The sequence below is a fragment of the Frondihabitans sp. 4ASC-45 genome (genome assembly GCF_049472575.1).
GTDB lineage: Bacteria > Actinomycetota > Actinomycetes > Actinomycetales > Microbacteriaceae > Frondihabitans.
Map to the genome: position 1 here is coordinate 57,672 of NZ_JBCEBN010000006.1, position 55,720 is coordinate 113,391.

At 68.6% G+C, this 55,720-nt stretch carries 56 protein-coding genes and 1 tRNA gene (2 of these 57 only partly in view); 41 read left to right on the plus strand and 16 right to left on the minus strand.

The annotated features are described in order from the left end of the window. Positions 1-480: the 3' portion of a SatD family protein gene (locus tag VH571_RS10650; RefSeq protein WP_423264540.1), read on the plus strand. It extends 165 nt beyond the left edge of the window; only the last 480 of its 645 coding nucleotides appear in the window; the start codon falls outside the window, past its left edge; the stop codon is at positions 478-480. Here VH571_RS10650 and VH571_RS10655 read toward each other — a convergent pair. Next, complete coding sequence (locus VH571_RS10655; RefSeq protein WP_423264541.1) at positions 461-763, minus strand: hypothetical protein; 303 nt, start codon at positions 761-763, stop codon at positions 461-463. The two genes, VH571_RS10650 and VH571_RS10655, sit on opposite strands and share 20 nt — an antisense overlap. Before the next feature lie 67 nt (positions 764-830). Between VH571_RS10655 and VH571_RS10660 the strand changes: the two genes are divergently transcribed. The 4 genes from VH571_RS10660 to VH571_RS10675 all read left to right on the plus strand — a co-directional run bounded on the left by VH571_RS10660 (position 831) and on the right by VH571_RS10675 (position 8,053). Beyond that, complete coding sequence (locus VH571_RS10660; protein WP_423264542.1) at positions 831-1,496, plus strand: hypothetical protein; 666 nt, start codon at positions 831-833, stop codon at positions 1,494-1,496. A 281-nt stretch (positions 1,497-1,777) separates the two neighbouring features. Then, positions 1,778-4,318: a glutamate--cysteine ligase gene (locus tag VH571_RS10665; protein WP_423264543.1), complete on the plus strand. Its 2,541-nt coding sequence runs from the start codon at positions 1,778-1,780 to the stop codon at positions 4,316-4,318. 1 nt (position 4,319) lies between these two features. Continuing rightward, complete coding sequence (locus VH571_RS10670; RefSeq protein ID WP_423264544.1) at positions 4,320-6,107, plus strand: N-acetylglutaminylglutamine amidotransferase; 1,788 nt, start codon at positions 4,320-4,322, stop codon at positions 6,105-6,107. After that, complete coding sequence (locus VH571_RS10675; protein ID WP_423264546.1) at positions 6,077-8,053, plus strand: S9 family peptidase; 1,977 nt, start codon at positions 6,077-6,079, stop codon at positions 8,051-8,053. Before VH571_RS10670 ends, VH571_RS10675 begins: the two co-directional genes overlap by 31 nt. Before the next feature lie 104 nt (positions 8,054-8,157). Here the strand turns inward: VH571_RS10675 and VH571_RS10680 are convergent, their stop codons facing one another. Then, positions 8,158-9,150, minus strand: a complete 993-nt coding sequence (locus VH571_RS10680) for an EamA family transporter (protein WP_423264548.1) — start codon at positions 9,148-9,150, stop codon at positions 8,158-8,160. A 71-nt stretch (positions 9,151-9,221) separates the two neighbouring features. Here VH571_RS10680 and VH571_RS10685 point away from each other — a divergent pair, with 71 nt between their 5' ends. The 3 genes from VH571_RS10685 to VH571_RS10695 all read left to right on the plus strand — a co-directional run bounded on the left by VH571_RS10685 (position 9,222) and on the right by VH571_RS10695 (position 10,722). Next, a complete protein-coding gene (locus VH571_RS10685) occupies positions 9,222-9,770 on the plus strand; it encodes a CGNR zinc finger domain-containing protein (protein WP_423264549.1) in 549 nt (182 codons plus the stop codon). A 63-nt stretch (positions 9,771-9,833) separates the two neighbouring features. After that, positions 9,834-10,229 carry a hypothetical protein gene (locus VH571_RS10690; RefSeq protein ID WP_194606641.1) on the plus strand — a complete coding sequence of 132 codons (396 nt, stop codon included), beginning with the start codon at positions 9,834-9,836 and terminating at the stop codon, positions 10,227-10,229. A 160-nt stretch (positions 10,230-10,389) separates the two neighbouring features. Then, positions 10,390-10,722 carry a DUF1294 domain-containing protein gene (locus VH571_RS10695; RefSeq protein ID WP_423264550.1) on the plus strand — a complete coding sequence of 111 codons (333 nt, stop codon included), beginning with the start codon at positions 10,390-10,392 and terminating at the stop codon, positions 10,720-10,722. Positions 10,723-10,747: 25 nt separating this feature from the next. Here VH571_RS10695 and VH571_RS10700 read toward each other — a convergent pair whose 3' ends face one another. After that, positions 10,748-11,449: a hypothetical protein gene (locus VH571_RS10700; RefSeq protein WP_423264551.1), complete on the minus strand. Its 702-nt coding sequence runs from the start codon at positions 11,447-11,449 to the stop codon at positions 10,748-10,750. An 89-nt stretch (positions 11,450-11,538) separates the two neighbouring features. Here VH571_RS10700 and VH571_RS10705 point away from each other — a divergent pair, with 89 nt between their 5' ends. Continuing rightward, entirely contained in the window at positions 11,539-12,051 is a 513-nt protein-coding gene (locus tag VH571_RS10705) for a DUF427 domain-containing protein (protein WP_423264552.1), read from the plus strand. 107 nt (positions 12,052-12,158) lie between these two features. Here VH571_RS10705 and VH571_RS10710 read toward each other — a convergent pair whose 3' ends face one another. Both VH571_RS10710 and VH571_RS10715 read right to left on the minus strand, forming a co-directional pair. Further along, complete coding sequence (locus VH571_RS10710) at positions 12,159-12,683, minus strand: DoxX family protein (RefSeq protein ID WP_423264553.1); 525 nt, start codon at positions 12,681-12,683, stop codon at positions 12,159-12,161. 51 nt (positions 12,684-12,734) lie between these two features. Further along, on the minus strand, positions 12,735-13,802 hold the full coding sequence (locus VH571_RS10715; protein WP_423264555.1) for an ATP-dependent DNA ligase: 1,068 nt from the start codon (positions 13,800-13,802) through the stop codon (positions 12,735-12,737). Positions 13,803-13,972: 170 nt separating this feature from the next. Between VH571_RS10715 and ligD the strand changes: the two genes are divergently transcribed. Next, positions 13,973-14,995, plus strand: coding sequence for a non-homologous end-joining DNA ligase (ligD, locus tag VH571_RS10720; RefSeq protein WP_423264556.1), 1,023 nt, complete (start codon positions 13,973-13,975; stop codon positions 14,993-14,995). 8 nt (positions 14,996-15,003) lie between these two features. Here the strand turns inward: ligD and VH571_RS10725 are convergent, their stop codons facing one another. Continuing rightward, positions 15,004-15,552 (minus strand): hypothetical protein, encoded by a 549-nt coding sequence (locus VH571_RS10725; protein WP_423264557.1) that lies wholly within the window; start codon positions 15,550-15,552, stop codon positions 15,004-15,006. Between the two features lie 111 nt (positions 15,553-15,663). Further along, entirely contained in the window at positions 15,664-16,614 is a 951-nt protein-coding gene (locus tag VH571_RS10730; protein ID WP_423264558.1) for a patatin-like phospholipase family protein, read from the minus strand. 97 nt (positions 16,615-16,711) lie between these two features. Between VH571_RS10730 and VH571_RS10735 the strand changes: the two genes are divergently transcribed. The 3 genes from VH571_RS10735 to VH571_RS10745 all read left to right on the plus strand — a co-directional run bounded on the left by VH571_RS10735 (position 16,712) and on the right by VH571_RS10745 (position 18,790). Then, a complete protein-coding gene (locus tag VH571_RS10735) occupies positions 16,712-17,212 on the plus strand; it encodes a hypothetical protein (protein WP_423264560.1) in 501 nt (166 codons plus the stop codon). 50 nt (positions 17,213-17,262) lie between these two features. Beyond that, positions 17,263-17,775: a hypothetical protein gene (locus tag VH571_RS10740; RefSeq protein WP_423264561.1), complete on the plus strand. Its 513-nt coding sequence runs from the start codon at positions 17,263-17,265 to the stop codon at positions 17,773-17,775. A gap of 91 nt (positions 17,776-17,866) precedes the next feature. Further along, on the plus strand, positions 17,867-18,790 hold the full coding sequence (locus tag VH571_RS10745) for a type IV toxin-antitoxin system AbiEi family antitoxin domain-containing protein (RefSeq protein WP_423264562.1): 924 nt from the start codon (positions 17,867-17,869) through the stop codon (positions 18,788-18,790). A 159-nt stretch (positions 18,791-18,949) separates the two neighbouring features. On the opposite strand, the gene VH571_RS10750 is transcribed toward VH571_RS10745, so the two are convergent. Genes VH571_RS10750 through VH571_RS10760 form a run of 3 tightly spaced genes read right to left on the minus strand, consistent with a single transcriptional unit; the run spans position 18,950 to position 21,699 of the window. Continuing rightward, positions 18,950-20,563 carry a long-chain-fatty-acid--CoA ligase gene (locus VH571_RS10750; RefSeq protein WP_423264563.1) on the minus strand — a complete coding sequence of 538 codons (1,614 nt, stop codon included), beginning with the start codon at positions 20,561-20,563 and terminating at the stop codon, positions 18,950-18,952. 31 nt (positions 20,564-20,594) lie between these two features. Further along, positions 20,595-21,053, minus strand: coding sequence for an acyl-CoA thioesterase (locus tag VH571_RS10755; RefSeq protein WP_423264564.1), 459 nt, complete (start codon positions 21,051-21,053; stop codon positions 20,595-20,597). A 4-nt stretch (positions 21,054-21,057) separates the two neighbouring features. Continuing rightward, positions 21,058-21,699, minus strand: coding sequence for a QsdR family transcriptional regulator (locus tag VH571_RS10760; RefSeq protein WP_423264565.1), 642 nt, complete (start codon positions 21,697-21,699; stop codon positions 21,058-21,060). A 106-nt stretch (positions 21,700-21,805) separates the two neighbouring features. On the opposite strand from VH571_RS10760, the gene VH571_RS10765 reads away from it, so the two are divergent. From VH571_RS10765 to VH571_RS10780, 4 genes are read left to right on the plus strand one after another with little or no spacing between them, the layout of a single operon-like run. Further along, entirely contained in the window at positions 21,806-22,996 is a 1,191-nt protein-coding gene (locus VH571_RS10765; protein ID WP_423264672.1) for an acyl-CoA dehydrogenase family protein, read from the plus strand. Positions 22,997-23,006: 10 nt separating this feature from the next. Next, positions 23,007-24,209, plus strand: coding sequence for an acetyl-CoA C-acetyltransferase (locus VH571_RS10770; RefSeq protein ID WP_423264567.1), 1,203 nt, complete (start codon positions 23,007-23,009; stop codon positions 24,207-24,209). 47 nt (positions 24,210-24,256) lie between these two features. Beyond that, positions 24,257-25,066, plus strand: coding sequence for a 3-oxoacyl-ACP reductase FabG (gene fabG, locus VH571_RS10775; protein WP_423264568.1), 810 nt, complete (start codon positions 24,257-24,259; stop codon positions 25,064-25,066). A gap of 20 nt (positions 25,067-25,086) precedes the next feature. Then, positions 25,087-25,551, plus strand: coding sequence for a MaoC family dehydratase (locus VH571_RS10780; protein ID WP_423264570.1), 465 nt, complete (start codon positions 25,087-25,089; stop codon positions 25,549-25,551). Between the two features lie 376 nt (positions 25,552-25,927). Here the strand turns inward: VH571_RS10780 and VH571_RS10785 are convergent, their stop codons facing one another. Continuing rightward, complete coding sequence (locus tag VH571_RS10785) at positions 25,928-26,428, minus strand: heme-binding protein (RefSeq protein ID WP_423264571.1); 501 nt, start codon at positions 26,426-26,428, stop codon at positions 25,928-25,930. A 58-nt stretch (positions 26,429-26,486) separates the two neighbouring features. Here VH571_RS10785 and VH571_RS10790 point away from each other — a divergent pair, with 58 nt between their 5' ends. Beyond that, entirely contained in the window at positions 26,487-27,878 is a 1,392-nt protein-coding gene (locus VH571_RS10790; protein WP_423264572.1) for a sensor histidine kinase, read from the plus strand. Between the two features lie 713 nt (positions 27,879-28,591). After that, positions 28,592-28,888: a hypothetical protein gene (locus tag VH571_RS10795; RefSeq protein ID WP_423264573.1), complete on the plus strand. Its 297-nt coding sequence runs from the start codon at positions 28,592-28,594 to the stop codon at positions 28,886-28,888. Between the two features lie 161 nt (positions 28,889-29,049). Here VH571_RS10795 and VH571_RS10800 read toward each other — a convergent pair whose 3' ends face one another. After that, positions 29,050-30,063 carry an NADPH:quinone reductase gene (locus VH571_RS10800; RefSeq protein ID WP_423264574.1) on the minus strand — a complete coding sequence of 338 codons (1,014 nt, stop codon included), beginning with the start codon at positions 30,061-30,063 and terminating at the stop codon, positions 29,050-29,052. Between the two features lie 8 nt (positions 30,064-30,071). Next, entirely contained in the window at positions 30,072-30,563 is a 492-nt protein-coding gene (locus VH571_RS10805; RefSeq protein WP_423264575.1) for a MarR family winged helix-turn-helix transcriptional regulator, read from the minus strand. Between the two features lie 61 nt (positions 30,564-30,624). Here VH571_RS10805 and VH571_RS10810 point away from each other — a divergent pair, with 61 nt between their 5' ends. Next, a complete protein-coding gene (locus VH571_RS10810) occupies positions 30,625-31,047 on the plus strand; it encodes a hypothetical protein (protein ID WP_423264576.1) in 423 nt (140 codons plus the stop codon). Positions 31,048-31,056: 9 nt separating this feature from the next. Here VH571_RS10810 and VH571_RS10815 read toward each other — a convergent pair whose 3' ends face one another. Together VH571_RS10815 and VH571_RS10820 are read right to left on the minus strand one after the other, a co-directional pair. Continuing rightward, complete coding sequence (locus VH571_RS10815; protein WP_423264577.1) at positions 31,057-31,821, minus strand: HNH endonuclease family protein; 765 nt, start codon at positions 31,819-31,821, stop codon at positions 31,057-31,059. Between the two features lie 150 nt (positions 31,822-31,971). Further along, positions 31,972-33,318 (minus strand): MFS transporter, encoded by a 1,347-nt coding sequence (locus VH571_RS10820; protein ID WP_055957415.1) that lies wholly within the window; start codon positions 33,316-33,318, stop codon positions 31,972-31,974. Positions 33,319-33,396: 78 nt separating this feature from the next. On the opposite strand from VH571_RS10820, the gene VH571_RS10825 reads away from it, so the two are divergent. The 10 genes from VH571_RS10825 to VH571_RS10870 all read left to right on the plus strand — a co-directional run bounded on the left by VH571_RS10825 (position 33,397) and on the right by VH571_RS10870 (position 46,651). Continuing rightward, a complete protein-coding gene (locus VH571_RS10825; RefSeq protein ID WP_055957417.1) occupies positions 33,397-34,254 on the plus strand; it encodes a LysR substrate-binding domain-containing protein in 858 nt (285 codons plus the stop codon). 357 nt (positions 34,255-34,611) lie between these two features. Beyond that, positions 34,612-37,080 (plus strand): hypothetical protein, encoded by a 2,469-nt coding sequence (locus VH571_RS10830; protein ID WP_423264578.1) that lies wholly within the window; start codon positions 34,612-34,614, stop codon positions 37,078-37,080. A gap of 138 nt (positions 37,081-37,218) precedes the next feature. Continuing rightward, positions 37,219-37,599, plus strand: a complete 381-nt coding sequence (locus tag VH571_RS10835) for a DoxX family protein (RefSeq protein ID WP_055957423.1) — start codon at positions 37,219-37,221, stop codon at positions 37,597-37,599. Positions 37,600-37,762: 163 nt separating this feature from the next. Beyond that, on the plus strand, positions 37,763-39,919 hold the full coding sequence (locus VH571_RS10840) for an alpha-galactosidase (RefSeq protein WP_423264579.1): 2,157 nt from the start codon (positions 37,763-37,765) through the stop codon (positions 39,917-39,919). A 75-nt stretch (positions 39,920-39,994) separates the two neighbouring features. Next, a complete protein-coding gene (locus VH571_RS10845; RefSeq protein WP_423264581.1) occupies positions 39,995-41,455 on the plus strand; it encodes an NCS2 family permease in 1,461 nt (486 codons plus the stop codon). Positions 41,456-41,641: 186 nt separating this feature from the next. Next, entirely contained in the window at positions 41,642-42,688 is a 1,047-nt protein-coding gene (locus VH571_RS10850) for a glutathione S-transferase family protein (RefSeq protein WP_423264582.1), read from the plus strand. A gap of 9 nt (positions 42,689-42,697) precedes the next feature. Next, positions 42,698-43,060 carry a TraR/DksA C4-type zinc finger protein gene (locus tag VH571_RS10855; RefSeq protein ID WP_423264583.1) on the plus strand — a complete coding sequence of 121 codons (363 nt, stop codon included), beginning with the start codon at positions 42,698-42,700 and terminating at the stop codon, positions 43,058-43,060. 173 nt (positions 43,061-43,233) lie between these two features. Then, positions 43,234-44,547, plus strand: coding sequence for a GAF domain-containing protein (locus VH571_RS10860; RefSeq protein WP_423264584.1), 1,314 nt, complete (start codon positions 43,234-43,236; stop codon positions 44,545-44,547). A gap of 137 nt (positions 44,548-44,684) precedes the next feature. Further along, positions 44,685-46,226 (plus strand): aldehyde dehydrogenase family protein, encoded by a 1,542-nt coding sequence (locus VH571_RS10865; RefSeq protein ID WP_423264585.1) that lies wholly within the window; start codon positions 44,685-44,687, stop codon positions 46,224-46,226. Continuing rightward, on the plus strand, positions 46,226-46,651 hold the full coding sequence (locus tag VH571_RS10870; RefSeq protein ID WP_423264673.1) for a DUF779 domain-containing protein: 426 nt from the start codon (positions 46,226-46,228) through the stop codon (positions 46,649-46,651). The genes VH571_RS10865 and VH571_RS10870 overlap by 1 nt, the downstream gene beginning before the upstream one ends. Here the strand turns inward: VH571_RS10870 and VH571_RS10875 are convergent. Continuing rightward, positions 46,648-47,292: a hypothetical protein gene (locus tag VH571_RS10875; RefSeq protein WP_423264586.1), complete on the minus strand. Its 645-nt coding sequence runs from the start codon at positions 47,290-47,292 to the stop codon at positions 46,648-46,650. The genes VH571_RS10870 and VH571_RS10875 overlap by 4 nt on opposite strands. A gap of 82 nt (positions 47,293-47,374) precedes the next feature. Here VH571_RS10875 and rplU point away from each other — a divergent pair, with 82 nt between their 5' ends. The 11 genes from rplU to VH571_RS10930 all read left to right on the plus strand — a co-directional run. Then, positions 47,375-47,686 carry a 50S ribosomal protein L21 gene (gene rplU, locus VH571_RS10880; RefSeq protein WP_423264587.1) on the plus strand — a complete coding sequence of 104 codons (312 nt, stop codon included), beginning with the start codon at positions 47,375-47,377 and terminating at the stop codon, positions 47,684-47,686. A gap of 19 nt (positions 47,687-47,705) precedes the next feature. Then, the gene (rpmA, locus tag VH571_RS10885) at positions 47,706-47,963 is read left to right on the plus strand and encodes a 50S ribosomal protein L27 (RefSeq protein ID WP_123942584.1); all 258 of its coding nucleotides are present in this window, start codon (positions 47,706-47,708) and stop codon (positions 47,961-47,963) included. A gap of 118 nt (positions 47,964-48,081) precedes the next feature. After that, complete coding sequence (gene obgE, locus VH571_RS10890) at positions 48,082-49,776, plus strand: GTPase ObgE (RefSeq protein ID WP_423264588.1); 1,695 nt, start codon at positions 48,082-48,084, stop codon at positions 49,774-49,776. Between the two features lie 68 nt (positions 49,777-49,844). After that, positions 49,845-50,660: a glutamate 5-kinase gene (proB, locus tag VH571_RS10895; protein WP_423264674.1), complete on the plus strand. Its 816-nt coding sequence runs from the start codon at positions 49,845-49,847 to the stop codon at positions 50,658-50,660. Positions 50,661-50,750: 90 nt separating this feature from the next. Then, the gene (locus tag VH571_RS10900; protein WP_423264590.1) at positions 50,751-52,055 is read left to right on the plus strand and encodes a glutamate-5-semialdehyde dehydrogenase; all 1,305 of its coding nucleotides are present in this window, start codon (positions 50,751-50,753) and stop codon (positions 52,053-52,055) included. A gap of 56 nt (positions 52,056-52,111) precedes the next feature. Further along, positions 52,112-52,351: a hypothetical protein gene (locus VH571_RS10905; protein ID WP_055962724.1), complete on the plus strand. Its 240-nt coding sequence runs from the start codon at positions 52,112-52,114 to the stop codon at positions 52,349-52,351. 131 nt (positions 52,352-52,482) lie between these two features. Then, complete coding sequence (nadD, locus tag VH571_RS10910) at positions 52,483-53,133, plus strand: nicotinate-nucleotide adenylyltransferase (RefSeq protein WP_084816279.1); 651 nt, start codon at positions 52,483-52,485, stop codon at positions 53,131-53,133. After that, the gene (locus VH571_RS10915; RefSeq protein WP_423264592.1) at positions 53,130-54,605 is read left to right on the plus strand and encodes a hypothetical protein; all 1,476 of its coding nucleotides are present in this window, start codon (positions 53,130-53,132) and stop codon (positions 54,603-54,605) included. The genes nadD and VH571_RS10915 overlap by 4 nt, the downstream gene beginning before the upstream one ends. Positions 54,606-54,684: 79 nt before the next feature. Then, positions 54,685-55,062, plus strand: a complete 378-nt coding sequence (gene rsfS, locus VH571_RS10920) for a ribosome silencing factor (protein WP_055962720.1) — start codon at positions 54,685-54,687, stop codon at positions 55,060-55,062. 209 nt (positions 55,063-55,271) lie between these two features. After that, positions 55,272-55,347, plus strand: a tRNA-Ala gene (locus VH571_RS10925). 103 nt (positions 55,348-55,450) lie between these two features. Continuing rightward, positions 55,451-55,720, plus strand: the 5' portion of a protein-coding gene (locus tag VH571_RS10930; RefSeq protein WP_423264594.1) for a VanZ family protein. Its footprint extends 186 nt past the window's final position; only the first 270 of its 456 coding nucleotides appear in the window; it begins with the start codon at positions 55,451-55,453; the stop codon falls past the right edge of the window.

A 55,720-nucleotide genomic window follows, 5' to 3' on the forward strand; every position in this document is an offset into this window, starting at 1 on the left:
ATCTACGCCACCCTCTCCGATGCCCTGGTTGCGACCACCAGCGCCATCCTCGCCCTGCCCTCCGGTGTCGAGCTGCGATTCGGGTTCGGTTTCGGGGAGGTCCGCTCCGTAGGATCCCGCACGGCCGGCCCCGTCCAAGACGGTCCTGGCTGGTGGTCCGCCCGAGAAGCCATCGAAGAAGCACACCGCCGCGAAGACGGCAGAAGTCCGTTCCTTCGCTCCTGGTATGTCTCTGCCGACGATCGAGGCGGCATCGAGGAGCGCGTCGTCAATGCCTACTTCTTGAGTCGCGACCACATCGTCGCCCGAATGACCGCCCGTGCGCGTCGCGTGACACTGGGGCTCCTGCGTGGTGACACACAGACGCAGATCGCTGAAGCGGAGGGGGTCACTCCGTCGGCCATCTCGCAGTCGGTGCAGAAATCCGGTGCGATCGCGGTCGTCGAGGGCCTTCGGGCGCTCAGCCCGGGAGGTCGCTGATGCTCGCCGGGCTCCTGCTCGCGCTCATCGGAGTGGCCGACATCGTGAGGGCGAGGGCGGGCGCGACCACGAGAGGCGGGGCGACGTCGAGGGCGAGGGCCAGACCCGGGAGGGCAGGGCGCTCCGGGAACGCCGAGCGCGTCGGAAAAAACAGGGGGAGCGCGATCGCCACCGCCGTGGTGTGGATCGGGTTGGGAGCAGTTGCGTGGTTCGGCCTCGGCATCGAGCCGTGGATCGTGCTCGTCGTCGCGGCGGCAGCCGGCCTGTGGGTGGCATCGACCACGGCGGTTGGATCGGGGGTAGTGGCATCGACGGCGGGGCGGCCTGCAGCGGGAGAGGCTTCGGGGTCAGTGAGTCGCCGCGACCCCGCTCGGTGGTCGCTTCGTCGATCGGGGTCGTGGCCGTCGATACTTCTCGCGGTCGTGGTGGTCGTGCTGTTCGTGGCCGGGCCTGGCAGTGCCGCTTCGGCAACCGGGTTCGTCTTCGACTGGCACCGCGACTCCGGGCTCAGCTTCATCGACGCCCTGCCACTCGCCGCCCTCGTGGGTGGTGTCGGCTCAGCGCTGTTCCTGATTGATTCGGCCAACATCGTCGTGACATCGGCGCTCCCGAGCGGCGTCGCCGTCGACGCCGTCGATGACGTCGTCGACCACGTCGTCGACGACCAGACCGATTGGGCGCCTGGTGCACCTGGGGAGGTCGAGCAGCGAGAGGCGGCGGGCGAGCCCGCTCCCGGCGACGAGGAGGCCGCCGAAGTCCCCGAATCACAGACGCGGGAGCTCAAAGGCGGACGCCTCATCGGCCCGATCGAACGGTTGCTTCTCGCCGGATTCGCACTCACCGGCGCCTTTCCCGTCGTGGCGGCGCTCATCGCAGCCAAGGGCATCGTCCGGTTTCCCGAGATCAACCGGGCGACCACGGGCAATCCCGCCGAGTACTTCCTCATCGGCAGTCTCGTGAGCTGGGCCACAGCCTTCTCGCTTGCGGGTCTGTGCTGGTTGTTAGCGCTGGCCTAATTTTCGGGCGATGTTAGGTGTGGGCTTAACTGGAGGGGATGCAGGCTGGAAGTCGAGCGGCCTTGGGCCGGATCCTTGCTGTCCGATAGCGACATGGCCGTATCTGCAGTCTGGGCGCGGTCGAACGGGATATTGCGCCATCTCGCATCGCCGGCAGGCGCCGACAGGTGCCAACAGGAGCGACGAAGGTAGAGCAGCGCCGACAGCCCCCCGCATGTGCAAACACTAAGCGTCACGTAACCGGACTCCCGCGCGAGCCCCCGACCGACTACGGTCAAGAAATGAGCGCGGAGCTGACCCTCGGGGCGGAAGAAGAGCTGCACCTGATCGACCTGCAAACGAAGCGGCTGTCGGCCCGAGCGCCCCAGCTGCTCTCGAAGTTGCCGCCCGAGAAGTTCGGCGCTGAGCTCCAGCGCACCACGGTCGAGACGAACGTGCCGGTGGTCACGAACCTCACCGATCTGCGCACCGAGATCCTCGCTCTGCGCAAAGAGCTGGTCGATGTCGCCACCGACGCCGAGCTGGCCATCGCGGCGGCCGGCACCGCCCCGCGGAGCGAGTTCGCCGACTTCGAACTGACGACGACCGGCCGCTACGGCCGGATGCAGGAGCAGTACCGCATGCTCGTCGACGAGCAGCTGATCTGTGGCCTTCAGGTGCACGTGGGGGTGGCCGATCGCGACATGGCCGTGCAGATCATGGGTCGCGTGGCGCCCGTCTTGCCGGCGCTTCTCGCCCTGAGCGCGAGTTCGCCGTTCTGGAACGGCCAAGACACGGGTTACGCGAGCATCCGTTCGATCATCTGGCAGCGCTGGCCGAGTGCCGGCGCGACGGGGCCGATGGCGAACGCGGGGGAGTACGACCGTTTGGTGCAAGACCTGATCGGCTCCGGAGTGATCGCCGACGCGAAGATGGCCTACTTCGACGTGCGTCCGTCGTCTCACGCGCCGACGCTCGAGCTCCGCACCTGTGATGCCTGCCCGCTGGTCGACGATGCCGTGCTGATCGCCGGGCTGTTCCGCGCCGCGGTGCGGAAGGCGGAGGTCGACATCCTCGACGGCAAGCCCGAGAAGCTCCGCGCGCAGCCGCTGCACCGGGCCGCGATGTGGCAGGCCGCCCGAGCAGGGCTCACGGGCGAGCTGCTCGATCTCGGGGTTCACCCCGAGCGTCTTCCGGCCGCCCAGGCGGTCCGGCAGCTGTCGGCGTCGCTCCGCCCGCAGCTTGAAGAGCTCGGCGACTGGGCCGATGTCGAGGGGCTGATCGAACAGACGCTCGCGCGTGGCAATTCGGCGGATCGACAGCGAGCCGCATATGCCGAGAACGGCCGCCTCGACGATGTGGTCGACCTGGTCGTCAAAGAGACGCACGGCTCTGCGGGCGGCGATGCCGCAAGCCTGCCGAGCATCACGGGCTACCGTTTTCGCGCAGGCGACGAGGCGATCGGGCCGGGCCTCCGCGCTCGACCCGCGTACGCCGACATCGCCGACTATTTCCGCAAGCTCGACTCGGCGACGATCCAGCAGCACGCTGAGGCGCGCGACGACTGGACGAAGAACCAGGGTCTGAGCTTCACCGTCGGCGGCGAGCTCCGCGGCTTCAGCGTCGACCTGGTGCCGCGAATCGTGACGAACCACGAGTGGAGCCAGCTCGCCAAGGGCCTGACGCAGCGGGCACGGGCGATCGAGTCGTTTCTCCAGGACGCCTACGGCGCGAGACGAATCGTCGCCGACGGCGTGCTGGCCGAGGCCGATGTCGTCGACGCGATGGGCTGGCGCATCGAGGCGGCGCTTCTGCCGACCGGCACGGTCCGCGCGCCGATCCAGGGCTTCGACCTGATCCGCAACGAGTTCGGCGGCTGGCGGGTGCTCGAAGACAACGTCCGGAGCCCGAGCGGTGCGGCCTACGCGGTAGCCGTCCGCCACCTTCTCGACGAGATCGTGCCGGAGGCTCCGCGACCAGCCGGGCTGCTGGATCCTGAGACCGTCTTCGGTCTGCTCCGCGAGACCCTCCTGGCCCACGCGAAGAGCGACGATCCCACGGGCGCCGTTCTGAGCGCAGGATCCGACAGCTCGGCCTGGTACGAGCACAAAGCGCTTGCCGAGGGCGCCGGGTTTATGCTGGTGACCGCCGACGATCTCGCGGTGCGCGATCACCGGGTGGTCGAGCGGGCCACCGGCCGCGTCATCGACACGCTGTACCTGCGCCTCGACATCGAGCTGATCGAGGTGGCGAGTGCGGCAGACCCCGATCTCGGCGTGAAGATCATGGACGTCGCAGCGACCGGCGACGTGTTTCTCGCCAACGCCCCGGGCAACGGTCTCGCCGACGACAAGGCGATGTACGTCGCGGTGCCCGATCTGATCGAGTACTACCTCGACGAGAAGCCGCTGCTCGAGTCGGTGCCGACCTATCGCCTGAGCGACGAGGCGGAGAAGCTGAGTGTGCTCGATCGGGTCGGCGAGCTTGTGACGAAGCCGGTCGACGGCGAGGGCGGGCACGGCGTGCTGATCGGGCCGAGCGCCAACGCGGCGGCCGTTGCGGAGCGTCGCGCCGAGATCGCCGAGGATCCGGCTCGCTGGGTCGCCCAGGAGGTCGTGACCCTGTCGTCGCATCCGACGTTGACCGCGCGCGGCCTCGAGCCGCGCCACGTCGACCTCCGGGCGTTCGTCTACCTGACGGGTGTGGGGCCGACGCAGAGCCGGCTCGCCGACTTCGGGCTGACGAGGGTCGCCCCGGAGGGGAGCATGGTCGTCAATTCGTCGCGAGGCGGCGGGGCGAAAGACACTTGGATCATCGGCCCCGAGCCCTCGGAGGAGAACTGACATGTGCGGACTCGCCGGTGAGCTTCGATTCGATGGTGAGCGGGCGGATGTCGCCGCGCTCGCCCGCATGGCCGGGTGCCAGGTGCATCGGGGCCCGGACGGCGACGGCCTCTGGTCGCGCGGGCCTGCGGGTCTGGCGCACCGGCGCCTGTCGATCGTCGATCTGTCGCCCGGCGGCGCCCAGCCGATGGTCGATGCCGAACTCGGCCTGACGATCGCCTACAACGGCATGGTCTACAACTACGTCGAGCTCCGCGACGAGTTGAGGGCGAAGGGCCACCATTTCTTCTCCACCTCCGACACCGAGGTGATCCTCAAGGCCTATGCCGAGTGGGGTACGCGCTTCGTCGACCACCTCATCGGCATGTTTGCCATCGCCATCTGGGAGCACCGCAGCGGTCGGCTGATCCTCGCCCGCGACCGCCTCGGCATCAAGCCGCTCTACTACGAGCAGACCGCTTCGCGCCTGCGGTTCGCGTCGACGCTGCCCGCCCTGCTCGCTGGTGGCGGCGTCGACACGTCGATCGACTCGGAGGCGCTGGCGAGCTACATGACCTTCCACTCGGTCGTGCCGGCACCGCGTACGATCCTCGCCGGGGTGAAGAAGCTGCCGCCCGCGACCGTGCGGGTGGTCTCCCCGACCGGCGAGGCGGACGACACCACCTATTGGGAGCCCTCGTTCACCCGGGATCCCGTGCGGAGCGGATGGAGCGAGACGGAGTGGCAGGACGCGGTCATCGATTCGCTGCGTACCGCTGTGAAGCGGCGCATGGTCGCCGACGTACCCGTCGGGGTGCTGCTCTCGGGCGGCATCGACTCGAGCCTCGTCGTGGCGCTGCTCGCCGAGGCGGGCCAGACCGATCTCGAGACCTTCAGCATCGGCTTCGACTCGGCCGGCGGAGAGTCGGGCGACGAGTTCGAGTACTCCTCGATCGTCGCGAAGGAATTCGGCACGAAGCACCACCGGATCCCCATCGCCTCCGACAAGCTGCTGCCGGGCATCGACGGAGCCATCGCCGCGATGAGCGAGCCGATGGTCAGCCACGACTGCGTCGCCTTCTATCTGCTCAGTCAGGAGGTGTCGCAGTCGGTCAAGGTCGTCCAATCGGGCCAGGGTGCCGACGAGGTGCTGGGCGGTTACGACTGGTATCCGCCACTCGCCGGTGTGCCGCGCGACGGGGCTGCCGAGGCCTACGCGTCGGTGTTCTTCGACCGTCGCTGGAACGACATGAAACGCTGGCTGCGGCCCGAATGGCTGGAGGAGAACGACTCGCCGTCGGCCTTCGTTCGAGCTCACTTCGCTCGCCCCGGCGCCGACACGTCTGTCGACGCGGCCCTTCGTCTCGACACGACGATCATGCTCACCGACGATCCGGTCAAACGCGTCGACAACATGACTATGGCCTGGGGGCTCGAAGCGCGCGTCCCCTTTCTCGACCACGAATTCGTCGAACTCGCGGGGGCGATTCCACCCGATCTGAAACTTTCCGACGGGGGCAAGGGAGTGCTGAAGCGCGCCTCCCGAGGCATCGTGCCCGACGCGGTCATCGACCGGACCAAGGGCTACTTTCCGGTGCCGGCCATCCGCCAGCTCGAAGGCCCCTACCTCGAGAAGGTCCGCGAAGCTCTGCTCGACCCCGCCGCGAAGTCGCGCGGACTGTTCCATCCGGCTACCGTCGAATCGATGCTCGCGAACCCGAACTCCGCCCGAACGACCCTCGGATCGAACGCGCTCTGGCAGCTCGCCACGCTCGAGATGTGGCTGCAGGCGCAGGGCGTGACGTCGTGAGCGCCCCGGCGGGCGGGGTTTCGTCGGGGTCGGCCGTGGCGGATCCTGTGCTCGCCGACCCGTTCGTCGAGTCGCTCGTCGGCGCGTGGGGATCGTGGGGTCCGACGATGACTCGGAACGCCCGCCGCGTCGCGTTCGTCAGCGATCGCTTCGGCACGCCCGAGGTCTTCGTGCAAGACGTCGTTGTCGCGGGCTCCCTGCCGACGCCGACCCGGATCCGACTCTCGGACGACCCGGTCATCGCGGTCTCGTGGTCGGCCGACAGCGACTGGCTCGCCGTGGCCGTCGCCACCGACGGGGGAGTGCGGCAGCAGGTCTGGGTCGTGCGCCCCGACGGCTCCGACGCGCAGCGGATCGCGGGCTCGCGCGACCAGCACGCCGAGCTCGGCCCCTGGTCGCGCAGCGGGCACCGCGTCGTCGTGACGCTTCCGTCGACCGAGCCCGAGCAGCCGGCCCGCTCGTATCTCGTCGACCCCTCCGACGGGAACCGCGTCGATCTCGCCTCGGGCGACCTCATCCACATCCTCGACCTCTCGGTCGAAGAGCGACTCGTCGTGCTCCGCGACGGCGGCCGCGGACACGAGTTCGTCGTGATCGTCGACCGGCTCACCGACGAAGACCACCCCCTGCTCACCTCGCCGTGGGCCGGGTCGGCCGAGACGGCGCTGATCCGCCCCTCGCCCGAGAGCGAATCCAGCCCGCTCATCGCGTATCTCTCGACCGAGGCGGGGCTCCCGCGCCGACAGCTGGTAGCCATGCCGATCGGCCCGCACGGCTGGCGGGGCACAGCCCGCGTGCTCGCGGGGCGCGACGACGCCGAACTCGAAGAACTCGACGCCGACGATGCCGGGCGCCTGCTGCTGCTCGTCTGGAACGTCGCCGGGCGCAGCGAGCTCGATCTCTACGACACGGCTGCCGGATCCTTCTCGCCCGTGCCTGGTCTTCCTGGCCAGGTCGTGACGCACCCGGTGCTCTCCCGTGACGGGCGCAGCGTGCTCGCGACGGTCGAGGGGCCGACGCGACCGCGCGAGCTGTGGCGGCTCGACACCGCGGCGCTGACCTGGACGCGCGTGACCGACGGGCCGACGCTGCCGGACGGTCTCGTCGAGCCCACACTCGAGACGTTCACGGCGCGCGACGGGCTCACGCTGACGGGGTGGCTGTACCCGGCTGTCTCGTCCGGTCCGGCTGGGCGGTCCGGCTCGGCTGGGCCGTCCGGTTCGGCTGTCGCGGACGCAGGATCCGGCGGCGCCGCCCTCATCCACCTCCACGGGGGCCCCGAATCGCAGGAGCGCCCCACCTTCTCGGCCCAGCACCAGGCTCTGGCCGCGGCCGGCATCACGGTATTCGCCCCGAACATCCGCGGATCGTCCGGCTTCGGCAAGGAGTTCGTGCACGCCGACGACCTCGAACTGCGCTGGTCGGCACTGGCCGACGTAGTCGACGCCGCGCACCACCTCGTCGCCCGGGGCCTCGCCGATGCCGCGCGGATCGCCATTGAGGGCCGCTCGTACGGCGGTTACGCGACCCTCGCCTCCCTCGCATTCACGCCCGACGTGTTCGCGGCCGGGGTCAGCGTCTGCGGAATGAGCGACCTCCACACCTTCTATCGCGACACCGAACCCTGGATCGCCTCCGCCGCCGCCACCAAGTACGGCCACCCGGTCGACGACGCGGCATTGCTCACCGCGCTGTCGCCGATGCGGGCCGTCGACGACATCGCCGTGCCGTTGCTCGTGGTGCACGGCGAGCTCGACACGAACGTGCCGATCGGCGAGGCCCACCAGATCGTCGAGGCCCTTCGAGCGCGATCGGCGCCGGTCGACTACCTCGAGCTCGCGGGTGAGGGGCACGAGTACCGCCGGCTCGAGTCGCGGCGGGCCCTCGTCGCGCGCATGGTCGAGTTCGTGGCTGGCGCTCTCGGGGTCGGCGCGGAGCGTCGCTAACCGAATCACGCGTCGCCAACCGAGGCGACGGTGAGTCATGCGTAAAACGGTAAGCGAAGGATCCGCGCGACGCCGCTGAGCACGACCGTGCCCGCGCGGTCGGCTCAGGCCGGCTGGGCCGGCGTCGGCACGATCGGCACCGATCCCGTCGGCGTCTGGTCGAGCGTCGTCGGAAGCGCGGCTGTCGGGGCGTCGCTCCGCGCCGCTCGGACGCACGCGATCCCGACCAGGATGGCGCCGCCGCCGAGCAGCTGCGGCACCGTGAGCCGCTCGCCGAGGAGGAGCCAGGCGTAGAAGGTCGCGGCGACCACTTCGAGCAGGCCCGCAAACGAGGCGAGGCGCGATCCGAGCCGCTCGGCGGCGGCGATGTTCGCGGTGTAGGCAATCGCGGTCGCGACGACGCCGATCACGACGACGAACACCCACCAGGCGACGGGTGACCCGAACAGCGCGACATCGCCGAGGGGTGCCTTGAAGGGGACCAGGCGCACCACGCCGGCCAGAGCGAGCGACGCGGCCCCGAGCAGCAGACCGAAAGCGGCGAGTGCCACAGCGGGGAGCCCGTTCGGCGGGGCAGCGGCCACGACGTAGTAGATGGCGCAGCCGACCATCGCGCCGACGGCGAAGAGGAGGCCGATCGGATCGAGGGCGACGCCGGATCCTGGAGCCACGACGAGAACGAGGCCGACGAGCGCGACCACGCTGCCGATGAGCACCAGCGACTGGGGTCGGCGCCGACTGCGGGCCCAGGCGACGGCCACAAGCAGGAGCGGCGCCATGTATTCGAGCAAAATCGCCGTGCCGACGGGTACGCGCTCGAGGGCGGCGAAGTAGGTGAGCTGTGTGGCTGCGACGCCGATCGCGCCGGTCGCGACGACCCGCCAGCGGTTCCGCCAGAGGGCGTTCCAGCGACCGCGGAGGGCGACGGCGGCGAACGGTGTCAGCACGAGTCCGCCGACGAGCGATCGCACGGTGACCGCGGCGGCAGGACTCCAGCCCGCCTCGAGCAGCGGCTTGGCGAAGGCGCCCGAGAGGCCGAAGGTGAGGGCGGCGACGACGGCGATGACGAGGCCGGTCGAGGTGGTGGAGCGGGGCATGGCGACTCCTGGCGGGAGGGTGGCGGGGTGGATGATCCACACGCTAGTGTTGCCGTGAGTAAGGAGTCAACTTGCATTTTGCCCCTGACACAACCGAGACGTTGGAGTTCGTCGTGGCGCTAGTGAACACCGCCCCGGGCGCCACCCGGTCGGGAGAGGACGGGCTGCCGGATCCTGCCGCCCTGACCGCGCTGCTCGACGAGTACCGCTACTCGGGGCGGTTCGATCGCGACCCGGCCGAGCTCACCGAGGTGCTCGACGCCCGAGACCTGTTTCGCCGGCTGTTCGCGCTCGATCGGGGAGACGCGGTCGCCCTCGTCAACCGGCTGCTGCGCGACGCCTCGGCGCTGCCCCAGCTCGTGCGGCACGACGAATTCGACTGGCACCTGCACGCGACCGAGCCGACCGCGCCCCTGGCCGAGCGCATGCGCGTCGAGGTCGCCCTCGCGCTCGTCGACGTGCTGCGGACCGACGAGTTCGACCGTCTGCGAGAGTGCGGCGCCCCGGACTGCGAGGGCGTGCTCGCCGACCTCTCGCGCAACTCGTCGAAGCGGTTCTGCAGCGTCCGGTGCGGCAACCGGATGAACATGGTGGCGTTCCGCGCCCGCGCAGCTGACTGATCGGAATTCGATAGCGCCGGTTCAGGATCCGAGGCGGAGAATGAGGGCAGGAGCAGACACCTCATGCAGACCATCAGCTACAGCATCTCGATCGTTCTCTTCGCCGCGATCCTGGCCGAGACGATGGTGAGTGTGCGCGCGTCGAAAGCGGTGCGGGGGTCGCGCGAGCGCTACGTCGCCTTGACGCAGCGGCGCCTGCTGAGCTGGGCCGTCATCGTCGGGTTCGCGGTCTCGGGCATCGTCGGCGGCCTCGCGGGTGAGCCGTTCTCGTACCTCAGCCTCTTGATGGCCGCCTACCTGCTCTCGCAAGAACTCAAGAATCACGGCGATGATGACGACTGGTTCAAGGGCCGCAAGAAGAAGATTTGGGGCGGCGTCAAGAAGCGGCTGAAGGCTCTCGTGCGGCCGCCGCGGGTGTCGAGGCCGCCGGTGCGCGTGCCGTCGCCGGCTTTCGGGTAGTGCTTCGTGGGCGGGCCCGGCCGAAGTGACGCGGTTCGGCCAAAGCGACGCGGCGCGCCGAGTGCAGTGGGCCGAAACGCGTCACTTCGCTGAAAACCTCGCGAGGCTCATGGCACCACTTTGCCAGAGTTGTGAACACCGGCGCCGCTAGGGTCGCGTCATGCGCCTGCTGCCCCTCCTCTCGGTCCCGGCCTTCGCGGCGCTCTTCGTCTGGCGGGCGTCGTGGCGGGAGTTCCCATGGGGAGCGCCGTGGATCTACCTCGTGCTGAGCGTGCTGCTGTTCGTCGTCTACGGCGTCGATAAGCGGGCCGCGCGGCGCGGTTCCTGGCGAATTTCGGAGCGCAACCTGCTCATCGTCGGCGTGCTCGGCGGGTGGCCCGGTGCGGTGATCGCGCAGCAGGTGTTCCGGCACAAGACCCGCAAGTCGTCGTTCCAGTGGGCGTTCTGGGCGACCGTGACGGTGAACGCGGTCGTGGTGCTCGCGTTCGTCTGACCCGCCGCCGGCGTAACGCCGGCTGCTACTGCGGCACCGGCCCCGACAGCTCCTCGACCACAGCGACGGCGGCGGGCCAGTACGACGCATAGTGCTGCGGATCGGCGTTGACCTGCACCGTGTGCGCGAGCAGCGTCGGCTGCATGGTCTGCCAGCCCGGCACCTTCACGAGCTTGGTGAAGAAGCTCGTGGCTGCAGTGAACGGCGTCATCCGGTCGGTGTAGCTGCCCCACGCGCCATTGTCGCGCTGCTGGAACAGACCGCGGCTGTCGGGTCCGACCGCATCGCCGTGGTCGACGTTGACGAGGCTGGATTCGCCCATCGCCGTCATCACGCCGACCGCCTGCGTGTGCGTGCCGATGCCGAGGGCGCGCGCGGCGTTGATGATGTGCGCGGCGTTGATCAGCTGATCCTGGCAGTACCCGGCGATCGGACCCGCCGGCACGTGCACCGTCCCGATCTGCTTCGGCGCAGCGGCCGGGCACGAGACACTCGCCGCAGTGGGTGCCGCCGCCGACGACTCGAAACCCCCGAGCAGCGCCGACCGAGCCGCAATTACGATCGCGATCGCGAGGGCGATCACCAGGCCGCCACCGAGGGCGACTCCGAAACCGAGGATCCGCGACGACGCCCCCGGCACAGTCGCACGACCGGTTCGACGCCCGGAGCTGCCGCGCCGCCCGGACCCCGCGCCGCGGCGGGTCGCAGGTCGGCGTCGGGTGGGCACCATTCGAGGGTAGGCGATGCCCACGACGGTGCTTTCCGTCTCGAGGACGAATTGAGGGGATCTGCGGGAGGAGAGAGCACGATGGGTGCATGAGACACGTGAGACGCGCGCCCGTGAAGCCGATCGAGCCCGGGCCCGGCCAGGAGTCGGTCTGGGACTACCCGCGCCCGCCACGAGTGGAGCCCGTGAGCGAGAGGGTCGTGGTGCGCCTCGGCGGGGTGGCGGTGGCCGAGACGCGCGAAGCGTTCCGCGTGCTCGAGACGAGTCACCCACCCGTGTACTACCTGCCGCGGGCCGCTTTCGTGGCCGGGGCGTTGGATCCTGCGCCCGGTCGCTCGCTCTGCGAATTCAAAGGCCAGGCGTCGTACCTCAGCGTCACGGGCGGTGGCGTGACCGCGGAGCGCTCGGCCTGGACATACCGGGAGCCGTGGTCGGGGTACGAGATGCTCCGCGACCACATCGCGGTCTACCCGTCGGCAATGGAGTCATGCGAGGTCGGCGGCGAGGTGGTGCAGGCACAGGAGGGCGACTTCTACGGCGGCTGGATCACGTCGAAGATCGTTGGGCCGTTTAAGGGGGCGCCGGGCACGCTCGGTTGGTAGCTGGCTCCGATCAAGCGTCGCAAACGTGAGAGCGATCCTACCGAAGTCACACCAGCGGGTGTGCCTGTAGGGCAGGATCGCTCTCAAATTGGCGGCGACGCGTCGAGTTAGACGGCGTCGGGCGACGGTGCCTCGGGCTCGGCGGGCGGGGCGTTCCGCTTGCCGAGCTCGATGACGGCGGCCGACGCGGCGAACCCGGCGACGAGGGCGAACAGGGTGCCGCCTGCTCCCCACTTCTTCTTGCCGATAAGCCCGTCGAACGAGGCACGGCCGGGCCCGGCCGCGATCGCTCCGAGCGCGGCGACCAGCACGGCGTTGTACTCGTAGCCGCCGTCGGCGTTCCACGGTCCGTTGCTCAGGTGCACCTTGCGAACCGCGGTGACCATCGTGCCGATGAGTCCTGCCGCGGCGAGGGGAGTGCCGGCGCCGAGCACGACGGCCGCGCCGCCCGCGGTCTCGGTCGCTGCCGCGAGGAGAGCATTGCGCTTGGCGGGATGGATGCCGAGGCTGCCCATCATGCCGGTCACGCCCTCCAACCCGGGGCCGCCGAACGATCCGTTGAGCTTCTGGAGGCCGTGCCCCACGAAGAAGCCGCCGACGGTGATGCGAAGAAGAGTTGTGCCGAGAGTCATAAGGGTTGTTCTACTCCCTGGGAGGGGCGACCGTTTGCTCGCCCCGCCGGTTCAGGCCACCACGTCGCCGAAGTCGTAGGCGGGCGGGATCTCGAGTTGGTCGTAGGTGCACGAGCGCGCGTCCCGATCGGGCCGCCAGCGGTCGAACTGCACGGTGTGCCGAAAGCGGCGCCCCTCCATCTGGTCGTAGCGCACCTCCACCACGCGGGTGGGTGCGAGACGCACGAACGAGACGTCTTTGCCCGACGAGAAGCGGCTCCGCTCGGTCTCGCCCGTGACTGCCTCGCCGTCGTCGTCGCGTATGACGTCGGGCGCGAGCTCGTCAACCAACTCGGCCCGACGCTTGTCGGTGAATGCCGAGATGCCGCCGACGTTCTGCAGGGCGCCATCGGCGTCATAGAGGCCGACCAGGAGCGACCCCACGCCGGATCCTGAGGCGTGGACCCGATAGCCGAGCACGACGACGTCCGCCGTGCGGTGGTGCTTGATCTTGAGCATGCGGCGCTTGCCCGGTTCGTAGATCGAGCTCAGGGGTTTGGCGACGACGCCGTCGAGGCCCGCTCCCTCGAACTCGTCGAGCCAACGCCTCGCGACCCCGACGTCGTCGGTCGTGCGGCTGAGGTGGAGCGGTGCTCGGAACGACGCCGACAGGTCGACCAGGGCGGCTCGCCGCTCGGCGAACGGAACCCCGGTGAGATCGAGATCGCTGCACGCGAGCAGGTCGAACGCGATGAACGACGCGGGAGTCTCGCTCGACAGGGCCGCGATGCGCGAGGCGGCCGGGTGGATCCGGGCCGACAGGGCCTCCCAGTCGAGCCGCTCCGCGCCCGGTTCCCCGCGGCGCACGACGATCTCGCCATCGAGAACGCAGGATCCCGAGACCTGGCTCGCGATCTCGGCCACCAGCTCGGGGAAGTACCGCGTCAGCATCTTCGATCCGCGGCTTCCGATCTCGACCCTGCTCGGCCCGTTCTCCTGCTCCTCGACGTAGATCAGGCCGCGAAAGCCGTCCCACTTCGGCTCGTAGACGAGGCCGCCCTCCACCGAGTCGGGTTCGGGTACCGTCGGCACGGCCTTGGCGAGCATCGGCGTGACCGGGTTCTCCGCGCTGGGGATCATGCGTGCCAGTGTGCTCTCGTCCGTCGGCGGGTGTTCCTGCGCCGGGTGGGCGGGCGTTCCCCGTGAATGGGCGGGTGTCGTGTGGTGTCGGCGGGTGCTGCAGCACCCGCCCACACCTCACAACACCCGCCGACTTCGCCCGGCCCCGGGCGAGAGCAGTAGCGTGACGCATGGCATCCGACGCAGTGGTCCTCGAAGTACCCGGCCCCGACGGGACGCGCGAGGTGCGCATCTCGTCGCCCGGCCGCGTCCTCTACCCCGAGCCAGGCATCACCAAGCTCGATCTCGCGAAGTACCTCGTCGCGGTCGGCGAGCCGTTCGTTGAGCACAACGGTGGGCGGCCGATCTCGCTGCAACGATTCTCGGGCGGCATCGACGGGGAGCAGTTCTTCTCGAAGAACCCGCCGAAGGGTGCACCGTCGTACATCCGAGCGCCCGACGTCACCTACCCGAGCGGCCGCGTGCACCCGCAGCTCGTGATCGACGAACCCGCCGTCGCTGTCTGGGGCGCGCAGATGAACACGGTCGTGTTCCACCCGTGGGCCTCGCGCGCCGACGCCCCCGATTTCCCGGACCAGCTCCGCATCGACCTCGACCCGCAACCCGGCACCGACTTCGGCGATGCCATCCCGGTCGCCCTCGCGCTGCGTGACGTGCTGGCCGACGCCGGACTCACCGCGTTCATCAAGACGAGCGGCAACCGCGGTCTGCACGTGTTCGCTCCCATCGCGGCCGAGCACGAGTTCCTCGAGGTGAGGCACGCCGTGATCGCTGCCGCGCGCGAGCTCGAGCGGCGGATGCCCGAGCGGGTGACGACGAACTGGTGGAAGGAAGAACGAGGCAGACGAATCTTCGTCGACTTCAACCAGGCGAATCGCGACCGGACCATGGCCGGCGCCTACAGCCCGAGAGCCCTGGCCGGGGCCACCGTGTCGGCGCCACTCGGGTGGGACGAACTAGGATCCGCGGATCCTGCGCTCTTCACCGTGCTTAGCGTGCCCTCGCGGTTGGCATCGACCGGCGACCCGTGGCATGGAATGCACGAGGCGCCGGGTGCCTCGATCGCCCCGCTGCTCGAGTGGTGGGCCCGCGACGTCGAGGCCGGTCTCGGTGAGCTGCCGTTCCCGCCCGATTTTCCGAAGATGCCGGGCGAGCCCCCGCGGGTGCAACCGTCGCGCGCGAAGAAGGGGTGAGCTGCGGGCTAGGAGTCGAAGAGGAGCACGAACATCTCGTCGAGATACGCCGCCAGGTCGCGGCGGTCGCCGGGGGAGTTCCAGGCGAGGACGACTCGCGAGCCGTCGATGGACAGTGAGCCATCACCGCGAGCGAGAGACTCAGGATCCAGGGCGATCGCCTCGTACTCGAAGTTCACGACCTCGCCCTCGGCGAAGTGCCCCTTGGTCGCGGCGACCCGCTCGGCACGGCGCTGCTCCACCGACAACGACAGGCTCTGCGGTCGACCGGTCTCGGTCGCACGCGTGATGCGGCCGACGCGAAAGAGGCGTGCGTCGCTCGTCACCAGCAGGATGCCGAGGCGCCAGGCCCGGCCGACCGGCGCGATCTGGACGCTTGTCTTGAAGGGCCCGAAGCCGCGCGGCAACCGCACCTCGCCGAGGGCCTCGTCGCGAGCGCCCGAGGCGTCGAGCCGCTCGACAGTCGCTCGCAAGAGCCGCTCGAGATCAGCGGCAGCCTGCGCGGGGTCGATTGCGGGCTGGGTCGAGTCGGCGGAGTCGTCGGGTGCGTCGGTCATGCGCCGGGGCGAGCGGTCGGGTCGGGCGAGACGGCCGCCGAGATCGCAGTTCGGCTCGGGAGCACCCGACGAGAACTGCGATCTCGGCGCACGGCGTTCACGCTATCTAGCTCACGCCTGCCAGAACGCGCGGACGGACTCGGCGACGGATGCCCCCTGAGCTCGACCGGCGAGAGCCGACGGAACGCGCGACGCGTCGTCGAGCGAGTTGCCGCCGAACGCCTGGAGGCTCGCAGCGTCGGCCGACACCACGAGCACGGCGCTCGGGCTGTCGGCGTCGTCGCGGAGCCCGGCGACTGCCGCGTCGAGCTGCGGGCCCATGGGGCTCCGAGCGTCTTCGGCGCCGCACGACAGCACGAGCACTCGGTCGTAACCGGCCGCGACATCGGCGTTCGTCGCCGAGCGGGCGCCGCCGTCGATGTAGTGCACGCCGTCGATCTCGACGGTGGGGAAGACGAGGGGCACGGAGCAGCTCGCGGCGACGGCGCGCGCCAGCGGGATGCCGTCGGAGGAGTCGATGACCCGGAATTCGCCGTTTTCGGCATTTACGACGCAGACGCCGAGCGGGGCGGACGGCCAGCCGGCGGCCTCGGGGAACTGGGCGCCGACCTGCGCCAGGAGCGGCGACTCGACCCCCTGCGAGAAGGCGATCGACGCACGGCCGAGGCGGGCACGGGCGTCTTCCGGGCCGGTCGCGCCGGCGACGACCTCGGCGAGGCGCTGACCGAACGTGGCCATGTCGAGGGCGGGTGCGGGTGCGGCCGCGCTGTCGGGCGAGACTCCGGCGCCTTCCGGGGCGATGCCGGCGGCGGCAGCATCCGCGGCGCCGAACGGAGCGGCCGAGGTGGCCTGGGCGTCGTACACGGCGTCGACGTGGCCGAAGCGGAGAATGGCTCCCGCCACGGATCCTGCGCTCGTTCCGACGACCAGATCGGCGGCGCCCACATCGATGCCCTGGGACTGCAGTTCAGCGAGAACACCGAGATGCCAGGCGATGCCGGCAATGCCACCCCCTCCGAGGACGAGTGCGCGGCGAGGGGAGTCAGATGTCGTTCCTGTCATGATCCGAGCCTATTCGCGTCATCCTGGCTAGGCTTTCACTTTCCGGGGGGAACCGATCAGACGTCTCTCCGTGTCCCGAACCGAGAGAAGTCATCCCATGAATCTGTCAGCACGCCTCCGTACCGCTGCTCCTGCCGCTCTGCTCGCCGGGCTGCTCGTCGTCTCCGTCGCCGGGTGCTCGTCGTCCGGCGGCGGCTCGGGCTCGGACAAAGCGGCCGGCGAGAGTACGAGCACCCCGAAGTCGAGCGCGGTGTCCGGTTCGTCGACGCAGACGAAGACCGAGGCCTGCTCGCTGATCAAAGACTCCGTGCAGAAGGCGTCGTCCGAGATGACGGCGTCGACGACCAAGATCTCGACCGACCCGGAAGCAGCCATCGCGGCCATCCAGAAGTTGTCGACCGCTTTCCAGAAGACGGAATCGCAGGTGACCGAACCCGGCGCTGCGGACGTGGTCAAGCCGGCCGGCGAAGACCTCAAGGCGTTCGCAAAAGCCGCGCAGACGATCAAGAGCGACCCGCAGGGCACCCTGAAGAAGCTCCAGGACCTCTCGCCGACCATGCAGAAAGACTTCGCCGCCGTCGGCACCTACTGCTCCTAGGGTTTTCTCCGCCGGGTTGTTCTCCCGGATTCGTTTGGTAGAGGTAGTGCATGCCTCTCCACCGCGCCCTCGGATCGACCGCCCTCGCCGCTGCCGTGCTCGTCGTGGCCGCTGCCTGCTCGCCGATCGGGCCGGGGGCCGGGGTGTCGGATCCTGCTGGGTCTGGGTCTGGGTCTGGGTCTGGGTCTGGTTCTTCGGGCGGCTCGGCAACCGGCACGGCGACGGCCTCGGCTGCGGTGAAGGCGGCGACGTGCAAGGCGCTCAACTCGTCGCTCGACGACGTGACCTCGAAGCTGTCGTCGACCGCGAGCACGTTCGCCGCCGATCCGTCGTCGGCCGTCTCGGCCCTCGAATCGGCGACGACGACGGTGCAGGGTGTCGTCTCAGAAATCCAGGATCCGCGTGCCAAGACGCTCGTGCGCGACGTCTCCGACGACCTCGGCACGCTCACCACCGCCGTGCAGAATGCCACTGAGCACCCCCTCACGGGTGCGCCCCGCGTCCAGCGGGCCTTCGCGGCCGTGCAGAAAGACGTGGCGGCGATCACGACGTACTGCGGCTGACCTCGTCTCCACAGTCGCGTCGCTGGCGCTGTTCTCCACCGTCGTCACGCGCGGCGGCTCGGGCCGGTGGCGGTTCGGCCACGCTCGGGGGATGGACCCGCGCTTCGTCACCCCTGCCCAGTTCGCTGCCGGCGGGGAGCCCGGCCGGCGGCTTCGGCGCGAGGCTTCTCGGGGCACTTTCGTGCGGGTGCGACGCGGCGTCTACCTTGCTGAGGAGGACTGGAAGGCACTGACGAGGCGGCGACAGCACGTCGCGCTAATCAGGGCGGCACTACCCCACATCTCGCCGAACGTCATTGTGAGTCACGCGTCAGCGGGTGCTCTTTGGGGAATACCAGTCCTCGATAGTTGGCCGCAGAAGCTCCACGTTATCGATCCGAGACGATCCACCGGCAAGACGACGGCTGGCGTCGTTCGTCACGGCGTCAGCGATGACGTCGAAATCTCGCTTGTTGAGGGCATCGCATGCACTAATGCCGCTCGCACTGCTGTCGACATGGGGCTGCTCGGAGGCTTCCTGTCGGCGCTGTTGGCTTTCGACTTCGTGCTGGCAACCGGACTCGTGACGGCCGTCGAACTCGCTGCCGAGATACGCCGACGGCCTCGAACCCGGGGTAAGGCCGCCGTGTGTGCGGCGCTCGAAATCGCCTCGCCGGGTTCGAAGTCCGCGGGCGAATCCATCAGCAAAGGCCAGATGCATCTTCTCGGCTTCGAATCGCCCGAACTTCAGAAGGAGTTTGTCGGGGCCAATGGTCGAACGTACTTCTCGGATTTTTGGTGGGAATCGGTCGGTCAGATCGGTGAATTCGACGGTCAGCAGAAATACCTCGATGTCGAAATGCGGGGTGGGCGTTCGATGGAGCAGGTGCTGCTCGACGAGAAGCAACGCACCGACGCGCTCCTGGCATTGCCCGAGGTGAAGAACCTGGTGCGGTGGCGCTATTCGACTGCGCGCAGGCCAGCCGAGCTCGAGCGTCTGCTCCTTCGCGCTGGCGTGCCGCGGCGCCGGTTGTGACGGGATGCCAGTGGAGGGGGCTTCGACTTGCACCCCCATACATGCCGGCGACCCACCGTGCGGCGGGCGGTTTTGGCCACACGGGGGTGCGAGTCGGTGGATGTGGGACGCACGGGGGTGCAGGCGGGGCGCGGGGAGCGGAAGCAGGCGGGGTGGGAGCTAGCGGAGCGGAGCGGCAGCGAACTCGCGCTGCAGCTCTCGCTTCAGCACCTTGCCGCTCGCACCGATCGGCAGGGCCTCGACCACGTGCACCTCGCGCGGGAACTTGTACGCCGCGAGGTGCTCGCGCACGAACGCGATCACCGACTCGCAGTCGAGCGACACACCGGGGCGCGCGATCACCGCCGCGTGCACCTCCTGCCCGTGCACGTCGTCCGGCACGCCGAACACGGCCGCGTTGGCGACGAGGGGGTGCCGCATCAGGCAGTCCTCGACCTCGCTCGGGTAGACGTTGTAGCCGTTGCGCACGATCATGTCTTTCTTGCGATCGACGATCGTGACGATGCCGTCGGCTTCCTTCGTGCCCAGGTCGCCGGTGTGGAACCACCCGTCGACCATGGCGGCATCGGTCGCCTCCGGGTTGCCGAGGTAGCCCTTCATCAGGTTGTGGCCGCGGATCACGATCTCGCCGAGCTCGCCGTCGGGGAGAAAGACGACGTGGTCTTCGACGTCGGGCTGGACGATCTCGACATCGACGCCCCAGATGGCGCGTCCGATCGTGCCGGGGCGCGGATCCTTGAGGTCGTTGACGGTCGCGACCGGAGAGGTCTCGGTGAGCCCGTAGCCCTCCTGGATGACGGCGCCGAACGTCTCTTCGAAGCGTTCGAGCACCGCGACCGGGAGAGCGGAGCCGCCCGAGACGGCATAGCGGAGGGGCGGGCGCAGGTGGCTCGCGGCGGGGGAGGAGGCGGCGGCGAGAAGGCCGATGTACATCGTGGGCACGGCGGTGAAGATGGTCGTGCGGGTGTCGACCATCAGCTGGAGCGCCTCGGCCGGGTCGAACTTCGGCAGCAGCACGATGGAGGCCCCGCGCCGGAACACCGTGTTGAGCACGGTGGTCTGACCGAAGGCGTGGAAGAACGGGAGTCCGCCGAAGACGACGTCGGTCGCGGCCATGTCGGTGCAGTCGATCAGCTCGGTGCTGACCTGTTCGATCATCGCGAGGTGAGAGCCGACGGCGCCCTTCGGGTGACCGGTCGTTCCCGAGGTGTAGAGGATCGTCGCGGCCGCCAGAGGGTTGACCGACTCGTAGCGGTCGATGGGGGCGGCGGTGGCGGCCAGAACCTCCAGCCGATCGACGGGCACGGGCGTCGGCGCGTCGAGGGGAAGCAGCACCGACACGATGGGCACACCGGCGGCCGCCGCGGCGGGGAGTGCCTCGCCGAGCTGGGGCGCGGCGACGATAGCCAGGACGGCCCCCGAGTCGCGCAGCACGTATTCGATCTCCTCCTGCTTGAACAGCAGGTGGATCGGCACCACGATCGCCCCGAGTGAGAGCACCGCGTAGTAGGCGCGGCAGAAGTCGGGCACGTTCGGCAGGATCAACGCCACCCGGTCGCCCCGCCCCACACCTCGGGCGCGGAGGGCTCCGGCGTAGGCGCGGGTCTCGTTCCAGAGTTGCCCGTACGTTGTCGTCTGCCCGCGGAAGTGCACGGCGGGGCTCTCGGGATGCCGCGCGGCCGTCTCCGACAGGATCGCCGCGATCGACAGGGTGCCGAGGCCCGGACCGCCGAGGAGGTCGGCAGTCGAGGGGGAGGAGGTGGTGAACGTCATTGTTCGGTCCTTTCGAAGAACGAGGGAAGAGCTAGTGAGAGGCGGGAACGAGCTCGAACGCCGCCTCGAGAGCGGTGCGGATGCGCTCGGGAACAGGCACCGGGCGCCGATTCTCCGAGTCGACGAAGACGGTGACGAAGGTGCCGTCGGCGAGCAGCGAGTCGTCAGAGGAGCGCAGGATCCGCGGCGACCACGCCAGGCTCGTCGTTCCGATCCGCACCGATCGCAGCTCGACCACTAGCTCCTCCGGGAACCCCGCCGCCGCTCTGAACTGGCACGACGACGACACGCAGAACCCGATCACGTCGTCGTGCAGCGGGTCGAGGCCGGTTCGGCTCATGAACCAGGTGTTGATGGCGGTGTCCATCGCCTGGTAGTAGATCGTGTTGTTGAGGTGGCCGTACATGTCGTTGTCGGCCCACCGAGTCGCGATCTTCTGGCGATACGGGCCGGTCGCTGTGGGCGTGCTCGACGGGGTCGTGGTGGTCACGGTGTCATCCCTCCCGGAGGACGTAGGCGAAGGCGGCCCGGGCGCGGGAAGCGCTCGGCATCTCGCCGGTGATCAGGTCGGCGTAGGTGAACGACTCCGAGACCCGCACCAGCAGGTAGGCCAGGTCGTGCGTCTCGAGGTCGAACGCCATGCTCCCGGCAGCCACTTCGGCCTCGAGCATGGCCTCGACCGTGGCGAGGTAGCGGCGCTGCACCTGGCTGTCTTTCGTCGTCAGCACGCGAAGGGCCCGAGTCGGCTCCTTCTTCAAGAAGCCCTGGAAGTACGGGGCTGCGATCAGAGTCTCGACGAAGTCGCCGAGGATCGAGGTGAGCCGAGCCGCTCCGGTGAGATCACAGGCGCGTTCGAGCCGCACGAGGGTCGGCTCGGCAAGTGACCACAGCACCTCGCTCAGCAGGGTGTCGCGGTTGCCGAGCCAGCGGAAGAGCGACGTTCGGTCGACGCCGAGACGCGCTGCGAGATCGTTCATGTCGACCCGCTCGCCGGCGAGGAAGGTGCGGCGGGCGAAGACGAAGGCACGGATGGTGTCGGGGTGGTCGCCGCGGGCGAGCCGGGCCGCGAGCTCGGATGGCACCCGCTGCGCGGCGAGTGCCGCGAAGGCCACGGGTGCTTGGGTCGGCGTCGACATGACCCCGACTCTAGGTCTCCTGAGAAGCTCGTGCAACATTTTGCAAAACGATGCATGATGGTGTCACACCTGATCGATCGTCAAGCAATGGAGCTGAACCGTGACTGTGACCACGTCGAAGACGAACTACCTCTCGAGCGACTTCTACTTCGCGCAAGACGCGCTGACCGCCCGCGAGAACGACAACATCCACGACCTCCGGGCCTACCTCGAATCCGAGGTCGCCCCGATCGCCGACGACTACTGGGAGCGCGCCGAGTTTCCGCACCAGGTGATCAAACCCCTGGCCGAGCTGGGCGCCTACGGGCCCATCTGGGAGGAGTCGCGCCAGTTCGAGAACACCGCGAAGTACCGCGGCTGGGCCGCCCTCGAGTCGGGGCGCGTCGACGGCAGCGTATCGACGTTCATCGGCGTCACCTCCGGTCTAGCGATGGGCTCGATCGGCCTCGCCGGCAGCCCGGAGCAGCGCGCGGAGTGGCTGCCCAAGATGGCCACCGGCGAAGTGATCGGTGCATTCGGTCTGACTGAACCGCTCTCAGGATCCGACGCGGCCGGCGGCCTCCGCACCACTGCCACGCGTCACGGCGACAGCTGGACGCTGAACGGCCAGAAGCGCTGGATCGGCAACGCCACCTTTGCCGACGTCGTCGTCATCTGGGCCCGCGACACCGCCGACGGCCAGGTCAAGGGATTCCTCGTCACCACCGACACCCCCGGTTTCACCGCCACCAAGATCGAGCGCAAGCAGAGCCTCCGCATCGTGCAGAACGCCGACATCACGATGACCGACGTCGTCGTGCCCGAAGAGCGTCGCCTCCAGCTCGCCAATTCGTTCCGCGACACCGCCAAGGTGCTGCTGCTGACCCGGGCAGACGTGGCCTGGCAGGCGATCGGCAACTCGATCGGCGCCTACGAGTCAGCCGTCGCCTACGTCACCGAGCGCGAGCAGTTCGGCAAGAAGCTGTCGTCGTTCCAGCTCGTGCAAGACCTCCTGTCGCGCTGCCTCTCGAACATCTCGGCGTCGATCGCGCTGTGCATGCAGACCTCCGACCTCCTCGACCAGGGGCGCCAGACCGATGCCCACGCGTCGATGGCCAAGTCGTTCGCCACGTCGAAGATGCGCGAGACCGTGGGCTGGTGCCGCGAGGTGATGGGTGGCAATGGCATCGTGCTCGACTACGGCGTTGCCCGTCGGTTCGCCGACGCCGAGGCCATCTACTCGTTCGAGGGCACTCGTGAGATGAACTCCCTGATCGTCGGGCGCGCCATCACCGGCACGAGCGCCTTCGTCTCGTAGGGCGCCGATCATGACCGAAGCTGTCATCGTCGCCGTCTCCCGCACCCCGATCGGGCGTGCCATGAAGGGGTCCCTCCGCGATATCCGTCCGGACGACCTGGCCGCGTTTGCGGTGCGCGACGTCCTCTCGAAGGTGCCCGAGTTGGATCCTGAATCCATCGACGACCTGCTCATGGGCTGCGGCATGCCGGGCGGTGAGCAGGGCATGAACATCGCCCGCATCGTCGCGGTCGCCCTCGGCTACGACCGCCTGCCCGGCACCACCGTCAATCGCTACTGCTCGTCGAGCCTGCAGACCACCCGCATGGCGTTCCATGCCATCAAGGCGGGCGAAGGCGACGTGTTCATCTCGGCCGGAGTCGAGTCGGTGTCGAGCGCGGCCCGAGGGTCGAGCGACTACATTCCCGGCGAAGATCTTCGCAACCCGCTCTTTCCGACATTCCAGGATCCCGCGGGCGTCTGGGTCGATCCTCGCTCCCGGGGCGACCTCCCCGACCCCTACATCTCGATGGGCGAGACCGCGGAGAACGTCGCCGGCCTGCTCGGCATCTCGCGCCACGAGCAGGACGAGTTCGCGGCACTCTCGCAGAACCGAGCCGAACAGGCCATTCGCAACGGATTCTGGCAGCGCGAGATCACGCCCTTCACACTGCCCGACGGCACGGTCGTCTCGGTCGACGACGGCCCTCGCGCCGGCGTCACCGTCGAGACGCTGTCCGGCCTCAAGCCGGTCTTTCGCCAGGAGGGCACCGTGACGGCGGGCAATGCCTGCCCGCTCAACGACGGGGCCGCAGCGCTCGTCATCATGAGCGACAGCCGTGCGGCGCAGCTCGGCATCACACCGCTGGCGCGGATCGTGTCGACCGGCGTCACCGGACTCTCGCCCGAGATCATGGGCCTCGGACCGGTCGAGGCGTCGAAGCAGGCCCTTGCCCGCGCTGGCATGACCATCGACGACATCGACCTCGTCGAGATCAATGAGGCGTTCGCCGCCCAGGTGATCCCGTCGGCCCGCGAGCTCGGCGTCTCGCACGACAAGCTCAACGTGCACGGCGGGGCGATCGCCGTCGGGCACCCGTTCGGCATGACCGGCGCCCGCATCACCGGAACGCTGCTGAACGGGCTGCAGACACGCGACGCCACCTTCGGCCTCGAGACGATGTGCGTCGGCGGTGGCCAGGGGATGGCGATGGTGGTCGAGCGGCTCTCGTAGAGCACTGCTCGTCGACCCTCGCGGATACGAACACGAAAGGAACCACCATGACCGACCAACACAGCATCTCTGGACAACTCGGCTCTTCTGACCAGCACAGCTCTTCAGACCAGCGCATCGCGATCGTGACCGGGGGAGCGCGCGGCATCGGCGCCGCCGTCGGAGCCCGACTCGCACGCGACGGAATGGCCGTCGCCCTGATCGACCTGCGGCAGGAGGACGCCGATGCATCGGCCGCCGCCATCACTGCCGCGGGCGGGACGGCGATCGGCGTTGCGGCCGATGTCTCGGATGAGGCGTCGGTGAAAGCGGCCGTCGAGACGGTCGTCGAGAAGCTCGGCCCGCCGACCGTGCTGATCAACAACGCCGGGATCCTTCGCGACAACCTCCTCTTCAAGATGAGCGTCGACGACTGGGACGCCGTGCTCGGAGTGCACCTGCGCGGTGCCTTCCTGATGAGCCGCGAAGTGCAGAAGTACCAGGTCGAGGCGAAGTGGGGGCGCATCGTCAACCTGTCGTCGTCGTCGGCGCTGGGCAACCGCGGGCAGGCGAACTACTCGGCCGCGAAGGCCGGCATGCAGGGCTTCACGAAGACGCTGGCGATCGAGCTCGGGCCGTTCGGGGTCACCGCCAACGCGATCGCTCCCGGCTTCATCGAGACGGCGATGATCGAGGAGACGGCCAGGCGCATGAAGGTGTCGCTCGACACGTTCCTCGAAGAGGCGGCGAAGCAGATCGCCGTTCGCCGCGTCGGTCAGCCCGACGACATCGCGGCGGCGGCGGCCTACTTCTGCTCAGAAGAGGCGGGCTACGTCTCGGGCCAGGTGCTCTACGTGGCGGGTGGGCCGCTCGATTGAGCGGGGCGGATGAGGCGTCGGTGCCGGCCGTCTTCGAGAGTCCGGCCGACCTCGTCGGAGCGGAGGGCAGGATCCTCGGCCCTTCGTCGTGGGTGACCATCGAGCAGGGGCGGATTCAGGCGTTCGCTGATGCCACCGGCGACCAGCAGTGGATCCATACCGACCCGGCCCGCGCGGCCGGCGGTCCGTTCAGAGCGACGATCGCTCATGGCTTCTTGACGCTCTCGCTCACGGCCGCCTTCGCGGAGGAGTTGCTTCGCGTCGACGGCACAGCCCAGGTGATCAACTACGGGGCCGACAAGCTCAGGTTTCTGCAGCCGGTGCTGGTCGGCAGTCGCGTGCGCGCGGTCGGCGAGATAACGTCGGCCGCATCTGGCGCGACCGGCGTGCGGCTCGGTTACCGGCTCACCGTCGAGATCGAGGGCGTGGGGCGGCCTGCGCTCGTCGTCGACACGGTCACTTTGTTCGTGCCGGAGTCCGCCTGACCTGGCGGCGTTCTGCCCGACCGCCGCAAATTCGAGAGCGATCCCGGCGTCTCGTCACACCCGTTGCAGGCGGTTGCGGCCGGACGTTTCGGATCACTCGCAAATGTGCGAGGACTACCGGCGGGCGTGGCGCAGAACGGTGCGACGCCGACCCGGCCGAATGTCAGCGGCGGCGCCCGGATCCTGAACCGCCCGTTGCTGAACCGCCAGCAGCACCTCGACGCTGACGGATCTTGCGGATGACGGTCAAGACGACGGGCAGGTATTTGAGAAGGCGGATCATGGGGGCTCTTTCGCTAGACACGGGCGGGGTTCCGGATGGATCGCCCGTCTAGAACTGAACCAGTCGTGCCTGGGCAGTCGAGTCAGTCGGGGTTCAATTTGCGAGGTACGAACGAATTGCCGTGACTACGAGGTCGTGGTCGATCACGTCTTTGAGGCCCGATGCCGTGATGGTGCCCACGACCGATCCGTCGACGACGATCGGGAACGACCCGCCCGACACGGCGAACTCGTCGTCGATCTGGTGCGGGGTGCCCGAGGCGTCGGCCTCGAGCCGGGTCAGCAGCGACGGCTGCGCATCGCGGAGGGCGACGTTCGACTTGCGACGCAGCCAGCTCGTGGTGTCAGCCGAGACACCGCCGAGCGCCGCCTTGTAGACGATGTGCTCGCCGAGCACGACCTGCACGGCAAGCGCGAAACCCCGCTCGCGCACGATCTCGGCGGCGAGGGTGCCGAGTGAGTACGCCGCCTCCTGATCGAAGGATCCGACGGAATCGAAAGTGAGCTCGGCCAGCTGGGCGCGGACCTCGTCGGGCGTGAACTCCGGCAGGTCGGTCTCGGTGAGGGGGCACTCGGGCAGCGGGGCGTCGGTCATGCCCCCATCCTGTCAGCCCTCCCGTCGGCGTGGGAGGCGCGCACAGTAGGGTCGGCCTATGCAGGACGACGGCGGCTGGGTCGAGCTGGCTCCGGCGAGCGCGCCCCGAGACGCGGGCTGGCCGGTGCGCCGTCGCCGGATCCTCGTCGGTGCCGGTCTTCTCGCCCTTCTCCTCGTCGCCCTCGTCACGGTCGGCGGACTCGTCGCCGCCCGCCAGCTCGCGGAGGAGGAGGCCGCTGCCACCGCTGCGTCAACCACCAGCCTCCTGTCGACCGCGGTGATCGTTCCTGTGCTGTCCGACTCGCTCGTTCGGGGCACCGTCGGTCAGACCCAGTCCGCTCGGGAGGCGCTCGACGAGGTCGTCCGGGGGTGGATCCTCGGTACGGACGGCGTGGTCCGCGTGAAGCTGTCGACCGAGGCCGGGGTAATCGTCTACTCCGACGAGGCTGAACTGATCGGGCGCACGTCTCCGCTCGACCGGCACGACCGTGCGACTCTCCGTGCGGGAGGGCTGGACGCGCACGTCGTCGATTCCGACGCAGCAGGCGAGCGGTTCGACGACGCTCCGGGAACGCTTCTGGTGGCGTACCGGGGAGTCGAGACGCCCGGCGGGACGAAGCTGCTCGTCGAGGTCCTGTTCGATTACGACCGGCTCACCGAGCGTTCCGGTCAGGTCTGGCTGCGGTTCGCGGGTGTCACGATCGGAATGATCGCCGTGCTCGTCGTGCTGCTCGGGTCTCTTATCGGCTGGTTGCTTTCGCGGCTGGCACGGGAGGAGGCCGCCCGACGAGAGGAACTCCGCGCGGAGCTCCAGTTGGCTCTCGGTGATGCGGCCGACGACCGTCGACGGCTCGCCGAATCCCTCCGCGAAGGCGTCGTGCACGAGCTGACCGGTACGGCCCTCGCCCTCTCGGCCGCGTCGCGCGAACTCTCACAGACCGATCCGGTGCGATCCCGCCTGCTCGCCACGTCGGCTCGCCACGTCCGCGACGGGCTGGGCGGGCTCCGCACCCTCCTCATCGACCTGCATCCGGCGACGCTTTCTGTCGGAGCCCTGGCCCCGGCCCTCGACGATCTCGCTGCCCGGGCGCGCAACCGTGGGCTGACGGTGCGCATCGACGTGCCCGACCGCACCGGCCTCGACGCCGACGAGGAGCGGCTCGTCTTCCGCGTGGCCCGCGAGTGCTTCGCCAACACCGTGGCGCACGCGCACGCCGGCCACCTCACGCTGACGCTGCACGGGCGCCTCCTCGAGATCGTCGACGACGGGGTCGGTTTCGAGCTCGGCTCGGAGCTCGGTTCGGTGTTGGGTGGATCTGCCGTCGACGGTGCCGTGCGGCGCCAAACGGGTTTGCGGATCCTGGTCGACGACGCCCACACCTCCGGAGCCTCCCTCTCATTCCGCACCGCCCCAGCCCAGGGTGTGAGCGTGCGCCTTCGCTTGCCGTGACAGGCGTCTTCGTCTCCCCAGCGGTCTGTGCGTTGCGGATCCACCCCCATCTGTGACCCCGAGGATCCGGCGGCTCGCCCTCAAGGCCACTCTGTCGGATGCGCCGTCAGCCTCTGCCCTCCTCCCTGCCCTCCCGTCGGTTTCTCGTCAGCCGCGCTCTCGTCTCGGGTGCGGGTCGCAAGCGACTTCGAGCCCGAGACCTCCGGTCACCGCATCACGGAGTCAGGGCCGTCGGAGGAGAAGGTCCGGCGCTGATCGACAGGTGCCGCGACTACGCGCCGCTTCTCGCCGATGGGCACCTTTTCAGTCACCTGACAGCCGCTGAACTTTGGAGACTCCCTCTTCCGCTCGCGCCTCGGGGACAGATTCACGCTCTCCATGTCACCGCGACGGCAGCCGTGCGCGAGCCCCGTCGCCCCGGTGTCGTCGGGCACACCGGATCGGGGATCAGGTCAGTTCGTCATCTCGGTGTCAACGTCGTCGGGCCGGTTCGGGCTTGGATCCAGTGCGCCGAGCTGCTCGAGGTGGACGATCTGGTGATCATGGGTGATGCGCTGCTCTCTAAATGGTCGCCCTTTGCGGCTGCTCGGTTTCACCGCATCGAGGATCTCCGACGACTCCTCGATCGCTGCTCTGGACGCCGGGGGATTCGGAGGCTTCGCGAGGCAATCGAGCTCATGCGGCCCAAGTCGTGGTCGCCGAAGGAATCGGAGTTGAGGCTTCTGATTGTGAGGTCGGGCCTGAGGGAGCCCGACGCTCTCAACGAGAAGGTGTACGCGGCGGATGGTTCAGCGATCGGGCGACCGGATATGCAGTACAAAGACGCCCTGGTCTACATCGAGTACGAGGGTGACCATCATCGAACGAACAAGGAGACCTTCCGCCTCGACATAGTCAAGCGAGAGCGTCTCGCCGATGAGGGCTGGCGCGGCATCCGTGTCACCGAGCTCGACCTGTCCGAGCCCGCTAGTCTCCTCCACCGGTTATCTCGCTACATCCCACCCGCCTAATGCCCCTCTTCTGTCTCTCCGCGACGCGAAACTCCCCAAATGGTCCATGCGGAGAACCACCATGGGCCATTTGTGGAGTCTCGCCGCCGCGGGGGCGGGGGGGGGAGGGAGGAGGCGGGGAGGGAGACAGGAGGGGAGGCGGGCAGGAGGGCAGGCCCCAGCTACTCGGAGACGTCGATCAGGACCTTGCCGGTCACCGCATCCTGCACGGCCTGGTGCGCGGCGGCAGTGGAGGCCAGCGGGAACCGCACCAGGGGCAGGCCCGCCGCCTCGCCGACCGGCAGAACGCCGGCGATCAGCGCCTCTGTGACGTCTTCGACGGCGGCCCGCATCGCCTCCTCGCCGATCGTGTAGAGCAGCACGAACTGGTAGCGCGTGTTCTTCGTCATGTTGGGGCGCACGGCGAGCTCCGCCGTGTCGCCGCCGTCGTCGGCGTACATCGACACGACCGACCGTTGTCCGGTGACGGCAGCGTCGAGCTCGGCGTTCTTCACGATCGAGACCTCGACGATGATGTCGACACCGTCGGGTGCGATCGATTGGATGACGGCTGCGGCGTCCTCGGTCTTGTAGTTGACGATGTGGTGCGCCCCGGCCGCGCGGGCGAGTGCGGCTTTCTCGTCGGACGAGATGGTCGTGATCACGGTCGCTCCGGCCCAGCGGGCCAGCTGGATCGCGGCGTGACCGACGGCTCCGGCGCCGCCCTGGACGAGCACGACCTTGCCGTCGAGCGCTCCTGCGGACAGGCGCGACGGCCCGCCTTCGAGCACGGTGAGGGCGCGGTGGGCGGTCATGGCCGGCACACCCATCGTTGCGCCGACGTCGAAGCCCACTCCGACGGGCAGCTTGACGACGCGCGCCTCGGGCAGCACGGTGTATTCCTGCGCGGTGCCGGTGGGACGGTTGCGGGCCGAGAGGTAGGTCCACACCCGGTCGCCGACTGCCAGCAGTGTCACGCCGTCGCCGACCGCGTCGACCGTGCCGGCGCCGTCCTGGTTCGGCGTCACCTCGTCGAAGTCGAGCTCGCCCTGCGCCCTCGATTTCCAGTCGGTCGGGTTGACCGCTGAGACAGCGACGCGGATCCGCACTTCGCCCGGCCCGGGCTCGGGGATCGGGCGCTCAACGAGCTGCAGGACGTCGGGGGAACCGGTGTGCGTATAGACGATGGATCTCATACCCGTAGTCAACTCTCCCGAGCGAAAAGCCTTCCCGAAGGATCCAGCCGCCCGAGAATCGCCGAACTGATCTCTCCGAGCTGCGTCACCTGATCCGGCGTCAGCGCGTCGATCACCGATTCGCGGACGGTCGCCACGTGACCGGGGGCGGCCGCCTGCACAGCGCTCCAACCGGCGGCGGTGAGCGTCGCATTGGTCGCGCGGCGATCCTCGGCGCACGGGCTGCGCGCCACTAGCCCCTGCTCCTCCAGCCGGGAGACGACCCGCGACAGGCGGGGGAGCGTGGCGTTCGTGCGCGCGGCGAGTGCGGTCATGCGCAGGGTGCGGTCGGGCGCCTCCGAGAGCATCGCCAGGGTGAAGTAGTCGAAGTGCGTCAGACCGTCGTCGCGCTGCAGTTGCGAGTCGAGCACCCCGGGCAGTAGCTCGACGACGGCGGCGAAGCGCACCCACGACGCACGCTCGGAGTCGCTCAGCCAGCGGGGGGTGCCGTCAGTCGTCATGACCTCGATCGTAGCGAGTTGCTTGTGCCTACAACTAAGCGGGCGCCTCTACGCTTCTGGCATGGACGACCGCTTCCGCCTCGACGGCATCGACCTCGGCATCGACCGGGCCGCGTCGGTGGCCACGCTGGGCACCGACGGCGAGCTGTACCTCAGGATCCAGAGCGCGCACGTTCCCGAGACGGTGGCCGGGTGGGCGACGGTGCCGCCTCGGATCCTCGTCTCGGGGCTGCCTGTCCGCTTCGACGACGAGGGCTTCGGTGCGACCCTCGACCAGGCGCGCCACGACGACTTCGCCCTCGGCGACGGCGACGGCGAAGCGGTGCTCGTGCTCAGCTCGCGTTTCGACCTGTACGGTCGCGTGACGATCCACGCCGGTGATCGCGTGCGGCTCGTCGTCACGGCTGCGACGCCGTGGTCGCCCGAGCCATGGCGGATCGACGTATCGCTCGCATTCGGCGGCCGCCGGAGAGCGTCGATCTAGGGAGGCCTTCTAGGGGCAGGAACTCAGGATCCGCGACATCGCCGCTCGCTCCGACGAGGTGACCCACAAGCCGTACTTCGCCTTGACCTGGATCTGGCGGGTCACGTACACGCAGCGCGACCCGGTGTCGCTAGGCAGCCACTCCGCGGCATTCTTGTTGCCCTTCGAATTGTTCGAGTGGCCGTCGACCGCCTGGAGTTCGAGGGGGTCGTTGGCGAGGGCTTCGCGCTGAGCCTGAGTGAGGTTCTGCCCGCCCGTCCGCCAGGCGTCGCTCAGCGGCACGAGGTGGTCGATCTGCACCTCTTCGGACGACTGGGGCCCGCGCACGAAAGCCACCTTTTCGCCCGAGTAGAGCGACCGGAGGGTTCCCGACCGCACCTTGCAGTCGGCCGACCGGGTGATCGATGTCAGGTCGCGAGCCAGAATGTCGTTGCGGGTGTCGCAGCCGTTGTGGTCGACGTCTCGCCAGGCGTCGCCGAAGTCCCGCTCGCGGTCGTAACGGACGCCGGTCGCCCAGGGCCTGACGGTGAGCCCCGCGAGGCTCTTTCGTGCGGCGGCGGCCGGAATAGCGGCGGGCGTGGCGGCGGTATCGGTCGTACCCGCCGTTCCGCTGCTGCCAGTGTCGGACGTGCTGCTGCTGCCGGCGGGGTCGTACCCGAGAGGCTTCAGTGCGCCTGAGGTCGCGAGTGCTCCGATGACGAGCACGGCACCGAGCACGACGAGACCGAGGAGCGGGGTGTTCTTCTGGCGGCGGCGTCTGGGCGTGCGGGGCATCCGTCTATTCTCGCAAGCTCGACGCCGCTCGAAGTCACCCGGCGAGATGGCCCAGTCGGCCGCCTGCGGGTCGAGACGGCGTCGGTCGGGCCATCTCGCGACGCCCCTCCGCGCGGTTGCCGGCAAGGAGCGCGCTGCTTCGGAGGTGAACTACGCGACCCGGTGGTCGATGCTCAGCATCGGAACATGGTGCCGAACCCGAACGTGGAGCGAGAGCTGCCCACGTCGCGCGAGTGCGACCGCCGCGATGAGCGCGGCGAGCGCCGGCATACCTCCCGACACGAGCATGCCGACGTGCACGCCGAACGTCTGCACGATCCAGCCCATGAGCGGCCCGCCGATTGCCTGACCACCGAGCAGCACGAGCACGTAGAGCGACATGACCCGGCCCCGCACTCCGATGTTGCTCGACATCTGCACCAGTGAGTTGGACGCCGTCTGGAAGAGCAGAGCGGAGAGCCCGACGCCGACGAGCAGCACGGCGAAGGTCGCGATCGACGGCATCAGGCCGGTCGCCGCCTGCACGATGCCGGTGACCCCGACGCCGATCACGACGGTGCGCAGCCGGATGTTGGCCCGGCGGGTCGAGAGCAGCGCGCCGACGAGCGCACCGACCGCGACCATCGAGTTGAAGAGACCGTAGCCGCCGGCGCCGACGTGGAACACCTCCGACGCGTAGGTCGCCAGCAGAACGGGCATCGTGAGACCGAACACCGCGAACACGGCGACCAGAAAAACGGGCCAGATGATCGTCGGCTTGCCCGCCGCGTATCGGAGACCCGCTCGGAGCGCGCCCTTCTGGCGAGGTGCCGGCGCCGACCGGTGCATGTCGGCCGTGCGCAGCATCGAGAGCATCACGACCACGAGCACGCAGGCGACGCCGTTGATGACGAATGCCCACCCGGCGCCGACCGCGAGGAGGAGCACGCCAGCGATCGCGGGGCCGATCATGCCGCCGAGCTGGAACACCGAGGAGTTGACGCTGATTGCGTTGCGGAGGTTTCTCGGGCCGACGAGCTCGGTCACGATCACCTGGCGCGCCGGGTTGTCGATGACGGTGACGAGGCCGGTGGCGAACGCGATCGCCCACACCATCCAGGCCTCGACGCCGCCCGAGAGGGTGAGGGCCGCGAGGCCGAGCGACAGCACGGCGAAGGTCGATTGCGTGATCATCATCAGCATCCGCTTCGAGAAGCGGTCGACGAGCACCCCGCCCAGCAGACCGAACATCAGCATCGGCGCGAACTGCATGGCGACGGTGATGCCGACGGCGGTGGCGCTGCCGGTGAGTTCGAGCACCAGCCAGTCTTGGGCGACCCGCTGCATCCACCCGGCGGTCATGGCCACGAGGTTGCCGGCCGTCCAGATGCGGAAGTTCGGCACCGAGAGGGCGATGAAGGTGTGCCGCCACGGAGGACGCTCGGTGGCGATGGTGAGAGGTTCGGTCGGGGGGAAGGCGAGAGTAGACGGTTTTGTCGTCGTCGACGTGGACACCATTCGACGGTAGGGCCGATCGGGGCATTTTGATCCCGAATGCCTCTTATCAAGGTCATTGGATTCTGCAATAGTGGGGTGATGTACGACCCCACGCTGCTTCGCACGTTCCTCGTCGTCGCCGAGACGCACAGCTTCACTCAGGCTGCGGCGCGGCTCGGCATCAGCCAGCCGACAGTGAGCCAGCACGTCTCCCGGCTCGAGAAGGCGGCGGGTCGCCTCCTCGTCGCCCGCGACACCCGCGAGGTGGCGCTCACCGACAACGGCGACGCGATGGCCGGATTCGCCCGGACGATCCTCGCGGCGCACGCCTCCGCCGAAAGCTACTTCTCGGGTTCGGCCATGCGGGGTCGGCTGCGCTTCGGTGCGGCAGACGATCTGGCAATCACGCAGTTGCCACGGATCCTTCGGCACTTCCGCCAGCTCTATCCGCAGATCAACCTCGAGCTGACCGTGAACCAGTCGATGCCCCTCCGGCGCCGTCTCGCCTCGGGGCACCTCGATCTCATCTTCGTCAAGCAGAGCGCGGGGGAGTACGAAGACGGCACACGGGTGGCCGGCGACCCGATGGTGTGGATGGCGCAGGAGCGCCTGCAGCTCGACGCCGACCAGCCGGTGCCGCTGATCACGTATCAGGCGCCGAGCCTGTCGCGGCAGATGGCGATCGACGCCCTCGAGGCCGCGGGGCGCACCTGGCGGATCACCTGCAACACGCGTGACGTGAACGGCATCCTCGCAGCAGTCCGTGCCGGTATCGGGGTCGCAGTGTTTCCGTACTCGTTGATCCCCGCCGACCTCGTCAAGGTCTCAGTGCGCTTCTCGCTTCCGGGGCTCGGCGACGTCGACTACGTGCTCGTCGCCAATCCGTCGTCGCCCCGCGAGCCCGTCGATGCGCTGACGTCGGCGATCCTGAGTCGCGGGGTGTCGCGGGCGGAGTAGCGCCGTGTCGCGGTCCGTGCGCCTTGTCATCAGGGGCGTCCGTCGCCGTTGGTTTTGCGCCTCGTCGAAGCTGACCCGGCCGGCGAAGTGACGCGGTTCGGCCAATCTGACGCGGCGAGCCACGCCGCATTGGCCGAACCGCGTCGGGTCTCAAGACGCGCCGGTAGCAGAGTGGCACCCAACCCCACCCAGAACGCCACAGCCAAGGATCCGCACCTCACCAGCCCGGCGCTCGCGGTGGGCACCCGCCCCGGGCGCGGAGTTTCGAGAGAATCTCAGACTCCCCTAGACTCGAGGGCATCGTCGGGGGGCGCAGTGTGACGGATCGCATGGGTGACCTCGACTCGAGAGGACACCATGAGCGACACCCCCTACCCGCCGAAAACCGGCGCCGACGACACCGGAACGCCGGGCACCACCGCGCCCGCTCTCGGCCGACTGGACCGCGCCGTCCGCGATCTCCGACCGGTCGACTGGATCGCCGCAGCACTGACCGGAGTCGGCGCATTCGTCGTCGCCTACCTCGTCGCGGTCGTGTCGCTTCTGCTCACCACCGCTCTCGTCATCGCCAGCTCCGGCTCGTCGGGATCGACGGGGTCCGGCAGCGCCGGCGGATCGATCGGTGATACCGGAGGCGACGGCATTCCGGCGATCTCCGGTCTGATCACCGCCGTCACGGTGATTTTCGGCGCACCCGCACAGCTCGTTGCTCTGGCCGACTTCGGTCGTCTGTCCATCCACGGCAGTGTCACCGTCGTCTCGTCGGTCAGCGGGTCGATCCACATCGGTATCGTTCCGGTTCTGGTGCTGGTGGCTCAGCTCGTCGCGCTCGTGCTCGGCGTGCGCCTGTTCCGCAGCCGACGGCTCGACCTCCTCCAGAGCGCAGTCGTCTCGGCGGTCGCCGGAGCGAGCCTCGCCCTCGTCACACTCGTCGTCGGGCTCGCCCTGGCCATCCGCCTGCCGAAGGCGACGGGCTTCGACATCTCCGGCATCACCGCGGTGAATGCGCTGGCCGTCATTGCGGCGTTCGTCATCGGATCCTTCGTCGCGCTCCTCGCTCGCCCCGCCTGGCTCGCCCGAATGCACCCGGTCCTGTCGCAGCTGCTCGGAACGGTGCGCGTCGCAGCCCTGCACTTCGGCGTCCTCCTCGTCGTCGTCATGGTCGGCGTGATCATCTACGCGGCCGTCGCTCACCCCGACGGGGCTTCCGCCCTCCCGCTCGTGATCGGCAACGTCGCCGTGATAGCGATCGCGATCGGGTTCTTCGGAGGAGTCTCGGTCTCCGAATCGGCTGGGTCGCTCATGTCGACGCTGTCGGGAAGCTCGAGCGGCGCGGGTGCCGGAAGTGGCACGGCGACCGTCTTCTCCGGGGGATCCGTCACCGCCTGGCTGCTCGTCCTCCTGGTCGTTCTGACCGCCGTCGTCTCGGGCCTCGCACTCGCGGTACGACGCAACCGACGCGATCGCACGGTCGCCGACTGGGTCGCCACCGCCGTCGTCTACGCACTCCTCGGCCTGCTGCTCCAGGTGTTCGGCACGGCTGTCTTCTCCGTTCAGATCGCCGGGGTCGGGGGTGCAGGATCCGCGGGAGTCACACCGTGGACGATCGCCGTCCTGGCCGCCTGGGGCATTGCCATCGAGGTCGTCGCTCGGTACCTGGCGCCGCTCGTGCTCCCCGCTGCGTCACCCGGTCTTCTCCGCGTCACCCGGAGGTTCGTCGGGCGAGACCTGACGGCGTCCGGGCCCGGTGCGTCGGCTGGCACGGAGCAGATGGGCGTCGGCCAGATGAGCGACGGCCAGATGGGCGTCGGCGAGGCAGGCGCGGAGCCCGCGATCGCGGCCGAGCCGATGTCGCCGCGGAAGCGTCGGATCCTTGTTCGCTCGCTCATTGCCGGGGGAATCGTGCTCGTCCTCATCGTCGGGGGAGCGATCACCGCCGGGACTCTGCGTTCCACCGTCTACGGCCCGGGCCACGCCGCCGAGGCGTATCTCGCGGCACTGAGCTCGGGCGACGCCGACGCGGCCGGTCGTCTGTCAGGGGCCACCGGAACCGGCAAGGGCATGCTCACCACTAAGGTGCTCTCGTCGGCGAAGGATCGGATCCGCGACGTCGCCGTCGGAAACGCGACCGTCTCGGGTGACCTCGCGTCGGTGAAGGTCAGCTACCGGCAGGGCGGCGAATCGCACGACTCGACCCTGAAACTGACCCGGACCGGCACCTCGTGGCTGATTCACGACAAGTGGGCCGTGACGAGCTCGCTCGCCGCGCCGGTCTCGATCGCCACCGCCAGCGCACTCGGCGACGCCGACGTCACTGTCGACGGCGTCAAGGTCGGAACGACCAAGGAGGGCACGCTCACTCTCTCCGCCTTCCCCGGAACGTATTCGATCGCGGTCGCCGGCACGAAGTACTTCGAGGCCTCCTCGAAGAGCGTGACCGTCACGGCAGACGGGTATGCGGGCAGCCGCCTCGAGTTCGCCGCGGCACCCACCTCCGAGCTGGAATCCGACGCCAAGACGCTCGTGACCGATCTCATCGCGAAGTGCGCCAAAGCCACCACCGGTGAACTCGACGATGCCTGCCCGTTCTACGGCCCGGGAAGCGACGCCACCAAGGTCTCGTACAAGATCACCTCGAGGCCGACCCTCTCGGTCGATCTGACCTACGACGGCACCGTCGTCGTCACGGGTGACGGGGGCAAAGTCGACATGAAGTACACGAGAGACTTCTTCGGTTCGACCTACAAGGGCGGCTACGAGCAGTCGATGTACATCTACAAGTCGCTGACGATCCAGGGTGACAAGCTGGTGCTCACCGACCGCTGACGCTGTGGCGGGGGCCGGCCCTGAGACCGACACGACGAGGATCCGCAACTCACCAGACTCGGCCGGCACTCGAGACCCAGCCGGCTCACGAGATCCAGCCGGCACAGGAGACCCAGCCGGCACTGGCAGAGTTGCACCATGCCCCGTCAGAACCCCCGCCGCACCGCCCTCATCCTGAGCACCGCGCTCGCCGTCAGCGGCGCCCTGCACTTCGCCCGTCCGAAGACCTTCGACGGCATCGTGCCGGAGTCGCTTCCCGGCGAACCGCGCACCTGGACCCTCGTCTCCGGCGGGGCCGAGCTCGCCTGCGCCGCGGCCCTGGCGATCCCGCGCACCAGGTCGGTCGGGGGGATCCTCGCCGCAGCGCTCTTCGTCGCGGTGTTCCCGGCGAACGTCAAGATGGCGCGCGACGCTCTGCGCAGCCGTCGAGCCGCACCGCGCCGCAAGGTCATCGCTGTCGTTCGTCTGCCGTTGCAGGTGCCGCTCGTTCTCCTCGCTCTGCAGGCGCGACGCGGCTGACGCCCGACGACACACGCCCGACCGCACACGCTCGACGACACACGCCCGACGCTCCTCGGCTGAGGGGCGGTACGCCCGGATCCCGCGCGAGCCTCTCGCACCCCGATGCTGACGTCGCCATACTGGATGCGACCGCCACCGCAGCCGATCCACAGGAGTACCAGTGCCGCAGTTCGTCCATCTCCGCGCCTCCGGCGTAAGCCTTCTTCTCGACCTCACCGACGGGCAGCTGCCCGCTGTCGTGCACTGGGGTGCCGCGCTCGGCGACCTCTCGCTCGATGAGGCCCGTGCGCTCGCGCAGGGCGACGTCGAGCCGCTGGCCGGAAACGCCGTCGACGACCCGGTGCGCCTGTCGATGCTGCCCGAGCACCACATCGGCTGGGTCGGCAAGCCGGGCGTCGCCGGGCACCGCGAGGGCCGCGACTGGTCTTCGAAGTTCGAGGTAACCGACGTGCTCGTCGACGGAAGCAGCGTCGAGGGCGACTTCGTCGAGACCGGTGCCGGTCTCGTCACGGTGACCGCTCAGGATCCTGAAGCGGGGCTCCAGATCCACCTCGACGTCGAGATGCTGCTCTCCGGTCTCGTCCGGGCGCGCGCTGCCCTGCGCAACGAGGCGGCCGGCCCGTACACCGTCACCGAGTTGACGGTCGCTCTGCCTATTCCTCCCCGGGCGCGCGAGATCCTCGACTTCGCCGGTCGCTGGGGCAAGGAGCGCACGCCCCAGCGCAGCCAGCTCGTCGTGGGCATCCACGAGCGGGAGGGCCGCAAGGGCCGCACCGGTGCCGACGCGGCCACCGTGCTGAGCGTCGGCGAGCCCGGCTTCGGCTTCGCCCGCGGCGAGGTGTGGGGCGTGCACACGGCCTTCAGCGGCAACCACCGGCACTATGCCGAGCGGTTGTTCTCGGGCATGCAGGTGATCGGCGGCGGCGAGCTGCTGCTGCCGGGCGAGGTGCGTCTGGCCGAGGGCGAGACCTACACGGCTCCCTGGATCTACGCTGCCTACGGTGACGGGCTCGACGACCAGGCGCACCGGTTCCACCGCTACCTCCGATCGCGTGACGAGCACCCGACGAGGCCCCGCCCGATAACCCTCAACGTGTGGGAGGCCGTGTACTTCGACCACGACCTCGCGCGCCTCACCGATCTCGCCGACCGTGCCGCAGCCCTCGGCGTCGAGCGGTACGTGCTCGACGACGGGTGGTTCCGTGGTCGGCGTGACGACTTCCGCGGGCTCGGCGACTGGTACGTCGACGACGAGATCTGGCCGAACGGGTTGTCGCCGCTGATCGACCGCGTCACGGGCCTCGGCATGGAGTTCGGGCTCTGGTTCGAACCCGAGATGGTCAACGAAGACAGCGACCTCGCTCGGGCGCACCCCGAGTGGATCATGCAGACGGGAGGTCGCCTGCCCATCCGCAGCCGGCACCAGCAGGTGCTCAACCTCGGCATCCCCGAGGCGTACGAGTTCGTGCTCGAGCGGATGACCGCGATCCTCGGCGAGTACGACATCGCCTACATCAAGTGGGACCACAACCGCGACCTGATCGATGCCGGCACCTGGCCCACCGGAGTCGCGGGCGTGCACGAGCAGACGCTGGCCACCTATGCCCTGATGGACGAGCTGAAGGTGCGATTCCCCGGTCTCGAGATCGAGTCGTGCTCGTCCGGCGGTGCGAGGGTCGACCTGGGCGTGCTCGAGCGAACCGACCGCATCTGGGTCAGCGACTGCATCGACCCGCTCGACCGCCAGCAGATGAACCGCTGGACCATGCAGCTGCTGCCGCCCGAGATCCTCGGCTCGCACATCGCCTCCGGGGTCAACCACACCACCGGCCGCTACCACGAGCTCTCGTTCCGCGCCGGCACGGCGCTCTTCGGGCACCTCGGCATCGAGTGGGATCTCGCCAAGGCCACCGAGGCCGAGAATCACGACCTCGCGGCGTGGATCGCGCTCTACAAAGAGAAGCGCGCCCTGATGCACTCGGGTGACATGGTCCGGGCCGACGCGCTCGACCCGACGGTCAACGTCTACGGGGCTGTCGCCGCCGACCAATCCGCCGCGCTCTTCTTCCTCGCGACTCTGGGCCGCAGCGAGGTGTCGCCGCGGGGTCGATTCACGCTGCCCGGTCTCGACCCGGCTCGGCGTTACCGAGTGGCCCCGATAGTCGTCGGCGATCCCGACGACGGATTCGTCGCGCCCGCCTGGTGGAACGGCGGCTCCGGCACCGTGCTGTCGGGCCGGTCGCTCGGGGTCGTCGGCCTCCACCTTCCGGGGCAGTACCCCGAGCGTGTGACCGTTCTGAGCGTCACGGAGGAGTAGTCGCGCGGGCTTATGCTGTGACTTTGCGTTTTGCGGCCTTGCACGTCGCGCACGTTCAGTTTCAGAGCTCGAGGAGTGACTGTGTCGAATTCGACGACCACCCGGATCCTGCCCACCCTCGATCGGTTCTTCGAGATCACGAAGAGGGGCAGCACCTGGGCGACCGAGGTGCGTGGCGGTCTCGTCACGTTCGTGACGATGGCGTACATCGTCATCTTGAACCCGCTGATCCTCGGTGGGTTCTCGGCCGACCAGGCGGCGAAGGACATCGCCGGCAACTGGCTGCAGAACGCCCAGGTCGGTGCCGTCACGGCACTCACCGCCGGTGTGATGACGATCCTGTTCGGTCTCGTCGCGCGTCTTCCGTTCGGCCTGGCCGCGGGGCTCGGCATCAACTCCTTCCTGGCCGTCAGCGTCGTCAAAGACGTCACCTGGCCCGAGGCGATGGGCCTCGTCGTCATCGAGGGCCTCATCATCGTGATCCTCGCCGCGACCGGCCTGCGCACACTCATCTTCAAGGCGGTGCCGCAGGCCCTGAAGACCGCGATCAGCGTCGGCATCGGCCTCTTCATCGCTTTCATCGGGCTCGTCGACGCCGGCTTCGTGCGCACGTCGGGGGAGGCGTCGCCGCCGGTCCAGCTCGGAATCGCAGGATCCGTCGAGACGTTGCCCACCATCGTGTTCGTCATCGGACTCGTCGTGATCGGCGTCCTCGTCGCTCGCAAGGTCCGTGCCGCGATCCTCATCGGCATCGTCGTCACCACGGTCATCGCGATCATTCTCAATCTCATCTTCAAGGTGCCCGAGTCGCTCGGCACGAACCCCGCGGGGTGGAACCTCAACGCACCCGGGCTCCCGACCAGCATCGTGTCGCTGCCCGACCTCTCGCTCGTCGGTCAGTTCGACCTCTTCGGCGCTTTCTCGCGTATCGGCGGAGTCGCGGCGACGATGCTCGTCTTCACCCTGGTCTTCACGAACTTCTTCGACGCTATGGGCACGATGACCGGCCTCGCCCGCCAGGCCGGAGTCGCCGCCCCCGACGGCACGTTCCCGCGCCTTCGCCCCGCCCTGATCGTCGAGGGCATCGGCGCTGTGGCCGGTGGCGCGTCGAGCGGTTCGTCGAACACGGTGTTCGTCGAGTCGGCATCCGGCGTCGGCGAGGGCGCGCGGACGGGGCTCGCGTCGGTCGTGACCGGCCTGCTGTTCGTGCTCGCAATGTTCTTCACGCCGCTGACCCAGGTCGTTCCGCTGGAGGTGGCCGCGGCATCCCTCGTCGTCGTCGGTGCTCTCATGGTGTCGCAGATCAAAGACATCGTCTGGACCGACTTCAGCGTCGCACTCCCGGTCTTCCTCACCATCATCGTGATGCCGCTCACCTACTCGATCTCGAACGGAATCGGTGCCGGATTCATCTCGTGGGTGCTGCTCCGGTCGCTCTCCGGCAAGGGCAAAGAGATCAGCCCGCTGCTGTGGGTCGTCGCTCTAGGTTTCGGGATCTACTTCGCGCGCGGCCCGATTCAGGCCTGGATCGGGTAGCTCTCAGCCCTGCGCCGGGGGAGTCGGCGCTTTTTTGTCGGAGTGGGGGGGKGSBSCCCCCCCCCCCGACTCTCCACAACACCCGCCCACCCGCGGGGAACACCCGCCCACCCGCGGGGAACACCCGCCGACCCGCGGAGAGCACCCGCCGACCCGCCCTCGGGCGCCGTGCGTAGGCTGAACCACATGAGCGACAGCACGAACAGCACGAGCACCGACGAGGGCACCCCCGGCAGCTACGTCACCCCGGGCCAGGAGTACACCCGCGACACCAACTACATCGAGGATCGCATCACCCGCGACGCCGTCGACGGATGGCCGGTCGAGGCGGGCCGCTACCGTCTCGTAGCCGCCCGCGCCTGCCCCTGGGCGAACCGCTCGATCATCTCGCGGCGACTGCTCGGCCTCGAAGACGCCATCTCGCTCGGCCTGCCCGGGCCGACGCACGACGCCCGCTCCTGGACCTTCGACCTCGACGAGGGCGGTCGCGATCCGGTACTCGGCATCGAACGCCTCCAAGAGGCTTTTTTCAAGCGCACCCCCGACTACCCGCGCGGAATCACAGTGCCGGCCATCGTCGACGTGCCGAGCGGAAAGGTGGTCACCAACAACTTCCCGCAGATCACCCTCGACTTCGCCACCGAGTGGGTCGACTTTCACCGCGAGGGCGCTCCCGACCTCTACCCCGAGCACCTTCGCGACGAAATCGACGACGTCGCCGAGATCATCTTCCGCGACGTCAACAACGGCGTCTACCGTGCCGGATTCGCCGGATCCCAGGGCAGCTACGAGCGCGCCTACACCCGCCTGTTCGACCGCCTTGACTGGCTCGAAGAGCGCCTCACCGTCCAGCGCTACCTCGTCGGAGACACCATCACCGAGGCCGACATCCGCCTCTTCACGACCCTCGCCCGCTTCGACGCGGTCTATCACGGCCACTTCAAGTGCAACCGCAACAAGCTGATCGAGATGCCCGCGCTCTGGGCCTACGCGCGCGACCTCTTCCAGACCCCGGGTTTCGGCGACACGATCGACTTCGATCAGATCAAGAAGCACTACTACATCGTTCAGAGCGACATCAATCCGACGAAGATCGTGCCCCTCGGCCCGACCGAGAGCGGTTGGCTCGAGCCGCACGGGCGCGACGACCTCGGCGGCCGACCGTTCGGCACCGGAACCCCGCCCGAACCGCCCCGCCCGGGTGAAGAAGTGCCCGCGATCACGAAGGGCTGAGCGGCTCCCGTGACAGACCCTGTCGGCGACCACGAGGATCCTGCGATCCGTCATCGTCTCGACGCCATTCACGCCGACGCACTCGCTCTGGCCGGCCGCCTGACGCTCGATATCTCCGCCGTCAGCGAGGCGCGCGAGTCGTCGAATGTCGACGACGAGCACGACCCCGAGGGGTCGACGATCGCCTACGAACGCTCGCAATTGGAGGCGATCCGTCGGTCGGCCGAGCAGCGGGCTGACGAGGCTGCGGCTGCTCTCGCTCGACTCGACGCCGGAACGTATGGCTTCTGCATCTCGTGTGGCCTGCCGATGACGGCCGCGCGTCTGGGAGCCCGGCCGATGGCGGCGCTCTGTCTCGCCTGCGCCGCGTGACGTCGGTTCAGAACTCTGGCAGAACTGCTCTTTTCCCCTCGGGCTGAGCCGAATCCGCCCGGTTTTGCCAGTTCCCTGAACCGGCCCCCCGGGGCGCCGAACGCGACGTAGGCTGATTCCATCACGACGGGGCGCCCCGCGCGGCCCGAACAATCGACGACGATTGGTGCGGAATGGCTACAGGCCGCGGCGCAGCCGACTCCCCGGGATCGAACCCGTGGATCGCCCCTGTCCGAAGCGGACGCGGCGCAACTCCCAAGGCCCACGACTCCCGCGACGCTACCGACCCCCACGGGCGCCTCGTCGCCGAGTCGTGGGAGCGAGCCCGCCGCCGCCGCCTCGACCCGGAACGACTGCTCCCCTCCCTCGAGCTGCCCGAGTCCGACCTCGGCGACTACCGACGCGACCATCCCCTGGCTCTTCTCCTGCCGGTGGTGCGCACCCTGCTGCTCGCCGACATCGAGGGCTCGGGGCTGCTGGTGGCCCTTGGCGACGAACGGGGCCGCCTGCTGTGGGTGGAGGGGGATCACTCTGCGAAGCGCCAGGCAGAGGGCATGCGCTTCGTCGAAGGGGCGGGCTGGGCCGAGAGCCGAGTAGGAACCTCGGCTCCCGGCACGGCTCTGGTGCTCGACCACGGCATGCAGATCCGCGGGTCGGAGCACTTCAATGTCTTCGTGCAGCAATGGAGCTGGACAGCGGTGCCCATTCACGACCCGGTGACGCGTCGGATCCTCGGCTTTCTCGACATCACGGGTGACGACCGCGCCGTCGCCGATCACACGCTGCCTCTGCTGCAGGCGACCGCCGCCGCCATGGAGTCGGAGATGCTCGTGTCGCGCCTTCGCGCATCACGGCGCACTACTCCGGCTCACAGTCGCTCGGCCCGGTCCACGCCGAGCGCGTCGGCGACCCTGAGCACGCTCGGCCGCGACACCGCCATGATCTCGGACGGCCGACGCATCGTCTCGCTCACGGCCCGCCACAGCGAGATCATCACGATCCTGTCGGCCCACCCTCGCGGAATCGGTGCCAAGGAATTGGCAGCCCTCGTCTACGGTGACGCCTCGGCGGTCACGACTCTCCGGGCCGAGATGGTGCGGCTCCGACACGCGCTCGAGGTGCTCGACCCGAGGCTCGCTCCGCTCTCCCGCCCGTACCGGCTGCCGAATGCGCTCGACACCGACATCGCCCGTGTCGACGCCCTGCTCGACCGGGGTGCGCACCGGCAGGCGGTCGACGCGTATTCGGGCCAGGTGCTCCCAGGATCCGGGGCCCCCGGCGTCGAAGACATCCGCGACGGCCTGGCCACGCGCCTCCGTGAATCGCTCCTCACGGGAGCGTCGGTCGACGTGCTCCTCGCTTTCGCCGAGAGGTCGGGCGACGATTCCGATCGAGATATCCTGATGGCCGCTCTCGGACTGCTGCCGGCTCGATCGCCGCGCCGAGCCGGAATCGTCGCCCGGCTGGAGCGGCTCGACCGGCTGTGACCCGCAGCGATGCCTGCGGCGTGGAGCACGAGCACCAGCACCAGCCGCAACCGTCTGCAACCTTCGCCGTTGTAGAGTCCCGCCAGGCATCGAACCCACGGATGCCGCACGACAACGACGTCGAAAGGGATACGACAATGACCGTCACGACTCCTCCGAACACCTACGACGCTCCGGGTACCCCCGACGCGAAGGTACAGTTCAAGCCCCGCTACGACCATTTCATCGGCGGCGAGTACGTCGCCCCCGCGAGCGGGCAGTATTTCGAGAATCCCTCGCCGGTGAACGGCAAGGTCTTCACCGAGGTGGCGCGCGGCAACGCGGCCGACATCGATCGCGCCGTCGAGGCGGCCTGGCGTGCGTTCGACTCGTGGAAGAAGACGACGATCGCGCAGCGTGCCCTGATCCTCAACAAGATCGCCGACCGCATGGAGGCGAACCTCGAAATGCTCGCGGTCGCCGAGACCTGGGACAACGGCAAGCCGATTCGCGAGGCCCTGGCCGCCGACGTGCCGCTGGCTATCGACCACTTCCGCTACTTCGCGGGCGCGATTCGCGCGCAGGAGGGCTCGACCGGCGAGATCGACAACGACACGGTGGCGTATCACTTCCACGAGCCGCTCGGTGTGGTCGGCCAGATCATCCCCTGGAACTTCCCGCTGCTGATGGCCGTGTGGAAGCTCGCCCCGGCCCTCGCCGCCGGCAACTGCGTCGTGCTGAAGCCGGCTGAGCAGACGCCCGCGTCGATCCACGTCTTCATGGAGTTGATCGCCGACCTGCTCCCCGACGGCGTTCTCAACATCGTCAACGGCTTTGGCGTCGAGGCGGGGGCACCGCTCGCGTCGCACCCCAACATCCGCAAGATCGCGTTCACCGGCGAAACCACGACGGGCCGCCTCATCATGCAGATGGCCTCCGAGAACCTCATCCCGGTCACGCTCGAGCTCGGTGGCAAGAGCCCCAACGTCTTCTTCGCCGACGTCGCCGACGAGAAGGATGACTTCTACGCGAAGGCCCTCGAAGGCTTCACCTTCTTCAACCTCAACTCGGGTGAGGTCTGCACCTGTCCGTCACGGGCACTCGTGCAGCAGTCCATCTACGACGGGTTCGTCGCCGACGGTCTGGACCGCGTCAAGAAGGTGAAGCAGGGCAATCCGCTGTCGCTCGACACGATGATCGGCGCCCAGGCCTCGAACGACCAGCTCGAGAAGATCCTCAGCTACATGGACATCGGCAAGCAGGAGGGCGCGAAGCTGCTGCTGGGCGGCGATCGCGCTGATCTCGGCGGCGACCTCACCGAGGGGTACTACGTCAATCCGACCATCTTCGAGGGGAAGAACTCGATGCGAATCTTCCAGGAGGAGATCTTCGGGCCCGTGCTGTCATTGACGAGCTTCAACGACTACGACGATGCGATCAAGATCGCCAACGACACCCTGTACGGCCTCGGTGCCGGGGTCTGGTCGCGCAACGGCGCCCAGCTCTATCGCGCCGGTCGTGACATCCAGGCCGGCCGCGTCTGGTCGAACACCTATCACCAGTACCCGGCAGGAGCGGCATTCGGCGGCTACAAGCAGTCGGGCATTGGCCGGGAGAACCACAAGATGATGCTCGATCACTACCAGCAGACGAAGAACCTGCTGGTGTCGTACGCCGACGGGCCCATGGGGTTCTTTTGATCGACACCGAGCCCGAGGCGACGTCTGACCAGGCGCCGCCTCCCGAGCGGGCGCTGTCGCGGGTCGACGTCTCACCCGCGGCAGCCGCCTTCCTCGTCGAGTTGACGGCAAAGCACGGACCGCTCATGTTCCATCAGTCCGGCGGCTGCTGCGACGGATCCTCGCCCATGTGCTACCCGGTCGGGTTCTTTCGAGTGGGTGCCGTCGACGTCCATCTCGGAGATCTGCACGTGAAGGGGCTCGACCCGATCGAGGTCTTCATGTCACGCAGCCAGTTCGAGTACTGGAAGTACACCCACCTCACGATCGACGTCGTCGCAGGGCGCGGAGCCGGCTTCAGTGTCGAGAGTCCGGAGGGCAAACGGTTCCTGATCCGGTCGAGAATGCTCGATGACGCCGAACTGACCGAGTTCGGCCTGGCTTAGCCGGGCTCGACCGTCTCGTCGCCCTCTCGCGGCAGAAGCGCGTAGACGCCGTGGCCCACCCGGGTCACGGCGCCTTCGCGAGCCAGGATCGACAGCGTCGACAACACGCTCGACCGCCGATAGTCGGGCAGAGCCGCCACGATCTCCGTCGCCTTGACCGGGCCGGAGACGAGGATCCGGGGGATCCGGTCGGCAAGAGAGCCGTCTGCGGCCCTGTCGTCCGCTTCGAGCGAGGCCGCCGCGGGATCCTCGAGTGCGTAGTCACGCCTCGCCGTCTCCAGCCCCTCCGCCGTCACCCGCGTGGTGGCGCCTGCGGCCTTGGCATAGGGAGCCAGCGTCAGAGACTTACCGACGCGGTTGTACACGTTGGAGGCGCTCGTGCCCTCGTGCTCGGCGATGTCGGGGTACGACGAACCGCCGAGGAGCAGGACGGCCTCACCCTCGAGCCCGAGCCATTGGCCGAGACGGGCGATCTCCCACCCGGCGGTCGTGACCGCAGAGCCCCAGACCTCGATGTCAGAGCTGTACTCCGTCGTCAGCCGGGCGAGGTCGTCGAGAATCTCTGCGATGCGCTCGCGGGCGTCGGCCACGATGTCGGCCGTGAAGGCGGGCGGGGTGTGAAGTTTGATCGGTCGTGACATTTGTGAAAGACTATCGAAGTTGCCCGGCGATCCGGGCATCCTCATTCTTCTGCTCACGCAGATCTGTTTTTCTGGAGTACCCATGGCATTCGCAATCGTGCGCGCCGGTGGTCGTCAGGAGCGCGTCGAGGTCGGAACGATTCTGACCGTCGACCGTCTCAAGGCCGCCGAAGCCGACACCGTCTCGTTCGTCCCCGTCCTGCACGTCGACGGCGACACGATCCTGRCCGGCGACGACCTCGCCAAGGTCACCGTCGAGGGCGAGGTCTTGAACGACCTCCGCGGCCCSAAGATCGTCATCCAGAACTACCGCAACAARACCGGCTACAAGCGTCGCATGGGYTTCCGTGCCGACCTGACCCGCGTCAAGATCACCGCGATCACCACMAAGTAGAAGAAGGGGCTGACAACTCATGGCACATAAAAAGGGCGCATCATCCACCCGTAACGGCCGCGACTCGAACGCTCAGCGCCTCGGCGTGAAGCGCTTCGGCGGTCAGGTCGTCTCGGCCGGCGAGATCATCGTCCGCCAGCGCGGCACCCACTTCCACCCCGGCGTCAACGTCGGCCGTGGCGGCGACGACACCCTGTTCGCCCTCGCCGCGGGCAGCGTCGAGTTCGGTGCCAAGGGCGGCCGCAAGGTCATCAACATCGTCGGCGCCGACGCGTAGCACCTGATTTTCTCCGGATGGGCGAGCTTCGGCTCGCCCATCCGTGTTTAGAGCACCACCGCGTTCTTGCACCACCGCAATTCCAGCACCACCAACCCCAACGGACTGAGACAAACCCATGGCAACATTCGTCGACCACGTGTCGCTCCACCTCAAGGCGGGCAACGGCGGGGATGGCTGCGTCTCGGTCCGCCGCGAGAAGTTCAAGCCCCTCGCGGGCCCCGACGGCGGCAACGGCGGTCACGGCGGCGACATCGTGCTCGTCAGCGACACCGGCGTCACGACGCTCCTCGGCTTCCACCGCAACCCGCACCGCTCCAGCCCGAACGGCGGGCCCGGTATGGGCGACCACCGCTCCGGCAACAACGGCGAAGAGCTCGAGCTGCTCGTGCCCGTCGGCACCGTCGTCACCGACGTCGACGGCAACGAGCTCATCGACATGAACGTGTCGGGCCTCCGCTACGTCGTCGCCGAAGGGGGCATCGGCGGCCTCGGCAATGCCGCTCTCTCGTCGACCAAGCGCAAGGCGCCCGGCTTCGCTCTGCTCGGCACGCCCGGTTGGCAGGGTGACGTCATGCTCGAGCTCAAGGTCGTCGCCGACGTCGCGCTCGTGGGCTACCCCTCGGCAGGCAAGTCGAGCCTCGTCGCCGCCATCTCGGCCGCCAAGCCAAAGATCGCCGACTACCCGTTCACGACCCTGCACCCCAACCTCGGTGTCGTCGAGTCCGGAGCGACGCGCTTCACCGTCGCCGACGTCCCCGGTCTCATCGAGGGCGCGAGTGAGGGCAAGGGCCTCGGGCTCGAGTTCTTGCGCCACGTCGAACGTTGCTCGGCCCTCCTGCACGTGCTCGACTGCGCCACGCTCGAGCCCGGCCGCGACCCGCTCACCGACCTCGAGGTCATCAAGGCCGAGCTGGCGGCGTATCCCGTGCCCGCCGGCCAGCTGCCGTTGCTCGAGCGCGCGCAGATGATCGTGCTGAACAAGATCGACGTGCCCGAGGCGCGCGAGCTCGCCGACTTCGTACGCGCCGACCTCGAAGGCCAGGGCTACCGCGTCTTCGAGATCTCCGCCGTCTCGCGCGAGGGCCTCCGCGAGCTCTCGTTCGCCCTCGCCGAGGTGGTCGAGGCCGATCGTGCCGCGCGTGCAGCCGAAGAGCTCGAGCGCCCCCGTATCGTCATCCGCCCGCGGGCCGTCAACGAGTCGAAGTTCACCGTCACGGTGGAGGGCGGCACGTACGGCAACCTGTACCGGATCCGCGGCATCAAGCCGGAGCGCTGGGTCATGCAGACGCAGTTCAACAACGAAGAGGCCGTCGGCTACCTCGCCGACCGTCTCAACAAGCTCGGCATCGAAGACCAGCTGTTCAAGGCGGGCGCCGTCGCCGGATCCACCGTCGTCATCGGTGGTGTCGACGGCATCGTCTTCGACTGGGAGCCCACGCTCACCTCGACCGCCGAGCTCATGACCGCCGCTCGCGGAACCGACCCTCGCCTCCACCAGAGCTCCCGCCAGACCCGTAACGAGCGCCGCGAGGAGTACTTCGCCCGCATGGACGCCAAGGCCGAGGCACGCGCCGAGTTGATGCGTGAGCGCGCTGCCGGTCTCTGGACGGACGACGACGGATTCGAGGTCGACCCGGCCGTGCGCGACGCCGCCGAGCTCAGCGACGCCGACGCCCGCGATGAGGCCGAATTCGGCGACGAGGGCGACAGCACGCGCGAGAACGACAACGAGACCGAGAACGACAACGCGCCCGAGAACGACGCCGCGCCCGACAGCGACACCGCACGAGAGGCCGACGAGAAGGCGTGACCGAGATCGAGACCGGAGTGGGCACCGCAGAGCAGAAGGATCCTGCTTCCGCGGCAGCTCCAGTCACCGTGTCGCGTGGTCCGCTTCGCTCGCGTGCCGACGTCCCGACCGCTCGCCGCATCGTCGTCAAGGTGGGGTCGTCGTCGATCAGCGGGCCCAACGCCGATCAGATCGGCCCGCTCGTCGATGCTCTCGCCGACGCCTACGGCCGAGGATCCGAGGTCATCCTGGTCTCGTCGGGCGCCATCGCGACCGGCATGCCGTACCTCAATCTCGACGGCCGTCCCACCGACCTCGCGACCCAGCAGGCTGCCGCTGCGGTTGGGCAGAACGTGCTCATCTACCGGTACCAGGAGAGCCTTCGCCGCTACGGCATCGTGGCGGGCCAGGTGCTGTTGACCGCCGGCGACATCGATAACCCGACACACCGGTCGAATGCCCAGCGCGCCATGGAGCGTCTGCTGAAGCTGCGCATCCTGCCGATCGTCAACGAGAACGACACCGTCGCCACGCACGAGATCCGCTTCGGCGACAACGACCGCCTCGCAGCCCTCGTCTCGGAGCTGGTCGAGGCCGATCTCCTCGTGCTGCTCTCCGACGTCGATGCGCTCTACACGCGTCCGCCGCACGAGCCCGGCGCCCTCAAGATCACCGACGTCGATTTCGGCGACGACCTCGCCGGCGTGACCTTCGGCTCGGCCGGAGCGGCCGGCGTGGGTACCGGAGGGGCAGGCACCAAGGTCGCCGCCGCCCGCTTCGCGACGGAGGCCGGCACACCGGTTCTGGTGACGTCGACCACGCTCGTCGCCGAAGCGCTCTCGGGCGCCGATGTCGGCACGTGGTTCGGGGCGAGCGAGGGTGCACCGGCCGAGACAGCAGGCTGAGCGGGGCTCCGCGGATCCTGCCGTTGCCGACGCCTCTCGTCGATCCTGACCGGGGCTGAGGATCCGATGAGCCGGCACTACACTCGGCGCATGTCGATCTTCGAAGTCGCCACGACCGCCCCCGAGACGCTCCCGCTCGACGGGTTCGACCCCGCCCTCGTGGCGAAGCTCGAACTTGCCCGCTCGGCCTCACGGACGCTCGCCACGGCGACGGCCGACGTCAAGAACGCGGGGCTCACCGCCATCGCCCGAGCGGTGCGGTCGCAGAGCTCGCGAATCATCGCCGCCAACGAACTCGACCTGGCTCGCGGAAGCGACTCGGGATTGACGCAGGGGCTGCAAGACCGGCTCCGGCTCGACGAGGCCCGCCTCGAATCCCTCGCGGAGGCTACCGAGCTCATCGCGACGCTCGTCGACCCGGTGGGGGAGGCGCTTTGCGGCAAGATCCTGCCGAACGGCTTGCAGCTGACGCAGGTGCGAGTGCCCTTCGGAGTCGTCGGAGCGATCTACGAGGCTCGGCCGAACGTGACCATCGACATCGCGGCGCTTGCCCTGAAGAGCGGCAACGCGGCGGTCCTGCGTGGGGGGAGTGCTGCAGAGAGCACCAACCGCGTGCTCGTCGAGGTCATCCAAGAGGCCCTCGAGTCGGCGGGTCTGCCCCGCGATGCCGTCCAGACCATCGACGAATTCGGCCGCTCCGGTGCCACCGATCTGATGCGAGCTCGCGGCTACGTCGACGTACTCGTTCCGCGGGGGAGCGCCCAGCTGATCGACACGGTCGTGCAGGAGTCGAAGGTCCCCGTCATCGAGACGGGGGCGGGCGTGGTCCACGTGTTCCTCGATGAGTCGGCCGACGGCGACTGGGCCCGCGACATCGTGCATAACGCCAAAGTGCAGCGGCCGAGCGTCTGCAACGCTCTCGAGACGCTGCTCGTGCACGAGGCGGCCGCCGAACGCCTCCTGCCCAGCGTGCTGGCCGACCTTCGCGCGGCGGGCGTCACGATCCACGCCGACGAGCGAACACGTGCGCTCTTCGCCGACTCGGTGCCCGCGACCGCCGACGACTGGGCCACCGAGTACATGTCGCTCGACCTCTCGGTGAAGGTGGTCGACTCGATCGACGAGGCGATGGACCACATCGCCCGCTACTCGACCCATCACACCGAGTCGATCATCACCAACGACCTCCGCAACACGGAGCGCTTTCTGGCCGAGGTCGACAGCGCGGTCGTCATGGTCAACACCTCCCCGCGATTCACCGACGGGGGCGAGTTCGGATTCGGCGCAGAGGTGGGCATCTCGACGCAGAAGCTGCACGCTCGCGGGCCGATGGGGCTCCCGGAGCTCACCAGCAGCAAATGGATCGTTCGCGGGTCGGGGCAGGTGCGCGGCTAGCGCCTCGGTGACGGCTAGACTCAACCGGTAGTACTGCCTGAACGGAGACCTCGCACATGATCACCAGCATCCTGGCCGCAGAAGAGCAACTCGCACCGGTCTTCGCGCCCGCGCCCGTCATCGCACTGATCGCGGCCGCCGTGTTCACGATCCTCGGCTTCGTCGTCTTCAGCTACAAGAACGTCGCCAACCGCGGCTACACCGGCCCCGGTCATGACGACCAGCAGCCCGTGCACCACACCGTCGACACCGACAGCCTTCCGATCGACGAGTTCGGTCACCCCAAGGCCAACTGAGCAGCGGCCCGCAGGCCCTCCTCGTGACGACCGAAGCCTCTGCGTCGATCGAAGACTCCGTGTCGACCGAAGAGTCGGCGGCGGTTCGCCCGGCTGATCCGGTGTCCGCGCCTCTGCGCCGCATCGGCGTCATGGGTGGCACCTTCGATCCCATCCACAACGGCCACCTCGTGGCAGCCAGTGAGGTCGCCACCGAATTCGATCTCGATGAGGTCGTCTTCGTGCCCACCGGTCAGCCCTGGATGAAGAGCGGTCCGGGGCACCGAGTGGTGACGGAGGCCGAGCACCGCTACCTGATGACGGTGATCGCGACCGCGTCGAACCCGATGTTCACGGTCAGCCGCGTCGACATCGATCGTCAGGGCGCGACATTCACGATCGACACTCTTCGCGACATCCGCGCCGAGCACCCCGACGCCCAGCTCTTCTTCATCACGGGTGCCGACGCCGTGGCGCAGATCCTCGACTGGAAAGACGTGCAGGAGCTCTGGGAGCTCGCGCACTTCGTCGCCGTGTCTCGGCCAGGACACGACCTCAGCGTCAGCGGCCTCCCAGAGAGCGAAGTAAGCTTGCTGGAGGTTCCCGCACTGGCGATCTCATCGACCGACTGCCGCAGCCGAGTCGGTCGGGGCTCTCCCGTCTGGTACCTGGTACCCGACGGCGTCGTCCAGTACATCTCGAAGCACCACCTGTACGAAGACGCCTCTGTCGAACCGCAGAGCATCACCGCACCGAGTATGAGCACAGAATCGGTCGAAGCGACCGTGACGGAGACTGAATGAGTTCGACAGACGGCCAGCCGCCACTCACCAGGCGGCAGGTACGCGACCTCGAAAGGGCGAAAGAGGCGGGCGAGGCGATCACGGGGAGCATCTCGATCGTCTCCGGTTCCCCCGTTCCGTCAGCCATGCCCGTGTCATCCAAAGCACCCGTCTCGTCTCGAGCTCCCAGTTCGTCGGGTGCACCGGCGCCGTCGTCGACTCCGGCATCGGGCACCGATCGCCCGGCAGCTGCCGCTCCGGCACCCGGCTCGATCGCAGCCCCCGGCCAGGGGCCGACCCGTAGAGAGCTTCGCGCTCAGCGCGACGCACTCCAGCCGTCCGATGCAGCGCCCGTACCCCTTCGCGCACCCCGACCGACGACGGCCGAGGGAGCCAGCGAGCGAGGGCTTTCTGACGCCCTGAGCCACGTGGCCGACATCGAGAATGGCACGCCCAGGCCCATCATCCCGCCGCGTGAGGCGCAGCCCATGCCCGCGGCCCCGATCCCGGCCGACGACGTCGACGACGCCGACGACGAGGTCGAGTCAGCCGGAACACCGGCGCCGCGGTCCGTGCACCGCTCGCCGGCGGTAGAAGAGCCTCTCGTCGAGACGCCGTCGGTCGCGGACGCGGCCGACGAGGGCCCACGTCGACGTGGCACCGGTTCGACCCACAACACGGCCTCGCCCTCGGGTTCCGCACCCGCTCCGTCGTCGGTGCCCACGGTGTTCCCCCTGACGCTTTCGGGTTCCGAGAATGGCCCCGGTAAGGCCGCAACGCGTGCCGTCCCGGATCCTGCGTCCTCTCCGTCGTCGTCGCCGTCCGTTTCGGTCCCGTCGGCTCCGTCCGCTTCGTCGTCTTCTCCCGCGTCGGCGGCCCAGGCGGTTCCGCGCGTGACGCCGCCGATCGAGATCCCTCCCGTTCAGCCGCCCGCGGCCGAGACACCCGGCTCAGCCGGAAGCAAAGGGTCGAACGCGCCTCGCGTCCCGGCCTCGGTGCCCGAGTCGCCGACCCCCTACACGCCGCCGACCGGTCACTGGTCGACGCAGGCCGAACGCGACGACGACGCCCACGGTCCCGTCGGCGGCAGCTTCAGTTCGTCGACCGGGCAGCACAACGCGCTCATCCTCGGCGACGACCGCCTCCCCGATGTCACCGGCGCACTGAACGCCACCGGCGAAGTAATCATCACCGGATCGATCGACCTCCCGCGCAGTCTCGCGACGACCGGGTCGCACCACATCCAGCGCATCGACGGCGCCGACATCGATCGCATGCTCGAAGAGGGCGATCGCGAGCCCGAGGGCAACGATGCCACTCCCGTTCGTGCCAGCCGGGCCGTCAGTGCCAACACCTCGACCCGGCAGGTCGTGCTCGCCGGGGGCAAGCCGAAGACCAATCGCCTGCCAATCGTCGCCACGATCTGTGGCGCAGCCGTGGTTGTTGTTATCGTGGGTGGCGTCGTCGTCGGTTTCGTCACCGGCGTCCTGTAACTTTCTCCCCTCGCATCGAGCTTCACGTCGCGCGGTCGGCTCAGCCGGCCGTGACTCGACGTTTCACCCAAAGGAATCCGTGACAGCCACTCCCCGTGCCATCGAGCTCGTTCAGCTCGCCGCCCGTGCCGCCGACTCGAAGCAGGCCGACGATCTCGTCGCCCTCGACGTCTCCGAGCCCCTCGCCCTGACCGACGTGTTCCTCCTCGCCTCCGGGCGCAACGAGCGCAACGTGATCGCCATCGCCGGCGAGGTCGAAGACAAGATGCTCGAGGCGGGTGTCAAAGCCCTCCGCCGCGAGGGTCGCGCCGAGGGGCGATGGATCCTGCTCGACTTCGGCGACGTCGTTGTGCACGTGTTCCACGACGAAGACCGCCAGTTCTACTCGCTCGAGCGCCTGTGGAGCGACTGCCCCGCCATCGCGCTCGAACTGGAGACGACCTCGCAAGACGCGTAGCCGTCGGGCTCCGTTGCCTCGGCGCCAGGTTCGACTGACGCCGGGCACACGTCGCTTACCGTTTTATGCACCGCACACCGATTGAACGGTGTGCCGTGCGTAAAACGGTGGGCGAACCCTGGTCGTCGCACGTGGTCGTGACGGCTCGAAAAGTGTAGTAATCTTGCAGGGTTGCTCCGGCCGGCAAGGCCAAAAGCAACACAAAGTTTGGGTCTGTGGCGCAGCTGGTAGCGCACCTGCATGGCATGCAGGGGGTCAGGGGTTCGAGTCCCCTCAGATCCACCAAGCAATACGTTTCATCAAGTGATTACGCAACAGCAGCAACCGGTTCGACAAGCGACATGGCCTCTCCCGAGCGGAGGGGCCATTTTTCGTCACAGGGGGGCGCATGCACCGACGACTCCATCGAGCGGAACGTCTCGCCCTCGTCGTCATTCTCGGGGCCATCCTGACGATCACCTTCTGGCCCACCCGGGTCGACGCGCCCATCGATACCGGACTCGAAACGGCACTGGCGGGGTGGCACACTCGTGGCCTCCCCGGGTTCGTCGATTACGGCTTCGTCCAGACCTCGGCGAACGTGCTCCTGTTCGCGCCGTTCGGAGCCCTTGTCGCGTCCGTGCTGCTCGCGAGGCTGTGGTGGTCGGCGGGGGTGCTC

Bases quoted from the DNA above. Each gene is read 5' to 3' on its own strand.
- VH571_RS10665 (WP_423264543.1), top strand. From the start codon at position 1,778: ATGAGCGCGGAGCTGACCCTCGGGGCGGAAGAAGAGCTGCACCTGATC.
- VH571_RS10670 (WP_423264544.1), top strand. From the start codon at position 4,320: ATGTGCGGACTCGCCGGTGAGCTTCGATTCGATGGTGAGCGGGCGGAT.
- VH571_RS10680 (WP_423264548.1), bottom strand. From the start codon at position 9,150: ATGCCCCGCTCCACCACCTCGACCGGCCTCGTCATCGCCGTCGTCGCC.
- VH571_RS10690 (WP_194606641.1), top strand. From the start codon at position 9,834: ATGCAGACCATCAGCTACAGCATCTCGATCGTTCTCTTCGCCGCGATC.
- VH571_RS10695 (WP_423264550.1), top strand. From the start codon at position 10,390: ATGCGCCTGCTGCCCCTCCTCTCGGTCCCGGCCTTCGCGGCGCTCTTC.
- VH571_RS10705 (WP_423264552.1), top strand. From the start codon at position 11,539: ATGAGACACGTGAGACGCGCGCCCGTGAAGCCGATCGAGCCCGGGCCC.
- VH571_RS10710 (WP_423264553.1), bottom strand. From the start codon at position 12,683: ATGACTCTCGGCACAACTCTTCTTCGCATCACCGTCGGCGGCTTCTTC.
- VH571_RS10715 (WP_423264555.1), bottom strand. From the start codon at position 13,802: ATGATCCCCAGCGCGGAGAACCCGGTCACGCCGATGCTCGCCAAGGCC.
- ligD (WP_423264556.1), top strand. From the start codon at position 13,973: ATGGCATCCGACGCAGTGGTCCTCGAAGTACCCGGCCCCGACGGGACG.
- VH571_RS10725 (WP_423264557.1), bottom strand. From the start codon at position 15,552: ATGACCGACGCACCCGACGACTCCGCCGACTCGACCCAGCCCGCAATC.
- VH571_RS10730 (WP_423264558.1), bottom strand. From the start codon at position 16,614: ATGACAGGAACGACATCTGACTCCCCTCGCCGCGCACTCGTCCTCGGA.
- VH571_RS10735 (WP_423264560.1), top strand. From the start codon at position 16,712: ATGAATCTGTCAGCACGCCTCCGTACCGCTGCTCCTGCCGCTCTGCTC.
- VH571_RS10740 (WP_423264561.1), top strand. From the start codon at position 17,263: ATGCCTCTCCACCGCGCCCTCGGATCGACCGCCCTCGCCGCTGCCGTG.
- VH571_RS10745 (WP_423264562.1), top strand. From the start codon at position 17,867: ATGGACCCGCGCTTCGTCACCCCTGCCCAGTTCGCTGCCGGCGGGGAG.
- VH571_RS10750 (WP_423264563.1), bottom strand. From the start codon at position 20,563: ATGACGTTCACCACCTCCTCCCCCTCGACTGCCGACCTCCTCGGCGGT.
- VH571_RS10760 (WP_423264565.1), bottom strand. From the start codon at position 21,699: ATGTCGACGCCGACCCAAGCACCCGTGGCCTTCGCGGCACTCGCCGCG.
- VH571_RS10770 (WP_423264567.1), top strand. From the start codon at position 23,007: ATGACCGAAGCTGTCATCGTCGCCGTCTCCCGCACCCCGATCGGGCGT.
- fabG (WP_423264568.1), top strand. From the start codon at position 24,257: ATGACCGACCAACACAGCATCTCTGGACAACTCGGCTCTTCTGACCAG.
- VH571_RS10785 (WP_423264571.1), bottom strand. From the start codon at position 26,428: ATGACCGACGCCCCGCTGCCCGAGTGCCCCCTCACCGAGACCGACCTG.
- VH571_RS10790 (WP_423264572.1), top strand. From the start codon at position 26,487: ATGCAGGACGACGGCGGCTGGGTCGAGCTGGCTCCGGCGAGCGCGCCC.
- VH571_RS10800 (WP_423264574.1), bottom strand. From the start codon at position 30,063: ATGAGATCCATCGTCTATACGCACACCGGTTCCCCCGACGTCCTGCAG.
- VH571_RS10805 (WP_423264575.1), bottom strand. From the start codon at position 30,563: ATGACGACTGACGGCACCCCCCGCTGGCTGAGCGACTCCGAGCGTGCG.
- VH571_RS10810 (WP_423264576.1), top strand. From the start codon at position 30,625: ATGGACGACCGCTTCCGCCTCGACGGCATCGACCTCGGCATCGACCGG.
- VH571_RS10815 (WP_423264577.1), bottom strand. From the start codon at position 31,821: ATGCCCCGCACGCCCAGACGCCGCCGCCAGAAGAACACCCCGCTCCTC.
- VH571_RS10820 (WP_055957415.1), bottom strand. From the start codon at position 33,318: ATGGTGTCCACGTCGACGACGACAAAACCGTCTACTCTCGCCTTCCCC.
- VH571_RS10825 (WP_055957417.1), top strand. From the start codon at position 33,397: ATGTACGACCCCACGCTGCTTCGCACGTTCCTCGTCGTCGCCGAGACG.
- VH571_RS10830 (WP_423264578.1), top strand. From the start codon at position 34,612: ATGAGCGACACCCCCTACCCGCCGAAAACCGGCGCCGACGACACCGGA.
- VH571_RS10835 (WP_055957423.1), top strand. From the start codon at position 37,219: ATGCCCCGTCAGAACCCCCGCCGCACCGCCCTCATCCTGAGCACCGCG.
- VH571_RS10850 (WP_423264582.1), top strand. From the start codon at position 41,642: ATGAGCGACAGCACGAACAGCACGAGCACCGACGAGGGCACCCCCGGC.
- VH571_RS10860 (WP_423264584.1), top strand. From the start codon at position 43,234: ATGGCTACAGGCCGCGGCGCAGCCGACTCCCCGGGATCGAACCCGTGG.
- VH571_RS10865 (WP_423264585.1), top strand. From the start codon at position 44,685: ATGACCGTCACGACTCCTCCGAACACCTACGACGCTCCGGGTACCCCC.
- VH571_RS10875 (WP_423264586.1), bottom strand. From the start codon at position 47,292: ATGTCACGACCGATCAAACTTCACACCCCGCCCGCCTTCACGGCCGAC.
- rpmA (WP_123942584.1), top strand. From the start codon at position 47,706: ATGGCACATAAAAAGGGCGCATCATCCACCCGTAACGGCCGCGACTCG.
- obgE (WP_423264588.1), top strand. From the start codon at position 48,082: ATGGCAACATTCGTCGACCACGTGTCGCTCCACCTCAAGGCGGGCAAC.
- VH571_RS10900 (WP_423264590.1), top strand. From the start codon at position 50,751: ATGTCGATCTTCGAAGTCGCCACGACCGCCCCCGAGACGCTCCCGCTC.
- VH571_RS10905 (WP_055962724.1), top strand. From the start codon at position 52,112: ATGATCACCAGCATCCTGGCCGCAGAAGAGCAACTCGCACCGGTCTTC.
- nadD (WP_084816279.1), top strand. From the start codon at position 52,483: ATGGGTGGCACCTTCGATCCCATCCACAACGGCCACCTCGTGGCAGCC.
- VH571_RS10915 (WP_423264592.1), top strand. From the start codon at position 53,130: ATGAGTTCGACAGACGGCCAGCCGCCACTCACCAGGCGGCAGGTACGC.